Source organism: Mariniflexile sp., from assembly GCF_052728615.1.
The window spans coordinates 1-57,671 of the sequence record NZ_JBFVFE010000026.1; the positions used below are offsets into that span (position 1 = coordinate 1).

Here is a 57,671-nt window from a genome sequence, read left to right on the forward strand (position 1 = left end):
TTATCCGAAAAGATTACTTTTACCACATAAAATAAATGTTTAAAATAGCAAATTAATCGCTTGCGGATTTAAGGTATATATTGGAATAAGCGGGACCATTTCACATTGTGAACACATTTAAAGTTTTTCAATTGGCTAAAAAATTATCCTTTTGCACCCATTTTTTATCTTTTTTTAGTTCCGTAGCGATGCTATGCAACTAAAAAAAGCCTTCAACTGGTTACAAAATGATTAATTTTCGCCTCAATCAAAAACTTTAAATGAGTTCTGTAACAAACTTTTTAAAGACCTTTTAAGCATTTCACCAAGATTAAAGGAAGTAATTTATATCTTTACTTTTTTAATTTTTCAACTATGCAAATCAACGATAAATCTGGAGTAAAAGACTATGTAGCTAATACACAACGCTACGAAACCATGACCTACAATAGAACAGGAAAAAGCGGCGTGCTTTTACCTGCATTATCTCTTGGTTTATGGCATAATTTCGGGTTTGTGGACACCATCCAAAATGGCAGGGACGTATTGAGATGCGCTTTCGATTTGGGAATCACGCATTTTGATTTGGCCAATAATTACGGACCGCCTTATGGTTCGGCCGAGGAAAACTTCGGAACGATATTTAAAAAAGATTTTAAAAATTACCGGGACGAATTATTCATTGCCAGTAAAGCGGGTTATGATATGTGGCCGGGGCCTTATGGTAATTTAGGATCCAGAAAATATTTAATCTCCAGTCTGGACCAAAGTTTAAAACGTATGGGATTGGATTATGTTGATATTTTTTATCACCACAGACCAGACCCCGATACGCCATTGGAAGAAACCATGGGCGCTTTGGCAGATATAGTGCGCCAAGGAAAAGCGTTGTATGTTGGTATTTCCAATTACCAGCCTAAAGAAACCCAAGAAGCGGCGGACATTTTAAAGCGATTAAACGTGCCATTTATATTGCACCAAGCGCGTTATTCGATGTTTGACCGTTGGGTTGAAAACGGCCTTTTAGAAACTTTAGAACAAAACGGTGTGGGCTGTATTGCCTTTTCCCCCTTGGCACAAGGCATGCTTACCGATAAATATTTGAAAGGAATTCCAAAAGATTCCCGAGCGGCAAAAGATTTAACGTATTTGAATGTGGATACGGTAAACAGTAATCTGGAAAAAGTAGAGCGATTGGATGCTTTGGCTAAGGAACGCGGACAAAAACTATCGCAAATGGCATTGGCTTGGATTTTAAGACAGCCACAGGTTGCCTCTGTATTGATTGGTGCCAGTTCGCCTAATCAATTAAAGGAAAATGTAAAGGCTTTGGATAATTTAAGTTTTACTGAAGATGAATTGAAGTTGATTGATAAGATTGTTTCTTAAAACTACTCTTTCACAATAATAATAGTCGCTTTTACCCCAGTAGCAAGATTCCAACGGTTTGCTGAAACTAAATTGCCCATGTCGTCAACCACTCTAAATTCGGCGGTGTTGGGTCCTGATTCTCCTTGGTTCAATGCTAAAAAATCTATTTTATTAAATCCCTTTTGCAAATCGAGTTTAAATCCGCTAAAGCCTCCGTTTAAAAATACTCTAGCTTGCACCACATCGTCGTTTACCAAAACCTGGATTAAATCGCCATCTACATAGCCATGATCTCTGTAGGCTATGTTTACAAACTTCGCTTTGCTCTTAAAATCCCCAAAATATTGGTCGGTTGTACTGCCGTTCCGTGCTTCAACTTCCGCAGGTGTTAATTTTGTGTCGGCGAGTTGGTCATTTAGCTGTTTCGTGTAAAGTTCTCCAGGATTGCCGAATTTTTCGCCAAATAACGAAAATTCCTTTTTAGGCAATTCCACCCCAGTAGATAACTTGGGGACATTTAAAGTGCCAAAAGTCTGGTTGTTTTCAATGGGTTTTGAAGGTGTTATGGTAGGCGTTGTTGCAGTTTCCTTTTTGCTCTCAACAGCAGGAATTGCAGTAGATTTGTTTTGGCTATCTAACTGCGCATTCAACAACAAAATTGAAGTGAAAAAAATAAAAAATGACAAAAATAGCTTCATTAATTTTATGTAATAATTTTGTGACTTACAAAACTTAAAAACTTCATTTATAAGTCAAAGATATTTTTTTATCTTAAAAACGAAGACTTAAGTACTCATATTTTACATTCATTTAACAAAAACTATTCCTAATTATGGGATAATCTGTTTTTTCTTAAAAAATCAACCTTCTTAATTGATCGATTACGCCTTCCCTATGTCGTTCAAATTGTTAAATTTTGTTAATTTATTACTTTGTTATACATAGTACTGTAACAAAATTGTTTTGTGGTCGTCTATCTTATATAAATCAATTAAAAAACAAAAAATCATGAGAACTTTAAACAACAATCAATTAACAGACACTCCTAAAAACACAAAGAGTCATGTGTGGAACAGCAAAAGACGTTACAGATGGTAACGTCTTTTTTTCAAATTAATTCATCAATAAAATCAATCAAAATGCGAACAGTTATTAAAACATCAAATCACCTGAATACCAGAATACAAGATTCTGTAATAATCAACAAAAGAATTATTGGCATCTACAACACATCAGAAGGTATTTGGAAAGGTGTTAATCGATATGCGCATTAAGTAAGTTTCTGAAGCCATGTAACTTATGGTATTGTTTTTGTGAGGCATTAATTACATTAACAAATAAAAATCCATACACATGAGACGATCAAATTTAATGCCCGAAGTAAATGCAGGGTCTATGGCAGACATTGCATTTTTGTTACTTATTTTCTTTTTGGTTACGGCTACCATTTCTTCAGATGAAGGAATAAACAGAATGCTTCCCAGCGAGTGCCCACCCGGAATTGATTGCACCAATCCTATTAATGAACGGAATATTTTAAGAATTGTTATTAACAATAATGATGAAATAATGTTGGGAAAAGATATTGTTTCCATTGAGGAAGTAAAGGATATTGCCAAAAATTTTATTGATAATAATGGTGACGGCAGTTGTACCTATTGTAATGGGAATAAAGTGTTGAGTGCCTCTGATAGCCCTAAAGAAGCGGTGGTTTCTTTGCAAAACGGACAACAAACTTCGTACAAACAATATGTTGCTGTTCAAAATGAATTAACTAAAGCATATTATGAGTTGAGAAACACCTATTCTGAAAAAGTGCTAAAAAAACCTTCCGATAAACTTTCAAAAGAAGAATTAAAAAAAGCAAAAAACGCCTACCCTTTTATACTTTTAGAGGCTGAAATAAAGTAAGCCTATTTTTTAATATAGAATGAAAATATTTCATAGTATTAAAATAATCAGTAGTTTTTGACCCCTCCGCCTATCGGCACCTCCCCTTAAAAAAAGGGGAGGAATTTATAGGGGCAGTTCACAATCCGTGAGTATTTTCGTAAGTAGCCTAGAACTTAAGCAATTAATTTATACCGTTACACAGCGTTTTTATTCCGATTATATAATTCAGTTTCATTTCTTTCAAATGGTGGAATAGCAATATCAAATTCCCAAGTTTCTTTAATTTCAGGAAATATTTCTCTTATTTTTTCTCCAAATACAAACCAACCTTTGGTGCTTTCACTAATTTCAAAACTTCTTTCTTTATCTATATCTACAAAAAGACAAATTTCGTCAACTGCTAATAAATCAACTTTATAAGCCAAAATTCGATTAATTTCATTCCATTTCGTTTTTGTCAATTTTCCGTTAAGCATTAATTCAAATCCTATTTCGTTGTAATTGAAAAGTCCATTTGTGCTATATAAATGCTTAAATTCCTTTTCTCGTATTAATTTTGCTTCTTTACTATTTTCGCTGATAAACCTATTATTTAGATTAACAAACTTCAATAATAAGACAATCGAACCAATTCCGAAAAACCCAATTATAACCCAAGTCATAATTTGGGATTTATCCATTATTGTCAGTCCGACAATTGAGAAAGTCAAACAGATAATTCCAGCGAGTAAATCACTATATTTTTTTCCAATTATTATATTTTTATCGTCAGTTTTCAAATGTTGGATTACTTGATTATATACTTAACTATTTTTTAATGGAATCCAAAGGTTTCAAAATTCCATAGGAAATTGAAACCTTTTTTCTGCCCCATTTTCTTGCGGCTTTCACATCGGTGCCCATATAAATATCTATTTTATTCCTCCAACGCGGGTGCATCCTGTCTTTCACAAAATAAATACTATCAAACCCTTTAATCTTTACAGGTGTATCGCGTTTCAAACCTTTTCTGTACAAATCCCTAGAAACCGCAATATACCTAAGTCCGGGTTTTAAACTATCGCCAAATGCGGTGATATGTGGATTGGAATTGGTTTGAGCAGCTACCGAATTATAAGCCGAGGCAGAAACTTTCAGGTCGTGCCAGGTATAAAGCTCTTCAAAAGGAACATGCACTTCCTTTTTACAACCATACACAACCAACAAAAACAGTATGACGAAAAGCTTTTTAATTTTATCAAAGGTTTAGATTTTAAAGATACAAAATAACTATTATGTTTATATTGTAACAAAAAAGAGAGCTTTTGGCTCTCTTTTCTGTTAAGAAATTTTAACTTGCTTAACGGGTTTTCTCTTGGCTTCCTCTCTTTTTGGAAGATGGACTTTTAAAATACCATCATTATAATCTGCCGAAATTTTGTCAGCATCCACAGAATCTGGAATGGCAAATGTTCTATTAAATGAAGAATATCCAAACTCTCTGCGTGTATAGCTCTCCGTTTTTTCGCTGTTCTCTGTTTTTGACTCGACACCGATTGATAACACATGATTATCAACATTAATTTCGAAATCAGATTTTTTCAACCCCGGAACTGCCATGTCTATCACAAACTCGTTATCAGAATTTATAACATTGACCGCTGGCAAAGTGATACCCGTATTGAAATTGGACATAAACTCTGTTCCTAACCCTTTACCTAGCATATCATCAAACCAAGATGGTAAATTGGGTAACAAATTAAAATTGGATTCTGATGGCTTTTTATTGCCATTTTTAACTGTTGGAATTAAAGTACTCATAATTAAATATTTTAAAGTTATACAATTAATTTTATAGTGTACAATCAAATAAAATACCAATCAAAAAAAACTGAAAAATTTTCAGTAAAACTGACATTTTTTCATTTTAAAGCACTTATTGGTAGTCATTTAGTCAATATTTAAACAATTCGTTTAAAGCAATCTCAAATCTATTCTTAGGCAAATACTGTGTTTCCAATTGCGGTGCAAAAGGAATGGGTGTTTCCAAACTTCCAACACGTATTACAGGGGCATCCAAATACTTAAAACAGTTTTCCATGATTAAAGCGGAAATATCGCTGGCGATACCACCAAACAACGAATCTTCATGCAAAATAATGGCTTTTCCAGTTTTTTTGACTGAAGCGTAAATAGCTTGGGTATCCATTGGCTGAAGCGTTCTTAAGTCGATAACATCGGCTTTAATAGTTGGGTTTCTGTCTAAAGTTTCCAAAGCCCAATGGACCGCGGCTCCATAACTAATGATGGTAATATTGCTGCCTTCTCTAATTATTGAAGCTTTTCCAAATGGCAACGTATAATAATCGGTTGGAACATCCTGACGAATACTTCTATATAAACCTTTATGCTCAAAAAACAACACAGGGTTGGGGTCGTTCATTGCGGTATTCAACAAGCCTTTGGCATCATAAGGAAATGCGGGGTAAACCACTTTCAATCCAGGTGTTTTGGTAAACCAAGCTTCATTGGTTTGCGAGTGAAACGGGCCCGCAGCTACCCCACCACCACAAGGCATTCTTAAAACCACATCGGCATTTTGACTCCATCTATAATGTGATTTTGCTAAATAATTCACTACCGGGTTAAAACCTGAAGTAACAAAATCGGCAAATTGCATCTCAACCACGCTTTTAATGCCTGCGATGGATAAACCCATGGCGGTTTCTATGATTGCGGACTCACAAATGGGCGTATTGCGAACGCGCTCCTTTCCAAATTGCTCCAAAAATCCTTCAGTTATTTTAAAGGCGCCACCATATTCTGCGATATCTTGACCCATGATCACTAAGTTTGGGTGACGTTCCATACTTTGTTTCAAGCCTTCGGAAATGGCATCTATAAATCGAACTTCTTTAGTTTCATAAGAACCATTAACTTCTTGATATACAAATTTTTTATAAACATCATCTAATTCGTTGGTCTTATTGGGAACGATGTCTTCTTCCGCGAAAGCGATATCCAAATGTTCATTGATTTCATTTAAAATAGTTTCCTTTATGGATGTTACATCACTCTCAGATAAAATACCTTGTCCTTTTAAAAACGCTTCATAATTAACAACAGGGTCATTTAAAGCCCAAGAATCCATAAGTTCCTGTGGCACATATTTAGTGCCACTCGCCTCTTCATGCCCACGCATTCTAAAGGTTTTAAATTCCACTAAAATTGGTCGTGGATTGTGGCGAACATTCTCTGCAATATCCCGAACTCGGTTATAAACTTCTAAAACATTGTTGCCATCAATAATATGCGATTCCATGCCGTAACCCGCGCCCTTATCGGCAATGTGCTGGCAATTGTACTGCTCGTTGGTGGGAGTTGAGAGTCCGTAACCATTATTTTCAACACAAAACAAAACGGGCAATTGCCAAACGGAAGCAACGTTCAGCGCTTCATGGAAATCGCCTTCGCTCGTCCCTCCTTCACCGGTAAAAACAGCCACAACGTGATTTTGGCTGTTCAATTTTGACGCTAATGCAATCCCATCTGCAACCCCTAATTGAGGTCCCAAATGCGAAATCATCCCTACAATTTTATGGTCCTGGGTACCAAAATGAAAAGAACGGTCCCTACCTTTTGTAAACCCTGAAGCTTTCCCTTGCCATTGCCCAAATAATCGATATAAAGGAATGTTTCGGGATGTAAAAACCCCTAAATTTCTGTGCATGGGCAGTATATATTCGTCTTTATCTAAAGCCAAAGTGACCCCAACGGCTATAGCTTCTTGCCCAATACCCGAAAACCATTTGCTTATTTTTCCTTGGCGCAATAAAATAAGCATCTTCTCCTCAATCAACCTTGGTTTCAAAAGGGCTTTGTACAGATTTAATAAGGTGTTGTTATCAAGATTATTAATTTGGAAATCCATATTTAAAGAAGCTGAATTTTTAATAACATATTGAAATGTTTTATACTCAAATATACCATAAAAAGTGTAAATCAATCATAAAGTTAACCGAAATAGATTGCATTAATCTATGTTTTGTTTTTGTACATTTGTGTTACACCATACTCAACTCGTTTAAACTTTTTAGCCAATTGAAAAAGTTTAAATGAGTTCATCAAAATAATTCCTTATGAATATTGTACCAAGTGTAGATTTAAATGATTTTATTTCCGGCGATGCAGCCCGAAAGCAAAAATTTGTGGATGCTATAGGAAAAGCATACGAAGACATTGGGTTTGTGGCATTAAAAGGTCATTTTTTAAGCGATGCTTTAGTCGATAATCTATATAAAGAAGTGAAGAATTTTTTCAGTTTGCCTGTTGAAACCAAACGGAAATATGAAATTCCAGGTATTGGCGGCCAACGTGGTTATGTGTCTTTTGGAAAAGAAAGTGCAAAGGGAAAAAAAGAAGGCGACTTAAAGGAATTTTGGCATTTTGGACAGTATGTTGAAGACAACCCTAAATTAGAAGCAGAATATCCCAAAAATGTTTTAGTGGAGGAACTTCCGGAATTTAATAAAGCAGGCAAGGAAACCTATAGAATGCTGGAAAAAACAGCAAAATATGTATTAAGAGCCTTGGCCTTGCATTTAGGTTTGGAAGAAACGTATTTTGATGATTACATCCACAATGGAAACTCCATTTTAAGACCCATCCATTATCCACCAATAACCGAAGAACCAAAAGAAGCAGTGCGTGCAGCAGCACATGGCGATATTAATTTAATAACCCTGTTAATGGGTGCCCAAGGTCGTGGATTGCAAGTCCAAAACCATAAAGGTGAGTGGATTGATGCCATTGCGGAGCCTGATGAGTTGATGATCAATGTGGGAGATATGCTATCGAGGCACACCAATAACAAATTAAAATCGACCATACACCGCGTTATAAACCCACCCCGTGAACTTTGGGGGACTTCGCGTTATTCCATTCCGTTTTTTATGCACCCCATAAGCGCTATGAGATTAGACGTGCTGGAAGGTTGCATAGATAAGGACCACCCGAAAGCTTTTGATGATATTACTGCGGGCGAATTTTTGAATGAACGCTTGATAGAACTTGGTTTGATTAAGAAATGAGTGTACAGTCGCAGTAAACAGTCTGAAAAAGCCCCTCAATCCCCAAAGGGGAAGCCAAAACTGAAAACTGAGACTGCGACTGCGACTGCGACTGAAAACTAAAAAAAATGGATTTACAAGACCAATTAAAAAACCTGTTCCCAGAACACATTCAGGAAGGACCCGTAGGCGATTCGGAAAATGCATCAAAAATTTGGATGCAAGACGAACCCATAATTTGTAAATACGAAAAACGCAAAGGCAAGCCCATCACCATTTTAGAAGGTTATACCGGCGCATCGGAAGATTTTAAGATTTTGGCAAAAGAGATAAAAACCACCCTAAGTGTTGGCGGTAGTTTTAAGGACAATAAAATCATCATTCAAGGTGATTATCGCAATAAAATCATGAAAATGCTAAAAGACAAAGGTTTTAACGTAAAACGCGTGGGCGGTTAATTATGGACAAATTACCACTTCATATAACCAATGGTACGGCGCTTACCAAGTTTATAAATGAATTGAATATTGAAGGAGAAAAGCTTACATGGCAAGAAATGTTGTGTGAAGGACCCACGGTAGAACAGGTGTATTCTGCCGGGTTTTTGAAACTCAGGAAAACTTTTTTCAGGTCTTTTTATGATATTGATTTAAATGTTGCGGAAATTGAATCGGAATTGGACAAATTGAACCATCCAGAAAATTATTCTGAAATTATATTGTGGTTTGAATACGATTTGTTTTGCCATATTAATATGTTAGCGGTCATAAGTTTAATCCACCAAAAAAAAATAGACCTTCCCCTCTACTTGGTCTGTAGTGGTAGAGTGGATAGAAGCAAAAATTTAAAAGCTTTATCAGAACTTAATTCCGGGGCATTATTGAAGCATTACAGAGATAAAGTGGAACTGAAACCAGAAGATATCGATTTAGCATTGACGGTTTGGGGCATTTACTGCGGAAGAGACCATAATTTATTCAAACCTTTTATAGTAAAAACGTCTTCTTTCAAATATTTAAGTAATTGTTTAAAAGCCCATTTAGAGCGTTTTCCTGAAACTAAAGATGGCTTGAACGTGTTAGAACGCAATGTACTGGAAATAGTAAAGGATAAAAAAATAAAATCCAGACATCATTTGCTTGGTTACGCCCTTAATTACCAAGGGTATTATGGTTATGGCGATTTGCAAATATCGAGAATCATAGAGAAATTAAGTCTCTTTTTTGATGAGGACGATAGTGGCATAAAATTAAATAGAAAAGGCCATTTAGCATTAATTGGACAGCATAATTTTTCGTTGGAAATTGATAATTCCATGGATTTTGGCGGTGTCAACAAATTCGATTTCCAATTCAATAAAAAGTTAAATAAATTAGTAAAAACAGTACGCAATGCCCATTAAGGAATCTGAACTTATATTAAATCCTGACGGAAGTGTTTACCACTTAAACCTGAAACCAGAAAACGTTGCCAAAACCGTTATTTTGGTGGGCGATCAAGACCGTGTGGAAAAAGTATCGAAGCGTTTTGATAGCGTCGAATTTAAAACACAAAAACGCGAGTTCAAAACCCATACAGGAGCTTATAAAGGCAAACGAATATCGGTCATTTCCACAGGAATTGGACCAGATAATATTGATATTGTTCTAAATGAATTGGATGCCTTGTTTAACATCGATTTAAAAACCAGAAAACCCAAAGAAACCATTACCAGTCTTGATATTGTAAGAATTGGCACATCGGGTTCATTACAAAACGACATTCCCGTGGACAGCTTTGTTTTAAGCACCTACGGACTGGATTTGAATGGGATGTTGCATTCCTATCAAATAAACGCTGTTTCAAACCCTGATATAGAAGATGCATTTATAAAACAAACCCATTGGCATATTAATAAAGCACGTCCCATCGTTATAAAAAACAGTGAATCCTTAGAGAAAAGTTTAGAAAGTGAAGGCGTTTATAAAGGAATCACCGCTACTGCTGGCGGATTTTATGGCGCTCAAGGAAGAGTGTTGCGCTTGCCGGTTCAAGATGCAACTTTAAACCATAATATGGATGCATTCAAATACAACGGTTTACGAATAACCAACCTTGAAATGGAAACATCGGCTATTTATGGATTATCAAAACTTTTAGGGCATCGCGCCGTGTCGTTAAATGCCATTATTGCCAATAGGGCGAACGGGACTTTTAGTAAAAATCCCTCGCAGGTTGTAGAAAACCTTATTACCTTTACCCTCACTAAATTAGTTGAACTATAGATTGGTTTCATGAAGAAAGTAAACATTGGAGGCGTACCAGAACACTTTAACTTAGCATGGTATTTAACATTTAAAAATGGCGAATACAAGGAGCAAAATATCAATTTACGTTGGAAAGATTATCCTGGAGGCACCGGAGACATGTGCAAAGCATTGCGTGAAAAAGAAATTGACATCGCGGTTATTCTTACCGAAGGCATTATAAAGGATATTATTGATGGCAACCCCAGTAAAATTGTACAGACGTTTATACAAACGCCTTTAATTTGGGGCATCCATGTGGCTAATGATTCGCCTTATAGAACTATTGAAGACTTAAAAGGAAAAGTAGCCGCTATTAGTAGATATGGTTCCGGATCGCACTTAATGGCTTATATCAATGCTGAGAATAATAAGTGGGATTTAAAAAACGATTTGGATTTTAAAATAGTTGGTAATTTAGACAGAGCTATCGAAAGTTTACAAAGTGGCGATTCCGATTATTTTTTATGGGAAAGGTTCACAACGAAACCACTTGTTGATAATGGCACTTTTAGGCACGTTGGCAACTGCCCTACACCTTGGCCCTGTTTTGTAATTGCTGCCAGAAAGGATTTTATTGAATCGAACAAAACGGATCTGAAAACCATTTTGAGCATAATAAACAAAACGACTTCCGAGTTTAAAGACATCCCAAGTATCGATAAAACCATTTCAAATAAATATAACCAAAAGCTGGATGATGTCCGGGAATGGTTGAATATTACGGAATGGTCGCAAAAACCCATTGATAAAGAAACGGTTATAAGAACCCAAAGTGAGCTGTTTTCATTGAATATCATACCTGAAATAGTAGATTACAGAACGCTCACCGCTAAATTGTAAACCTTTTTGAAGTGATTTTTTTTCCAGACCTCACAGTCCCGACGATTCGGGATAAAAACTGTGAGGTCTTGGTTATCCTTAAAATTACGAGTAGTTTATTCTTTCAAAAATATTTTTATCATGTATTTAGCTCAATTTTACAGCTATTTATAAAACATAGTGATTCGCAATTTTTGTAAACGCGTTAATTTGCTGTTGTTCCCATTCTGGATCTTTATTTAACTCTTTAGCCAACATGTTTGCTACCACAGGAATTATTTCCAATGTGGCTCGGGCATCTAAAAACAACATACGGACCCGTCTCGCCAGAATATCTTCTGCGGTTCTTGCCATTTCATATCGAATAGCCCAAATAATTTCTGCTTTGGTATAAGGTAATCGCACATGTAATGTTTCGCCTAATTCTGGAGATTCCTTAATTAACTTTTGAATACCCGCTTGGTCGCTTCCGTAAATATATTGATGCTGTGTTTTGTCATGGGATTCGGTAGCGCCGTGAATTTTTACGCTTTTTGTTTTACAGGAAACGTTTTTTAATTTCCCGATTGCAATAGCTCTATTCACGGTATCCTGAGCCATTCTTCTATACGTGGTCCATTTGCCACCTGTAATGGTTATTAATCCTGAATTTGAAACTATGATTTTATGGCTTCTTGAAATTTCCTTTGTTTTTTCAGACTTATCCTTTGGTGCTGCCAAGGGCCTTAAACCAGCAAAAATGCTCAACACGTCCTTTTTACTCACTTTTTTGGTTAGATAATTATTTGCCGTCGTAATGATAAAATCCACTTCTTTGTCTAAAGGTTTAGGCTCTAAACTATGGCTATCCAGCAACGTATCGGTAGTTCCAACTACTATTTTATTGTGCCATGGCACTAAAAATAACACCCTACCATCATTGGTATTTGGAATCATAATGGCATCATTTCCTGGTAAAAAAGATTTATCTAACACCAAATGGATCCCCTGACTTGGGCGCACGATGTTTTTTGCTTCCGGATTATCCATTTTCAGAATTTCATCGGTAAAAACACCTGTAGCATTTATAACAACATTGGCATTTAAAGAATATGGGGTTTTAGTTTCTACATCTTCAGCAATCACCCCGTTTACCATGCCATTGCTATTCTTCAACAACTGGTTTACTTTAAAATGATTTAAAACAGTCGCCCCATGTTCTATGGCTGTTTGGGCAATATTTACAGCTAACCGTGAATCGTCAAATTGCCCATCATGATACACCACACCACCTTTAAGTTTTCCGTTTTTAAGGGTACTTAATCTTGAAAGGGTTTCCTTTTTATCGATCCGAATCGATTTTCCAAAACTCAAATTACCGGCCAAAGCATCGTAAATTTTAAGGCCGATGGCATATTTAAGCGTGTCCCACCATGTATAATTGGGGATTATGAACGATTGGTTACTTACCAAATGTGGCGCGTTTTTTAACATTAATCCTCGTTCGTACAACGCTTCCTTAACCAAATCGATGTTGCCTTGCGCTAAATAACGCACGCCCCCATGAACCAGTTTGGTGCTTCGGCTGGAGGTGCCTTTTGCAAAATCCACTTGTTCCAATAAAAGGGTTTTAAATCCACGGGTGGCACTATCTAAAGCAACGCCCAACCCTGTGGCGCCTCCTCCAATAACGATGACATCCCAATGGGGGTTCTCCTCTATTTGTTTTATTAATGTGGTTCTTTTAAAAATAGTGTTGTCTTTCAATTGATTGTTTTTGATGTGATTTTAATTGTTATTTTTAAATTGGTGTTTAGTAAAAATTTAATAAAATAGACCCCTCCGCCTAAAGACACCTCCCCTTGAAAAAAGGGGAGGAATTTCTTGCTCCTAAAGGCATACCGAAAACTCGGTACAGGCTCTCCTCTTGAAAAAAAGGGGAGGTGCCTTTAGGCGGAGGGGTCGACTTAAATAATTTTTTTAATGAAATATCTTTTTTTGTCATGTACTAAAATTATTGTTTTTTAATTGTCATTCCGGATAGCTATCGGGACGGGTCGCTATTAATCATTTCGTTGGGTGATAATGCTTTTAACATGTTCGTTTCATTTACTCAAATTGAACTCCAAAAATCTTATTCAGTTACTGAAAATGATGCTTTTAAAGGAGCGTTTGAATCGCCTCCTACCCAAACATTAAAATCGCCCAGTTCTACTTCCCATTTTTTATTGATGGTGTAAAACTGAAGCATATCGGCATTTACAGCAAAGTAAATCGTTTTTGTTTCCCCTGCTTTAATCATTGTTTTTTGGAAGCCTTTCAACTCTTTTACAGGGCGGGTTAAGCTACCTACTAAATCTCGAATGTATAATTGCACCACTTCTTCACCATCTCTGGTTCCTGTATTTGAAACCTCAACAGACAGCTTTATTTCTTCAGTTTTTGAAATGGTATTTTTATCCAGTTTTAAATTTTTATATTCAAAAGTGGTATAGCTCAATCCAAAACCAAACGGGTACAAAGCTGTTTTTGGCGCATCAGTATAACCTGAATAAGTAACATGGCTTGGACTATAAGGTCTTCCTGTATTTTTTTGGTTGTAATACAACGGTTCTTGCCCCACATTATGAGGAAAAGACACCGGTAATTTCCCCGACGGATTATAATCGCCAAATAATACATCGGCCATGGCGTTACCCGATTCTGAACCTAAAAACCAGCACTCTAAAATGGTAGGCACATTATTAGCCGCCCACGAAATATCCATAGGTCTTCCGTTCATTAAAACAATCACAACATTTTTATTCACTTTGTAAACCGCTTCCAATAATTGTTGCTGTACACCGAAAAACCCAATATTGGTTTGACTTCGTCCTTCACCCGTTTGAAAGGCATCTTCGCCAATAGCCAATAAGACTACTTCGCCTTTTTTGGCTGCTTCAACAGCCGCGGGAATTCCAGACACATCTGTTGTATTGAATCTTAAAGGATACAAAAATTGATTGTCTCCAGGCTTTATGGTTGGCATTGTTAAGTCTCCTCCTTTTTCATAATATATTTTAGTATTCTTCCCAACAGCGCTTTTAACACCCTCTAAAAGTGACATCGACGAATTATACTCGCCCTTCGCTCTCCAATTTCCAAGAGGTGCATCTTTATCATCTGCAAGCGGGCCTATAACGGCTATGCTTTTTAAGTTTTTAGAAAATGGCAGTAATTTGGTTTCATTTTTTAGCAAAACGATGGATTTTTTTGCTGCATCTCTAGCAATGGCTAAATGTTCTTTAGTGTAAACATTGTTTTTTTCCCTAGCTTCATCACAATATTTATAGGGATCATCAAAAAGACCTAAATTAAATTTCAATCGTAAAATACGTTTAACGGCATCATCTAGTTGTGCCAAAGAAATTTTCTTTTCTTTTAGCAAAGTTTCCAAATGCGCCTCATAGGCATAGGATTCCATATCCATATCGCTCCCTGCGTTTAAAGCTATTTCAGCAGCCTGTTTTTTATCTTTGGCATACCCATGCGCTATCAGTTCTCCAATGGAGCCCCAATCGGATACCACGAACCCATTCCAACCCCAATCTCCTTTTAAAATATCCCTTTGCAACATTTTATTGCCTGTTGAAGGAATGCCATCAATCTCGTTGAAGGAATTCATAAATGTTGCCACACCAGCTTCTGCCGCTGCCTTAAAGGGAGGTAAAATGGCATTATGTAATTCGTATTCACCAATATTCACCGTGTTATAATCTCTTCCGGCTTCGGCAAAACCATAGCCCGCAAAATGTTTGGCACAGGCTGCGATGGTATTGGATTTTGATAGATCGTCCCCTTGAAACCCTTGTACACGTGCCACTCCTATAACGGCATTTAAATAGGTGTCTTCGCCAGCACCTTCCATGATCCGGCCCCAACGGGCATCTCTAGATACATCAATCATGGGGGCAAACGTCCATTGTATGCCAGATGCTGCCGCTTCTTTTGCAGCAATGGAAGCCGTTTTTTTAATAATATCCAGATCCCAACTGGCACTTTCACCCAAAGGGATTGGAAAAATGGTTTTATACCCATGAATCACATCATAACCAAAAATCAAGGGGATTTTAAGTCGGGAATTTTCCATGACAATTTTTTGGGTTTCCCGTGTCGATTCCACAGAAGTAATATTCAGCATAGATCCTACTTCACCATTTTTCAGTTTGTTTAGCTTATGTTGATCGCCATTGGAGGATGACGGTCCTGTGGCATTCCACTTGCCACTGTATTGCACCAATTGTCCAATTTTTTCATTGAGATGCATGAGCGCTAAAACAGAATCCACTTTCTGTTCTACCCGTATATCTAAATTAGTGGCCAAATGCGTTTTTTGTTCATCAATTACAAACTTCTTAAAGCCGTATAAAAAAATGGCAATTAGCAATATAGGAAAGAGTAATAAAGTCTGTTTTTTCATAAAAATTTTTTTAATAGTTCCCAATATTGGTAGTACACCAATTTTGGTATGCCTGTTCTAATTCTTTAACTTTTTCTGGATTTTGACTAGATAAATCAATCCGTTCTCCCGGATCATCTTCTAAATTGAATAATTTTAGTGAAAAATCATCTCTAATAGGTTTAATGTATAAATTACTTGGTCTGCTTTTCCAATGGTCTTCATTCGTGTTTGTTAATTTCCAATCGGCTTTTCTAATGGCCCATGTTTTTTGCCATTTCCAAACCAATACTCGGTCTTTAACGGGTTGCAATAAATTGATGCCATCCAAGGTTTTGTCTGTTAATTTTATACCTACGGCAGACGCTATGGTTGGTAAAATATCCGTGGCCGATACATAAGAATTTTGAACTTGACCCGCAGCAATTTTACCAGGCCAACTTATAGCCATTGGTACACGTATGCCACCTTCCCAAAGTGAATATTTACCAGCGGTGAGCGGACTGTTATTGGCGCCATTTAAAGGGGTTCCACCATTATCGGACAGAAATATAATAAGTGTTTCTTTTTCTAAACCTTCCTTTTTAATCGATTCTAAAACCCTTCCAATATTGTCATCCAAACAATTCAAATTGGCGAGGTAATATTTCCTCAAATCTTCATCCTGAATGGCACCCAACCGCGAATATTTATCATAATACGCCGAATACGACCCCACAGGATGTTTTTCGAAAGCCATTAAACTATCAGGGTCATAATTGGGAATGGGTTTTACATGGTATTTATCCAGATATTTTTGTGGCACCTCATGTATCAAGTGGTGCACCGAATTATACGCCAGCGTTAAGAAAAAGGGCTTGTTTTTTGATTTTTGAATGTACTGAATAGCCTCGTCTGTTAAAATATCAGTCAAATAACCATCCTTATAACTTTTCACGCCATTATTGTGCATCAAAGGGCCTAAAACCGCACTTGTTCCGTCAGGATCTGGCGTTCTATCTTTAATTTCCTGTGAAAGCAACCAATAATCGTGCGCATGGGCACTAAAGCCTAAAAACTCGTCGTAACCATGTTTTAAAGGATATTCCCTAACATCATACTTATGGAAATTCTTTCCCAAATCATTTTTCCCAATTCTAGCGGTTGCATAACCAGCTTCTTTTAAATATTCGGCAATGGTTTTAACAGAGTCAGGCAACCCGGGGCCCCAACTGGCGTTTTTATCCCATCTAATTTGGTTTTTGCCCGTCAGCATCCCCACGCGCGAAGGGCTACAAACAGGCGCCGTGGTATAGGCTTCCGTAAATATCATCCCGGAATTCGCCAATTTTGTCATGTTTGGATTTGTAATAACTGGGTCATGATTTTTAAATGGTTCAAAATCAGCATACCCTTGGTCGTCCACCACAATTAAAAGGATGTTGGGGGTTTTATCTTTTTTAACAGATTGCGCATTGTTTTTACAAGAAAACAAACCAAAAAACAAGGCAATGATGAATAGTTTTTTCATGTGAAAAATATTAGTTGTCTATTATTTTGGGTGTTACCCTTCGGGTCGGGTTTTATTCGTTATTTAATATTTTTTTAGAGGAACTTATGAATATAAATATTTCGCTACAAGCCCTCGCTCTCCCGATAACTCCCGATAGCTATCGGGACGGGATCGCTGTGGGCTTTCCGCTCCAAATGCGAAGCATTCACGATTTCATTAATTTTAAAATTTTAACTATGAGTAATCCCTAACGCGTGTTACCAGCTATCGTTCAGCAAATGCCCAAGTCTATTTTGTACCATACGGATACATTATAAAATATCCCATTTTATCAAAATAATTCTACTCTTTAAACCCCTCCGCCTATCAGCACCTCCCCTTGAAAAAAGGGGAGGAATTCCCTCCGCCTATCGGCATACCGCAATTCGGTACAAGCTCTCCCCTTGAAAAAAAGGGGAGGAATTCCCTCAACTTTTCGGAAAATCATTTTATCATGTGCTTTAAAATTATTGTTTCAACGTCGAGCTAAACTAGAGTCCATAAAATCATTTCTATTCCAATGTAAATTCAACAAACACCGGAAAGTGGTCCGATGGGTATTTCAAATTATTGGAATCACTCAAAACAGCATGCTTAATTACAGTAAGATGATTCGATTTCGACATAAAAACATAGTCTATCTTTCTGGTTACAGGCTCATTGAACTTAAAACCGTTAAATGTTCCGTTGGGACCAAAAGTTAATTTAGCCACCGTTTGGGTGTTCAACATACTTTCAGATAAATTTTTAATCAGCAAACTGTTTGGTTCCACATTAAAATCGCCCATTAAAATCACTGGGTAATTTTTGGTGTTTACTTCTTTAATTTTTTGCTGAATTTGCTTGATGCCATTTAATTGTGCTTGCGCTCCCACATGGTCTAAATGGGTATTGAAAACCCATATTTTTTTTGAGGTTTTTAAATCTGTAAACAAGCCGTAGGTGTAAATTCTAGGATATGCCGCATCCCAACCTTTTGAAACTATTTTGGGCGTTTCAGAAAGCCAAAACGTGTTTTCTTTCTCCACTTTAAATTTTTTCGTATTGTAAAAAATAGATGAATGTTCTCCTTCATTGCCCCCATCTCTTCCCAGACCTATAACCTTATAGTCTTTTAGGGCTTCTTTTAAATCTGCCATTTGGTTAGGCCTCGCTTCCTGAACCCCTAAAATATCAGGGCCAAAAAATAGTACTTGGGAGCTTAAAAAATCTTTTCTGTGCGTCCAGGCATTTTCGCCATCGGAAGCTATGTCCAAACGGACATTATAGGTCATCACCTTGAAATCTTGGGCTTTACAGTTTGTAATGCTCATGAGTGTTATTAATAATAGTATGTGCTTCATGTGTTTAGCTTGTTAATGGTTAAAACTCTTCAATTTCTTTGCAGTTAATTTATTTTAGTTCATGACAAAAATATTTTATATTATCAAAATATTTACTGCTATTTACCCCTCCGCCTATCGGCACCTCCCCTTAAAAAAGGGGAGGACTTGATTTAGGAGATCTTATAATGATTTAAGCATCTATAAATTTTTGTCATGTACCTAAATAAATTAGTTTAAAGGAATTTTAATCCTTACTCAACGTTTTAGATTTCAAATTCTTAGTGAATTTATTATTCTTTCTGAAAAACCCTAACATAATCGATAACCATTTTCTGCGGAAAAATAGCATCATCAATACCTTTTTGTCCTCCCCACATGCCACCAACGGCAACATTTAAAATAAGATGGAATTTTTGGTCAAAAGGCCATTCGGCTGTCGTTTTATGTTCATTTACAATGTGGTTGTAAACCACGCCATCCAATATAAAATCCATTTTTTCGGGAGTCCATTCCAGGGCAAAAACATGAAAAGTATCATTCGGCTTGTCAATAAAAATCGTTTTGCCTTTTTGGGTGCCTATCAAATGGTTATATGCCTTGGTATGTATGGTACCGTGAATGGTGTCATTATCATAGCCCACTTGCTCCATAATGTCTATTTCACCGCTTTCTGGCCAGCCTATGTTTTTCCTGTTTTCGCTTAACATCCATATTGCGGGCCACATACCGCGTCCTTTTGGTAGTTTTGCGCTTACCTCTATACGTCCGTATTGCCAAGAAGCCAATCCTTCGGTTTTTATTCTTGCCGAGGTATATTGGGCGGAATCGATTTCTCTTTTGTATCTCATCCAGTCTTTGATAGCAGGGTTTTTAAAATCTTTATTGGCTACTTTTTCTTTGTGGGCTTCAATAATCAAATGACCATTTTCTACTCGCGCGTTTTTTAAACTATCCACATAATATTGCTTTTCATTATTGGCAATAAATCCGTGTTCATAAGTCCATTTGGTAGAATCTGGTATTCCTTTATAATTAAACTCGTCACTCCAAACTAGTTTATAGCCTTGTTTTGTTGGACTTTTTTTTATTCTTTCAAATAACAATTCAGGTTCGTCCGTGGTTATAAAATCAAAATCATTTGCCAATAACCAGTCCATATCTTCGGTTGTATTTGCAGTCCAAGTATTTAATAATAAACCATGATTTTTAGCGCTTTCAATCCACTCGGGATTTCTTTTAATCTTGAATACAGCATAGTCTAATCCGTTAATACCATCTTCCTTTAATTGTTCAGGCGTTTTAGAGCCATCCAGATACTGTGTTTTGGCATTCTTATCTAATTCCTTTACTTTGATAAGAATTTCATAACTAAAACTGATGTATGTTAATATAAAAGGTTCTGCTTTTAATTCTTTAACCAGTTTTATTACCTTTTCGGCAATAATAACATTTCTTCCTTCTATTTTTGAAGGTTTAATTTCGCACACCAAACCTGTACTGGTATTGTTTTGCATTCCAGCAAGCAAATACTGTTTTAAAGTAGGTATGGTTTCACCGTTAGAGAGTTTGTGCTTTGATAATTCAGCATACGTAGATTCTTCAACAACTAAATTATTATAATTAGCATCGTGGGCTACAATGAGTATATGGTCAGAAGTCATTCTTACATCAAACTCCGACCCTGTACAATTTAATGCCATAGCACGTTTTAACGACGCAATGGAGTTTTCTGGAAGGTTATTGGCTTTCCAAGCACCTCGATGGGCAATCACGGGGTTGTTCGCAAAAGTAATATTATTTTTTTTAGGTACTGTTTTACAGGCGTTAAAGCCTATTAGAATACATAATATAAATAAAAAACGCATATTTAGATTGAATTATTGGTTTGACTACAACTGTAAATATAGTAGGTGATACCCTTTAAATACTAAGGGCAAATGTACCTTTTGCCCTTAGACTTAAAAAAAACAAACTACTAAACAATTTAATACATTAATACCCGTCGTTTTGAGGGTAATTAGGGCCCAAAAGGTTCATTTCTGCAAGTGGTATTGGCCAATTAACCATGTGAGGTTTAATAGAAAATCTGGCGTCACTTCTATATGGTAGTGGTTTTGCAGGTGTATTGTTGGCACCACCATCTGTTGAATTCTCTTTGCTTAAATCGCCTGCCATTCCATAACCAGCATGATCTCTTACAAAATCATATAATTTACTTGTTCTTTTTAACATATACCAACGACGGCCCTCAAAAGCTAATTCTCGGGCTTGTTCATCTAAGATCATTTGTAAATCGATGGTCGTTACAGCCGACGTATTTGCTCTAGTCCTTACTTTATTCAAATCTTTAATAGCCTCAGCAGGATTGTTTAACATTAAATTAGCTTCCGCTGCAAAAAGATAAGTTTCTGCCAAACGATACATGGGTATATTTTTGAATTGATTATTTTCAGTAGGAATACCATCATCAGGAAAATATTTTTTACAGCCGGCATTTAAACGGATGAACCAGAAATTCCTATTGGAAGCAGTTGCTGCAAATTCTTTCCATTGTGGATGTACAATTTTGGTTCCTAATTCTACGCCTGACGGAATGGTGGCAGCATCATTATAAACATAATCTTGAATATAATAAGTGCCTTTAATACGTTTGTCATTAGGATCTGCATTTAAAAGATCTCTTAAATAATTATTCATTGTTAACCACGCAAAACCACGGCCACCTTGTTCTATTGAATATTTTGAACCTGGTATCTGTTCAGCATAATTTGGCATTAAATTAAAATTAATTCTGTTGGCTTTACCATTTACTTGATTTTTAAATTGCAATGCCCACAGTATTTCTGAACTATTTACCTCACCTGCAAAAACCAATCTTGGGTCGGAAGCTAATGTATGTGACCCAGAATTTATGATTGCTTCTGACTGTAATTTTGCCTCTGCCCAATTTTTTTGCCATAAAGCTACATCTGCTTTTACGTGTCTTGCCGTACCTTGAGTTATTCTGCCATTTTGATTAGTCGTCCATTTTAGATTATTAATAGCATAGGTTAAATCTTCATTAATTAGCTTATAAATTTCAGCTTCAGGCGTTTTATCCAATATGATATTAAAAACGTTCTCTGGGGTGGTAGGTTCGGTAGTTATAAAAATATTGTTAAACAATTTGAACAAGGTAAATGTAGAATTGGCCCTGAAAAATTTGGCTTCGGCTATTGCCTGGGCTCTTCTAACTTCATCCATTCCTTGGATATTCTCAGCTGCTTTTATTAAAGCGTTGGCTCTATCAATAATTTTATAATTAGTTTTCCAATAATCACTGAAAACACCGCTATTTTCGGGTGTTGTGCCATTTCGCATTCTGCCGTAATTTGAGATTTCCCCTCCGCGAGGTATCGTAAGGTCATCACGGGAATCTATCACAATGGCATTGGAACCATTATTAGCGCCGTTCTCCCAAAAGGCTCTTTGAAAACTATAGAGGGCCACTACGCCAGCTTCTAAACCGTCAGGAGTACTGTAAACTAAATCTGCCGTAAATTGTGAAGTTGGATTTTCTTGCAGAAATTCATCGCAGGATGTTATAAAAACAAGCATGGAAAAAAGAGATCCTATCCATTTAAAATATATATTTTTTAGTTTCATGATTTTAGTTTTTAATAGTTATAAAGTAATATTCACACCTAATGTGATCGATTTTGTATCGGGAAAATCTCCTGCATTATTTTCGGGGCTATACGATTTGTAATCTGTAATTGTAAACAAATTAGAACCCGTGATGTATAATCTTGCAGCATTCATGTTCAATTTACCTAATACTGACTGTGATAAATTATACGACAATGACAAGGTTCTTAACCTAACATAGGATGCATCTGTAATACCCAAAACACTTATGTTGGCAGGGGCACCTGCATAATTTGGTCGTGGCGCCGTGTTAGACGGGTTCTCAGGTGTCCAATAGTCTCTTACGATACCATTTCTAACAGATGTTATAGTACCGCCTTCGTTAAAATCTGCCAAATAAGGATTATATCTTTTAGCACCTTCAACAATATATAAGTCGGCTAATAATTCAAATCCTTTAAATTGTACAGAAGAAGAAATTGAGGCAAACCAATCAGGATCTCTTTTTACGATAACACGGTCATCATCATTAATTACGCCATCATTATTCTCATCTTTTAATTTAATGGAGCCTGCAAATAAAGTTGAAACGTTTTGAAAGGGAGTTACCGTGCCGTTTAATGTTCCTTGAGGTGATCCTAAAGCTTCTTCATCTGTTTGAAAAATGCCATCAAAAACATAGGCTCTATATACATTAATAGGTTCGCCAGCATATCTGTTTCTTCCCAAATCATCTTTAGGGAGGCCGTCCACATCTACAATACCTGTTTTGGTTATTTCATTCCTATTTTTTGTAAATACACCCGTAACGCTCCATTTTAAATCATTATTTCTAATAATTTCGCCGGTTAATAATAGCTCAATTCCACTATTTTTAGTTTCCCCTCCATTGGTAATCATGGAGCTGAAACCTGAATTTCCTCCTAAGGAAATATCGGTTAACAAATCGGTTGTTTTGGTATTATAGTATTCCGCTGAGCCCCTAAGTCTATTTTTAAACAGTCCATAATCAAGACCTATATTATAGGTAGTTGAAGTTTCCCATGTTAAATTTGGATTTGGCAATACGGTGCCTGGTAAGTTTCCACCAACAATTGCTCCTCCAAAAATATATGGAAAATTATCTACGACGCCCAGCGTAGTGTAAGGATCTAACGATTGATTTCCAACAGAACCATAACTTATTCTTAGCTTCAATTCATTAATTGATTCTACGTTATTAAGAAAAGATTCTTTATGCATTTGCCACGCAAAAGAAGCTGCAGGGAAAAAACCCCATTTATTGTTTTCCGAAAATACTGAGGCACCATCCTTACGACCTGTTAAGGTTAACAAATATTTATCCATTAAAGTATATCGTATCCTGCCCAAAAAAGAAGAAAGCCTATATTGTTCTTCATTTCTTTCAGTCTTAAAACTCAAGGCACCACTAATACCATCATATCCTAAAACATCATTACCAAACCCCGTAGCATCGGTGGTGGTTCTAGACGAGTTTCTTTGGTTTATTGATTGCACAAATGTGACATCCATTCTATTATTATCATTTATTTCTGGTGTATAATTGAAAATGTTCTCTATTAAATATTCTTCTCTTAGCGTATTAGAAACCGTAGCACTTCCATTAGGTGTTACACCTTGAGAATGCAATTTGGAAATGTATTGACCTTCATCAATAAACCTTCTGCTCAATAAGGTATTCAACTTGTAAGAAAAACTTTTTGCAAATTGATAGTTTGCTACTAAATTAAGGTTGTACAAATTGGTTTTTATATCGTTGTCAGATTCTCTAATATTCCATAATGGATTGATGCTGCTGCTACTTGCGTTTGCACCTGCCAAATCCTTAACTAAATTACCATTGGTATCATAAGGCCCTGTTAATGGCGAAATAGTTACAAAGTCTAAACTAGTAGTTTCTTTTTTCTGGTTTGCTGTGCTCACATTTAGGTTTGCTTCAATACTAGCCTTATCATTAATTTTTTGGTTTAGGTTTAATCTAAAAGAACCTCTTTTATAACCTGAAGTTGGTATCAAACCTTTTTGGTCAAAGTAATTGGCGCTCGAAAATACTTTGGTGTTTTCACTACCGCCGCTAACACTTAATGTATGGCTATTGATAAGACCTGTTCGCAATACTTCATCTTCCCAATTTACAAAATTGCCTGCAATGAAAGCAGCATACTCTGTAGCTGAACTAAAATTTACGGTATCGTCGCTGTAGGCTTGTACACCATTAACTACTGGGTTTGTTGTTCTAACGGCCTCTCTTCTTAGTTTTACAAATTCCTCAGCTGAGTATAGATCGAAGTTTTTGGTAAGCTTTTGAACCGTTGTATAAGAATTTAATGAAACCCTAACTTTAGCGTCTTTACCTTTTTTGGTTGTAATAAGGATAACCCCATTGGATGCCCTAGCACCATATATTGCTTGGGCTGAAGCGTCTTTTAAGACTTCAATAGAGGTTATATCATCTGGATTGACATCATTTATATTCTCAATGGGGAAACCATCAAGAACCACTAAAGGTTGATTGCCACCTCGAATGGAATTTCTACCTCGTATTACAATATCTGACGTTCCACCAGGTCTTGCCGAAACTAGATTTACTTGAACCCCGGCTGCTTGTCCCCTAATCATTTCAGATATGTTAGTGGTCGGGATTGCAATGGCATTCTCCATTTCTACTTTTGATACCGAGCCTGTTATATCGCTCTTTTTCTGTGTTCCATAACCCACTACAACAATTTCATCTAGAGCACTGGCATCTGTAGCTAGTAAAATAGTTAATGAACCAGAGGTTATTGCAACTTCTTTAGTTTTATACCCTAAATAAGATACCGTTAGGGTTGTTGCGCTGTTGGCGACTGATAAAGTGAAATTTCCATCAAAATCTGTTGATGCACCATTAGTAGTTCCTTTTACAACTACAGAGGCGCCTGGTAGCGGCATATTATCATCTGCTGATAACACCTTTCCTGTAATTGTTTTTTGCGATTGTGCCATCATTACGACCGAGGCGAGCATAAACAATAAAGGAATTAGGAATTTGATTTTTTGTTTAAATAATTTTAGTTTCATATAAATGTAGTTTTAAGTTTAGTTTCAAAAGTATAGCTGGAATCTATTTTACCATTTACTTTAAAATTAAGTATTTGTAAACTTAACCTCTAGAAATGAGAAGTCCATAATTTTAACCTCGATATAAAACGAACATGGCATTTTAAAGAGATGAAAACAATAGAATTTTAGGCTAAAAGCACTGTAAATACAGCAAACTATCAATTGCAGATATTTTATGAAGGAACACTGAAAAACATGGTTTTTTTAGTGTTGTCGTGGTAATGTCGTGGTAAAAAAAGACCTTGTAGTGTAACTAGAAGTTTAAAATATAATCAATAAGACCACTATCGTGCTCTAAACCAAGTTTCTTTCTTAACCTGTAACGCTTGGTTTCAACGCTTTTTATGGATATGTTAAGTAAGGGGGCCATTTCCTTTGATGATAAATTGAGCCGTAAGTATGCGCAGAAACGCAGATCATTAGGCGTTAAATTGGGGTGGGATTGTTTTATTTTGTCTAAAAAGTCTTTGTCGGCATTATTAAAAGCTTGTTCAAAAAACGACCAATCTTTGGTATCGTTTAAATTGTTATCTATTAGTTTTAGTGCTGGGTTGTTATTGGTGTTTTTGCTTTTTTTCAGTTCTTTTTTTATACTGTTTAAAACTTCGTTCTTTTTAATGATACTCATTGTTGAAATTGCCAGCTCCCTATTTTTACTTTCTATATCCTGATTTAACTTTTCATTTTTAATACTGGTAATCAATTGTTCACTTTCTAATTGCTTGTGTGCATGCAATTTTTTATAATACTTTTTATAAATTTTATGCATCATTAATGAAAACCCAAATATTGAAACCAAATACAATAAAATGGCTAGATTGGACAAAAACCAAGGTCTGTTTATTTTAAAATCATAATTTATGGTATTTTTAGATAGTTGATTGCCTATTTTTGCCCGTATGTTTAAGTTATAATCTCCAAAAGGCAGATTCTCAAATATAAGTTCAGGCTTAGTGCCCCATTCACTCCATTGATCGTAGCGTCCATTAAGTTTATATTGATACTGAACCATATTATATTTATTATAAACCGGAACACTAAAGTTAAAAATCACAGAGTTGTTTGCATATTCAAATGCTCCTGGTTTTTTAATGTCAGCATTTACATTACTTCCACCAACATTATTCAATTCAATAGCGTTTAAAACTATATTATAATTTTTGTTTTTATTTATTTGGGAGATATCCAACGTAAGATAACCATCTGTCATTCCAATAAGGTAACTATTGTTTTTAAGATGTGTAATGTTTTCATAACCAATTTGTCCTTTTCGCAAGTAATCTGGAATAGCAACCCTATTTATTTTAAATTGATTGGTTAAGTCGTTTACCGTCACGTAACTAATATTATCGTTGGAAAAAGACCATAATTTTTGAACGTCATCAACAACCAATTTGCCTGTTACATATTCAGATTCGGTAACTATTGGACTTAATAGGGTGTCTTTAATGAAACCATTGCTTGTGCAGTCATATCTAAAAACACCTTCTTTATTGGCATATAAAATATAATCTTTAAATTTAGCTAAGCTTGAATTTTTTTCTATTTGAATTGTAGGGTCTACAAACACCTTTTTAACTATCGAAAAGTTTTTATCTGTTGTAAGTTTAAAAATACCCTTGTAACCATGACTTACCCATACTTCATTATTCTTTGTTATCTCAAAATAGCGAGCGGAGTTATCAAATCCTTGAATTTTATTTTTAATTCCCCAATTCCCACTATCCTTAATTAGGATGTTCAAACCATTGTAGTTGCCTTGTAAAAGTGTGTTTTCCATATTTGGTATTCCCTTAAAATTCCAAGTTCCCGGAGTACTGGAAACCAAAACAGCTTTGTCGTTATCAATAACGAATGTCCCTGAATGATGTCCACAAAACAATTCACCTTTATATGGGAATAAGCTCCAAACCTGACCTGCTGTACCTTCAACAAACTTAAATGGTTCTTGTGAAAATGCTTTTTTATAAAACAACCCTTGATTGGTTCCCAAATACAAAAAACCGCTAAAAACAGTGGAGGCATATATAGTTCCTATTTTGCCTTCATCATCATTAAAAACACGTATGGGCGATTTTATATTGATACAATTGATGCCATTGTCCAACCCAACCCATATATTTTCATCTGTATCTTCAAACACACTTAATGCGGTGTTGTTGCTAAGTCCGTTGCCCCTATTAAGCTCATACTCAATATTACCTGTTTTACTTAAATAAATAATACCGTTTTTTATGGTTCCTATAACAAAACTTTTGTCTTTAAGTTGAATGCTACTGAAGATATTCATTCTTTTCAAAGCTTCATTCGCAGGAATATTCCATTCAGACAATTTACCATTAACCAACGTATAAAAACCAAGCCCACGAGTTTGGATAATTAACCCTCCTTCAATTGTAAATATATTTACTACTTTATCATTCTCAAAAACAGCATTGTCAACTATCAATCTTGGTTTCCCAGCTTCAATTTTATAAATGCCTTCATGATTAACATGATAATAAATAACATTTCCAATATTAAAAACCCTTGAAATCCCGTTTTTTGAATTAATTATTGATGTAGCTCCATTTACTGGATTATAAAAATAAACCCTGTTAAAGGTTTGAAATACTATCCATTCATCATAAGTGATAATGTTCCAAACATGCTCATCTTCAACCATGGATTCCTTAAACTTATGAACCAAGGATTGGTATTGCAACTTTCCAAAGGCATCCTTTTCCCAAAAGCCAAATTCCATATAGCACCCCGTGTATATGCGGTTTTCAACAACATTTACAGCTCTTATAATGGTATTGTTTGGAGATGGATACATGATCCATTTTGCACCATTGTATTCCAGAAGTCCTTCATTATTACCTACATAAATAAATTTATTAGGTGCTTGGGAAATCATCCAATTTTGATTTTCCCCATCATAATCTGTTGGAGTGAATTTTTGTATAGGAGGTAATTCTTGCGCTAATAAACTATTCGATATGAATAATAAAAGAAGATAATATAAAGCTATGTGAAAATTGCTTTTCATAAAAAAAAATATACTCAATTTTTTAGTACATGACAAAAAAAGATATTTCATTAAAATAACTATTAAAGTTGACCCCTCCGCCTATCGGCACCTCCCCTTGAAAAAAGGGGAGGAATTATTTCAGGAGCTTCTTTTAATAATTTGATGTTAATAAATTTTTGTCATGTACTTAAACTCAATTTACATGATTTATTAAGATTATGACAATTTAAGAAGTTTTATGATGGTTTTTAAGAATAATACTATTTAACTATACACAAGTTTATTCGGTAAACATGATTTTACTTTTTTCTGAAATGCCATTTTCATTAAAAGCCTCTACTTGATAATAATAACCGGTAGCTGTGTTTAAGGCACGCAACTCATAATTAGGATGGTCGTACATTAAAGCTGATAAATTAAGTTTGTCTTTTGAAATGCCCCAATAAATAACATACCCGGTGGCACCTTTCACTTTATCCCAAGTAAGATTGGTGTTTCTTCTATCTTGTTGACGTTCCACCTTAAAATTTGAAGGCACTTTAGGTGCTTTACCTTTTCCGTTTCCAAACACTCTCAACTCCGAAATTGCCAAATAGACATTGGTACAAGACACATGATTATAGCGTATATACCTAGCATCGACCGGTTGTTTCAATTCCAGATACGCATGTGGCATATCTTTTTGGTTTTCAGAATAATCAAGAATGGTTGTCCATTTTTTACCATCCAAAGAACTTTTTACCACAAATTGTTGTTTAATGCCTTCTGGTCTGCCAAAAATAACACTGTTAAAATCCTGAAAATTAATTTGAATTGCCTTAACGCCCATAGGTTTCAACAAATCCATTTCTACATAAATGGAATCATTATTTGCCTCGGAAACCCAATACGATCTTATTTCTTCATCATTGATTTTATTGATATTGAAATCCTTTATTTGCTCTTGCATATAGCCTCCAACACTTTCATCAACCACATTTACCTCCTTCTCTACCAATCCTGAATTGGTTTTTACAGGTTTTTGGTACGATAACAGCATCCAACCCGTAAATCGGTATTTATGGTTAGGCACTTTAGTATCTGGTAAATAGTGCGGATAATCGCCATAAGCGGTGTTCACATACATTTGGCCATCAGCTTCAAAACCAGCAGGATACATGCCCAATCTGCGTTCAAATTTGAAATTCACTGAAATTGCCATGGTGGAATAATGCCAGTAATTACCGTTGTTATCCTGTACGGTGCTGCCATGGCCAGAGCCTTTTAAAAACCCGCCTGGTTTGTATGAAATAGGATTGTAGGGTGCATATTCAAAAGGGCCCAATGGGTTTTTGCCCGTATAAACACCATCGGCATACACGTTCCATTGGGTTCCTGGTGCACCATATTCCAGATAATACGTGCCACTGTGTTTCAGCATCCAAGGGCCTTCTATAAAAGGTTTTAAATCGGAATTATGGTCTTGTCCAAAACGTTCCCAACCATGTTCTTCGGGGTTTAAATTGAATAAATCGGTCTGTTCACCTAACGGGATATAATAATTATCGGCATCCAGCTCAATACCTCTTATGGGCCATTTGTTTGACGATTCTTCGTATAAATATACTTTGCCATCATCATCAACAAACAAATCAGGGTCCTGCACTCCCCCGGGCAGGTCAATGACCGCATAATTCGTTTTCCAATCGCCTATTTCCGGATTATCTGTTTCAATGACAGCACCACTTCCAGAAGGATCGCCATACACAATGACTTTACCATCTTTAACCGCTGCCGCCGGGGCATTACTACCATTAAAATACCAACTTTGGGGTTTTATAAATTTCCAATTGCTCATATCATCAGAAGCCCAATAGCCATGTGAACGCGTTACGAACATATAAAACCTACCTTTAAAATTCACAATGGCTGGATCTGCCCCCGAACGATACGACACATTGTTTTTTGCGCGATAGTGCGACATGTACGAATAATCAATATCAATGGGATTGCAATAGGTTTTAAATCCCTTTTTTGAATCTGTTTTAATTGAATTCACAATTTTTTCCTGACCTCCAATTAAATTACAAGAGATACTGAATGATAGCATGAAGCAAATAAGCAATCGTTCCATAACTATAGCTTTTTATCTTTATCGGTTATGGGGTCGTAAGAAATTCCTGTATGCCCTCGTAGGCTTTCAAATTGCTTATAAGCTCTTTCAACACTTTGGGCAGGTGCCCGTTCAAATTCTTTGTCCGTTACCATATATTTTTTTTGCAATTCGGCTAATTTTTCATGGAGTTCTGCTTTAACGATTTGATAAGACACGTCATTAATCAAATTTTTAAGTTCCTGAGGGTCTTTTTCCAAATCATAAAGTTCCCATTCATCAATATCGTCGTAAACATGAATCAGCTTATAGCGTTTTGTTCTAACGCCATACATTTTTTTGACCATGTGAAATGCAGGATAATCATAATAGTGATAATATACGGCATCTCTAAAATCATCGTTTTTCACTTTTCCTTCCAACAAAGGTTTTAACGATTTTCCTTGCATATCACTTGGAATACCAACGTTTGCAAAATCCAAAAAAGTTTCAGCAAAATCTAGATTTTGTGTTAGAGCATTTACCACTGTTCCCTTTTTTATTACCTTCGGATATTTCATAACCATAGGCATTGCCAAAGATTCCTCATACATAAAACGCTTATCGAACCAGCCTTTTTCACCCAAATAAAACCCTTGGTCGGTAGTGTAAACTATTAACGTGTTTTCAGACAGACCCGATTCTTCCAAATAATCCAAAATCCTGCCAACACCTTCATCTACAGCAGCAATGGTTGCCAAATATTCATGCAAATACCGTTGTCCTTTCCATTCCGCCAATGCTTTCCCTGAAAGGTTGGCATCGTGCATGGCATCGTTTTTTGGTTGGTAGGCTTTATCCCAAATAGTGCGTTGTTCCGCAGTCATTCTATCAAAATCGGTAGTCCATGGGTTGTGCGCCAATTCTGGACTTCCTTTGGTTTTGGTCATTTTAAGGTCGTGCCCTTCATACATATCTTTATAAATGGTTTGCAGTTGTTCTTTAGAAGCTGTTGAACCTTCATGCGATGTAAAATAGGTGTCAGGAAGCGGGAATTCCACAGAATCATATTTATTCAAATGCCGTAAGGCGGGCATCCAGTTTCTGTGGGGCGCTTTATGGTGCACCATGAGCATAAAAGGTTGCTTACTGTTTTTGGCAGTTTCCAAATAGTTGATAGCATCGTCTGTAATTATATCCGTCGCATAGCCTTCAATTCTAGTAGTGTCCACCTGTTTTGTTTGTTGGTTTACCGCAATAAAATCGGGGTTGTAATAATTTCCCTGATCGGTTAAAATATGCCAGTAATCAAAACCTTGTGGCAAACCGTCCAAATGCCATTTTCCAATGACTGCCGTTTTGTAACCTGCTTTTTGCAATAGTTTTGGGAATGTTTGTTGGCTACCGTCAAAGCTATCGCCATTCATTCTAAAACCATTAACATGGCTAAACTTCCCTGTTAACACCACCGCTCTACTGGGGCCACAAATGGAGTTGGTACAAAAATTGTTTTTAAACAAAGCACCCTCATTCGCAATTCTATCAATATTTGGTGTGGGTGCCAACTTACTTATAGGGTGGCCATAGGCACTTATCGCTTGGGCAGCATGGTCATCGGCCATAATGTAAATGATATTGGGGCGTTTTGGCTCATTTTGGGACAGTGTTGGGTTGCTTTTACACGATTGTGAAAGCACTGATAAAATGAATAATGATGCTACGATTCTCATGATATTTTGTTTTTTTTTTGACACTTTAATTTGAACATTCAATGGACATGTGATACGCACAAAGTAATCAGATTTTATTAAGTACATGACAAAAATTGAAAAATAAATGTCATATAATTAATTGTCAGCAGTTTAATAATCTCAGATGTCTCAATTCCAGTGGGATTAGTGCCATTTACAGAAGGCCAATCTAATTTTTTGTCATGTACTGAACAGATTTTATTATAATCAGTGGGTTTTGATATAATTGCTCCCGTTGACCCCTCCGCCTATCGGCATACCGAAAACTCGGTACAAGCTCTCCCCTTGAAAAAAGGGGGAGGACTTATTTAGGGGCTTGTTTTTAATGGTTTTAAATTAATTGAATTTTGTCTTGTACTTAAATAACAACGACAAAACGGCCCGTACAAATTTACTTGGTTAATTCAAATTCTTTCATAAGTTTAGCATTGGAATCTGTTCCAACAAATACTTGGAACATACCAGGTTCAGAAACAAAATCCAGATTGGAGTTATAAAACTTTAAATCGCTTTCAGTCAATTTAAAAGTCACCGTTTTGGTTTCTCCTTTCTTGATTTCAACTTTTTGAAAACCTTTAAGCTCTTTTACGGGCCTAGTTACCGAACCCACCACATCGCGTATGTACAACTGAACCACCTCTTTGCCATCATAATTTCCGGAATTGGTTACATCAACAGAAGCTTCAATACTACCTGATACGTTCATTTCTGTGGCACTTAATTTTAAATTGCTATAATCAAAAGTGGTATAGCTCAATCCGTACCCAAAAGGATACAATGGCTCGTTGCGAACATCCAAATAATTCGATTTGAATTTTTCAAACCTCCCTTCATTGTTCCCTAAGGGCCTTCCGGTGTTTTTATGGTTGTAGAAAATAGGCACTTGCCCCACATTCATTGGAAACGTAGCTGTTAATTTCCCTGACGGATTTACAGCACCAAACAAGACATCTGAAATAGCCAAACCAGCCTCACTACCCGAAAACCATACATTTAAAATGGCAGGCACCTGTGCGTTTTCTTCAACGATGGCCAAAGGTCTTCCTGTAAACAAGACCAAAACCACTGGTTTTCCAGTTTTAAGCAAAGCGTTTAATAAATCTTTTTGGACCTGCGGAATTTGCAAATTCGTTCTGCTGCTGCTCTCGCCGCTCATTTCAGCCGATTCTCCCAAAGCAGCCACAATAACATCCGATTTTGAAGCCATAGCCAGTGCTTCATCCAACAATTGTTTATCGGTGCGTCCATCCCGAGGGATGGTTTTTCCAAACATGGTCGCCCGTTTTTCAAATGCCAAATCATAATCCAAATTACTGCCTTTTGCATACAAAACATGGACGCCTTCTCCTGCAACGGTTTTTAAACCTTCCAACAACGGATTGGACAAATCTTGTTTTGTGGCCACGCTCCAGGTGCCCGCCATATTAACGGCGTTATTAGCCAAAGGACCGATTAAAGCTATTGTTCCCGACTTTTTTAACGGCAATAGTTGGTTGTCATTTTTTAACAACACCATGGACCCTGAGGCTACTTTACGCGCAAAATCCCTGTTTTCTTTAGTGAAAATTTCCGTTTTTGTTCTGGTTTCATCACAATATTTATAAGGATCTTCAAATAACCCCAATTCAAACTTGGCGGTTAAAATACGTTTTACGGCAGCGTCAATATCATTTATGGAAATTTTCCCTTCATCCAAAGATTTTTTTAATGTTGTTAAAAACCCATCGGAAACCATATCCATATCAACCCCAGCAGTTAGAGCTTGCGCAGAGACTTGTTGAAAATCTCCAACACCATGGTACACCATTTCCTCAATTCCTGTATAATCGGTTACCACAAAACCATTGAAACCCCAATCGTTTCTCAATAAATCGGTAAGTAACCACTTGTTTCCGGTTGCAGGAATACCATCAATTTCATTAAACGACGCCATAACAGAACCCACGCCCGCATCAACTGCTGCTTGGTATGGTGGTAAATACTCGTTGTACATGCGTATTTTACTCATATCAACGGTGTTGTAATCCCTGCCTGCCTCTGGGGCACCATAAAGCGCAAAATGCTTTACACAGGCTAGCATCGTGTTGTTTTTGGTTAAATCATCACCTTGGTACCCATGCACCATGGCTTTTGCTATTTCACTGCCCAAATAGGGATCTTCCCCAGAACCTTCTGAAACACGCCCCCAACGGGGATCGCGAGAAATATCAACCATAGGAGAAAATGTCCAGTTAATGCCATCGGCGGTGGCTTCTTGAGCTGCCATTTGTGCCGTTTTCTTTATCATTTCCATATCCCATGAACACGATAGGCCTAATGGAATTGGGAAGGTAGTTTCATAACCATGGATCACGTCCATTCCAAAAAGCAGTGGGATTTTCAAGCGGCTTTTTTCAATAGCAATTTTTTGAACATCGCGAATTTTTGCTGCCGATTTTATATTGAAAAGCCCCCCAACCTTGCCTTCTTCAATTTTTTTGGCAATGTTGGAACTTTTTGCTTGCCCTGTGGTTATATCGCCCGATGATGGTAAATTCAACTGGCCTATTTTCTCTTCAACGGTCATTAAACTTAAAATGGAATCCACTTGTTTCCCAAAAGGATTGCCAGAAGTTTTTGCTGGACTATTTTGTGATGTATTACAAGAAAAAATTACTGCTGCAAAAATGCAACTTAAAATACTATTGATTTTGGTTAGTTTAGTCATTTTTAAATTTTTGATTTTGAAAATAGCCATATTAAGAGTTGTGGTTCTGCAAAGGCAGAGTCCCAACTGTTGTGATTATCGTTTTCAAAATAGGTTAACTTTACATCAGCTCCTTTTTTTTGTAATGCTGTAACCATACTTAATGAAAAATAAGGATGTACCACATCATCGTTTCCGCCATGAAAAACCCATAATGATACTTTATCAGCATATTTAGTTACCGATTTCGGATTTCCTCCACCGCTTATTGGAAAAGCAGCCGCAAACAAATTGGGTTTGAACTTGAGTATATCAAAAGTACCCATGCCTCCCATGGATAAGCCCCCAACATATATTTGATTTTTATTAATGTAAGATTTACTGGTTATATCCTCCATCAAGCTCAAAACCAATTTCATGGATTTTGTTGGCTTCCCAGCCTTTTTGTATTTGTATTTTTCCAATCCCTTTTTGGAACGATCCACTTTTACATTAGACCAATACCCTTCCTTTGGAGATTGAGGAAAAATAACAATGGCAGGAAATGAATCCCTGTTTTTTTCATTGGCAAATAATTTGCTACCATGTACTAACTGGGTTTTATTATCATTTCCGCGTTCTCCTGCGCCATGTAAAAATAATATTAACGGATATTGTTTGGATTCTGAGAAATTCTTTGGAAATAGGATGCGATATTTTAAAGTATCGCCCTGTTTTACAAAAAAAGCTTCTTTATACAATTCTTGGTGTTGGGCAGTTGATGTTAATACTGCAAAACAAAACAATATCACACTCAAGTATTTTACTTTTAAAACCATTTATTCCATTTTATTGATAATTAAACCCAAGTTTATTTAAACCGTTCTTTACATCTGCATTTTGCATGAACAACTTCCAAAGCAACCCGGTTCTATGGTTTTCAATCATAATAATCTGTGGGCCTTGGTCTATGGCCAAATAAGCATCTGCAACCCAAAAATTATAGTGTGGGCTATAGGCATCATAAAATCCTGCCGGTCCCAATAGTTTATCTTTTTTCTGGTATAGATAGTGCATGACTTGCAGCGATTCATTAGGGGTATATGCAATAGAGCTAATGGCCGCAGTGGGCGACACCACACCTCTGTCGTTTGATGGGCTGTGCGCGGAATAGCCCAAAGAACCGTCATCGTTTCTGGAATAACTCGCTGTTAAACCCCACAGATCGGCGCCATAACCTACATAGTTTTTAGGATTGGAAATACAATACTGACGGTTTATTTTTGTATGGTTTACCACAACATTCCAGTAATTGCCATACTGATCGGATAGATTTTTTGGATTCAATCCCAAAAACGAATAATGGCTAAAAAACAAAGGGCCTCCAAAATTGGAGCCGCCAGAATGTTTGAGTACCAATGGAAAACCATATTGGGTGGCAGTAGATACTATGGCGCCTGAACTTGCCCATCCTTTTTCGTAGGCCGTTTTGGCAATGCTGTAATTTGGAGATGCAGCAGCCAGAATGTAGGTTATTAGCACCTCATTATAACCCACAAGTTTTAAGTTTATTACAAAACCATAATTAGGGCTCCAGTGCCAATATAAAGCGTCTTGATTTTGGGTGTACCAATTCCACTCTACACCTTTCCAGAGCATCTCTGCTTTTTGTGCCAGTGCTTTTTCTGTGTCGGAACCATTTTTTAAATATTCTTGCACACAAATAAGTCCTTGTGCCAAAAATGCGGTTTCAACCAAATCGCCACCATCATCATTGGGACCAAAAGGAATGACCTTACCGGTACCGCCATCAATCCAATGCGACCATGCGCCATGAAATCTATCAGCGCCTTCTAAAAAAATCAGTATTTTGTTTAATCTTGTAACTCCAGCTTCTCTGGTAATAAAACCACGCTCAATTGCCACAATGATGCCCATCAATCCAAAACCTGTTCCGCCAGAAGTTACTACATTCTCGTTCAATGTGGGTTCCTTAGGATGGTAACGCTCTTTCGCAGCACCCGAAGCTGCGTTGGCAAAATCCCAAAAGTATTTAAAGGTTTCTTTTTGGGTCAAATCCATCATTTCTTCATCCGTTAGTTTCTTAATTACGGGATCAATAGGGTCAGGAATATAAGGTTCTTGGTATCCCGGACCGTTGTCATTGCCGCAGGACATCATCAAATATGCAAAAATCAAGTAACTGAATCTCATCTTTATTATTTTATTATTAGTGTAGATCATTTAAATTTAATTTTTTAGTAGAAGACCCCTCTGCCTTCGGCATACCGAAAATTCGGTACAAGCTCTCCCCCTTGAAAAAAGGGGAGGAATTTGCGAGAATTTTTATTTTTGTCAATTTGAATTTTTTAGTAAATTTTTGTCATATTACAAAAAATTCAAATACTTAGTTTGTTTAGACCTCACAGGTTTCCAAAACCTGTGAGGTCTTAAAACCGCGATTATCAACTAACATTCTGTCCTGTAATTCATTTTATTTATGGAACTCATTTAAAGTTTTTCAATTGGCTAAAAACTTTAAATGAGTTCATACTTAAATCCTAATTTATCCAAACCATTTTGGACATCTTTATTTTGCATGAACAACTTCCAAAGCAACCCCGTTCTATAATTTTCAATCATTACCGGTATGGGCCCTTGGTCTATGGCCAAATAGCGCGGTACATACCAGTTGTATTCTAAACTGAAAGCGTCATAAGGCCCATACTTCCCAATTAACGAATCGTGGTTTTTATACAAATTCCGAAGCATTTGCATACTCTCTTTTGGTGTGTATGGAAATGACGATAAGGCCGCCGTTGGCGAAATGACCCCTAAATCGTTACCGGGCCTATGCCCTTTATATCCTTTTATGGAATAACTAGAGGTTAGCCCCCAAAGGCTGTCGCCATACCCTTTATAGTTTTTAGGATTATCAACAGCATATTTATAATGGATTTTTGCTTGGTTTTGAACCAGTTTCCAATAATCGGCATATTGGTCGGACAACCCTTTTGGGTTTAATCCTAAATAAGAATAGTGCGCCCAAAAAAGTGGGCCTACTGGCGCTTCATCATGTTCGTAGTAATCTAAGACCAAGTCTTCTCCATAAAATTTTTCTTTTGAAACAATGGCACCCTTACGCGCCCAACCTTTATGATATACGGATGGTTCTATGGGATGCGTTGGCGATGCTGCCGCAAGTACATACATTATTAAACATTCGTTGTAACCGCCCACCGGGAAATCCATATCCCAGCCATCGGTAGGCGACCAGTGCCAATACAGTACATCTTCGCCATTTTTAGTGTACCAATTCCATTCCACCGCTTTCCAAAGTTTGTCTATTTTGGCCGTGAGCTCTTTTTCCTTTTCATTACCATCTTTAAAATATTCTGAAACGGTTAGCAATCCTTGGACCAAAAAAGCGGTCTCTACCAGATCGCCCCCAGTGTCTTTTTTACTAAAAGGCACTATTTTCCCCGTTTCACCATTTAGCCAATGAGGCCAAACGCCGTGAAACCTATCCGATTTCTCAAGAAAATCCATAATTTTTAAATACCTATTTAATGCTTCGTCCCTGGTAATAAAACCCCTTTCTATACCTACTAAAATGGCCATGACACCAAATCCGCTACCACCAATGGTTACGGTGTTTTTGGGAGAGGTTGGATAGGCATCGTCGGTATGCAAACGCTCGCGTGCCATACCGGAATTAGGTTCGGCACCTTCCCAAAAATAGTTGAAGGTTTGTTTTTGGATGGAATCCAAAATGGTTTCATCAGATAATTCAGCATACTGTTTTTCATTTTCTGAATTTTCAACTTGCTTATTTTTGGAATTACAACTGAAAACAATGATGGTTAAAAAGTATATATATAGTAGTCTCATTTGCGAAAAATTTAAAAGAAGTTATAATACCTATCATCATTTAAGATGATTGGCATGATGGATTAAAAGTTAGCTGCATCAAATAATTTGGTACAGCTGACCTAATACAAACAAACTAAACAACTCAAAAAAATAATGGCTAGGCAACATGCTAGCCATATTTTTTAATTTATAAGAGCTTGGATTTCTGTTTGGGAAAGCACCTTGTTATAAAATGCCAATGCATCCATAGAACTTAAATCGGACTTGTGATTAAAAATCAAATATCTTGGTGCTCCAGACATGATAGACATGACGTCACAACCTGTCCAGTTTAAACCAGTAATATCAATTTCTCTTTCCAATACACCATCTAAATATACAATGGCTTTAGTTTGAGATATTGTAAAAGCAATATGTACCCAACCTGAAGTATTAGTTAATTGCCTTGCAGCAATGGCTGTTCCGTTTCCTGTTCCATTACCAACATTCAACCTAATACTTTGACTAGCTCCTCCTTCTCTAAATACTCTAATCCCGAAATTTCTATTTCCTTGACCATTGGCAGGCAGCGGATTAGACAGATCGGGAGCACTTATAGTCAAAATACCTGCGCGATTGGTACCAGGATTATTTAAATTATACCAAAAAGCACCACTAAACTCATCACTTAATAAACCCGCAGTTGGGAATGTTAAATAAGCATCATCTGCGCCCACATACGCATTGCTTCCTTCTTTAGAAGCTGTAGTAAAAGTTGGTGTTCCAATAACAGTCGCATCTGTTTTACTTATGGTTTCTAAATAATTACCATTAAAAGGCATATCAAACTTTTTACTACCTTGAACTACAGATTTAAGAACTTCATTTTGTGTTAATTCTTTATCAAAAAAGCGTAGTTCATCCATTGCACTTAAATCGGACTTGTGATTAAAAATCAAATATCTTGGAGCTCCGGACATGATGGACATAATGTCACACCCTGTCCAGTCTAAACCTGTTATAGTAGTTTCTCTTTCTAAAACACCATCCATATAGATTCTGGCTCTTGATTGATTTATTGTAAAAGCAATATGAACCCAACCAGAAGTATTAGTTAATTGTCTTGCAGCAATGGCAGTTCCGTTTCCTGTTCCATTACCAACATTCAACCTAATACTTTGATTAGCTCCTCCTTCTCTAAATACTCTAATCCCGAAATTTCTATTTCCTTGACCATTGGCAGGCAACGGATTAGACAGATCGGGAGCACTTATAGTCAAAATACCTGCGCGATTGGTACCAGGATTATTTAAATTATACCAAAAAGTTCCGCTAAACTCGTTTCCTAATAAACCTGCTGTAGGATATGTTAAGTAAGCATCATCTGCCCCTGAGTATGCTCCGGTACCTACTTTAGTTGCTGTAGTAAATCCTGGAGTTCCAAACTCATTAGCAGAGTTTCCAGATATTAATTCAGAAAAATCACCATCAAAAGGCATATAAAATTTTTCACCATCAAAAATTGGTATATAAGGAGGTGTATCTACTTTTTCAAATGTTGTGGTTTCTGTAACAACAACATCATTGGTATCAGTAGCGGTAATTGTTAATGTATGATTCCCTGTGGATACCTCTTTTGTTAAATCATCAATAATAACCAGTTTACTATCTGCAAACTCATTCAAATTTGCAATCTCAGCATCATCCAATTTCACAGTTATATTTGCAATACCAAGATCGTCCTCTACTTGAAATTTAATTGTTATAGATGCTATTGGGTCTTTTGATCTAACCACCGTAGTCCCGCTAGGACTTGGCGTTGAAAGCGTAATTACAGGGCCATCATAAAGAAAATCGCTAAATTCGGGCTGTTCTAGGTTTTGGCAACCAAAAGTTAGTATTGCCATAAATACTAAACCTAAATATTTAAAAGTTTTATTTTTCATCTTTTCTATACTTTTTAATTAATAATTAGGATTCTGAACAATAACGCCTCCAGATTGATCTATAGCATCTTGAGGAATAGGATACAAAGCGTGCTTAGGTAAATAACCCAATCCACTTAATACTGTTGAAGCATCGCCCCAGCGCACTAAATCGTAAAATCTGTATTCTTCTAATGCAAATTCCACGCGTCTTTCTTGTTTGATAGCATCTCTTAAATCAGCCTGACCTGTGGCCGTAGTATTGAGAAGACCAGCTCTTGAGCGAATTTTATTGATGTAACCAACAATTTCAGATTGTGAAGCTAATCCAGATTCATTACCAGCTTCGGCAGCCATAAGGATAATATCAGCATATCTTATAATTTTAATGTTTTCCCAGCGGTTTCCATTAATTGCTAAAGTGGTGCGAATACTTTTCATGGTATAGGCTTTTTTGTTCCAATATTGTTGCGCTAAAACACTTGGAAAAGCAGGTAATACGCCACCACCAAATCCACCATCATCTTGACCCGACTCTAGTAGTGTATTGGCTTTTCTTAAGTCGCCCGCCTCAAAGGCATTTGCAAGATTTGATGTTGGTACATTAAATCCCCATCCTAAATTCCAATCTCCTGTACCTCTAACACCTTGAGATATGAAGTAATTGGTATTGTATGAATCTCCGTTTTCGGTTACTGTTTGTTGAATTTCGAAAATAGATTCAACACCGTTATTACCAACTCTTTCAAACAAATTAACCAAATTAGGTTCTAGTGAATATACTTGAGAGTCTATAATCTCTTTACACTTGTTGTAAGCGTTGGGCCAATCGTTTTGGTAAAGATATAGTTTAGCTAATAATGATTTTGCAAAACCAGAACTAGATCTGCCCGGAAAGCCAGTCCAACTTTGTGGTAGGTTTGCTTCTGCAATTAAAAGGTCGTTTTTAATAAAGGTATCTATAGCTGCAATAGTTGATTTTGGTGCAAAAGCATCAGAAGGCACATCAATAGTAGCTGTAATTATAGGCACTTCCCCATAATCTCTACGCAACTCAAAATACATTAATGCCCTTATGGCTCTTGCTTCACCATCGTTTGCTATGCTTCCAGAGTCTGCTAAACCTTCTTCTTCAATATTATTTATCACCTCATTACAAGCAAAAATAACTTCATAATGTCCATTCCACCATGTAGTATTCAATCCAATGGTTGGGATATATTGAAAATCATTAAATGCGTTACCAAAGGCAGCACCATCTCCTGTAGTACTTCCTTTTTGAGAATCGTCTGATCTAATACTTCCAAACCAGAATCGTTCCCAGCCACCAACTCTATTTAATAAGGAGTAAACTCCAAACATGGCAGCTTCTTGCCCGCCAACTCCTAGCTCTTCATTATTTGCAACTTCTCCCAATGGTAACCTGTCTAAAAAATCATCTTGACAAGAAAAAGGGATTGCTAATAAGGCAACTAATGAAAATATTTTTAATTTTTTAATAAGCTTTATATTTTTCATACTATTTTTTTTAAAAGGTTAAACTTAGTCCAAGAGTTGATATTACTGGTATTGGGTAGCCACCACCGTCAACACCAAAAGAGGTTGGTGATCCGCCAGCTTCTGGAGTAAAACCAGATGCTTTGGTCCATGTAAATAAATTCTGAACGTTTGCATACAACTTTAATTGCTGTATTTTTAACTTTTCAAGTATATTACTGTTAATACTGTAATTTAATTGAATATTTCGAATTCTAATATAACTGCCATCTTCAATCATGTATGTAGAAGGCAATCTATTATAATTTGTTGAAAATAATCTTGGTTCCCAGTTTGAAGAACCAGAACCATTCCATCTATCTTGAAGGTCTGTTCTATAGTTAAATTGAGCAAATGAATTTCCGTTACCCCAATTACGATATATTTCATTACCATAAACACCTTGAAAATCTATATTCAAAGAAACATTCTTATATTTAAAATTGGCATAAAAACCGTATGTCAAATCTGGAGTTGGATTACCAATTAAAGTTCTATCTGCTGGCGTTATCTCACCGTCATCGTTAACATCTCTGTATTTAAAATCGCCAGGTGCATAAGTGCCTAATCTACTTGGAGGCAATGAAGCAATATCTGCATTTGATTGGTATAAGCCATCTACTATATAACCATAAAAACTCCCAATGGGTTGTCCAGTTACGGTTCTTGAAGCGGTTCCGTTTGCGAATATAGGTGCGTCTTCAAAAGTTGATAATACTTTGTTGTTGACTGTAGTAAGGTTACCACCTATTGAATAGCTAAAATCATCATTGATTTCGCCGTCCCAAGAAATTTCAAACTCAAGACCTTTATTTTCTATTTCACCAAAGTTATCAAAGAACGTTTGTACACCAGTGTCAACAAATACTAATAAATTTTCGGTTTTTCTATTGTAATAGTTGGCGTTTAACATTAATCTATTAGCAAACCATCTAGACTCAAAACCAATTTCCCACATTCTTACAGTTTCCCATTGTAGGTTTGGATTTTCCTCAAACTTTTGAACATAGCCGGGTACAACTTCATTGCCAAAAACAGCCGTAGCTCCCTGGCTTACCCCAGGATAATACGGGTAATTGGTTCCTCCGGGTAAGGCTTGGTTACCTAAAACCCCAGTTGAACCTTTAATTTTTAAATAGCTTAAACCATTAATATTATCCATAAAGCCTTCTCGAGTAACTACCCAACCAGCACCAATAGACCAAAAATCCTGCGCTCTATTTTCTGGTGCAAGCTGTGAGGTTGCATCTCTACGGTAAGAGGCGTTTAATAAATATTTGCTATCATAATTATAGATGGCTCTAGATAAAAATGAAGAGGTTGCTCTTTCTGATTGACTTGAATTTGACGTTCTAGTAGATGGATCACCGTAAGGAAATACATTTAAGTACCAAAACCGTTGATTATCTGGAATGATACCTACGGATGAACCTGGATCATGTTGCACACTTCCAGAAATGTTTTCTGATGCAAATTGTGTAGTTGTAAAACCTGCTACAGCATTTATATCGTGTTTACCATATTCTTTCGCAAATGAAAGAATGTAATCTTGTTGAAAATTAACAGTAACGTTATTAGATTGACTTACTCTTGTTAATTGATTTCCATTAAAGTTGTCAATTTCATCTGTTTCAGACACATATATTGGTACAATTGGTGTGTAAGATCTAGATCTAAAGTTGTTATAATCACCATATATTGTTGCTTTAAAATTGAAATTCTTTAAAAAATCGATTTCAGCAAACAAGCTACTTACAAAACGATACCTTTGAGGAATGCTTTTGTTTTTTGTAACCTCTGCTACTAAAAGTGGATTGCCTATTTGTGGACCGCCAATTTGCACTGGTAACTGATTGTATAAACCATTAAATTCTGGTCTAGAGTCAAAATGAATAGGATCTACAATGGGTGTTGCATTTAATGATGAACTAAAGCTACCTGTATTAGGAAGTTTATCTTGAAGTCCATTAATGGTCAACCCCATTTTAAAATTATCTGTTAAATTATATTCATTATTTAAGTTAAAAGTAATTCTTTGTAACTGTTCATCCTTAATGAGTCCGTCTTCAAGACGATACCCCAAACCAAAAGATAGTTTGTTTTTTTCAGTAGCGTTTTGTATGCTTAAATTAGTGGTTTGTAAAACTGCTGATCTATTTGAAATACGTTCTACCCAATTGGTATTACCTGTAAATTTATCATAATGAGGGAATGGAGCAGCACCTTCATTTGCAAGTTGCTCATCATAAAGTTCTCTAAAAAGAGTGGCATCAGCCAAATCTGGTGCACCTACAATATTTTTAATACCAATCGACGAGTTGAAATTAACTCTAAACTGACCCTTTTTAGCAGTTTTGGTTGTAATAATAATAACACCATTAGCTCCTCTAACACCAAAAACAGCTAGTGATGATGCGTCTTTTAACACTTCAATAGATTCTATATCATTTGGGTTCACAAAGTCTATATTGCTTGCAAATATACCATCAATTACAAATAAAGGGCCTACAGCGTATCTACTACTTGTACCTCTAATCCTAATATCAGGGGTTTGCCCTACTTGCCCAGAGTTTACTACGCTTAAGCCCGCTACTTTACCCTGAATGGATGCAATAGGGTTGGTAGCTGGCTTATCAGCGACCTCTTCACCTTTTATACTAACAATGGAACCTGTTAAATCTCGTTTTTTTGCCGTACCATACCCTACAACCACAACTTCATCAAGGGCAGCTATATCTGGGTCCATTGAAATATTAACTGTTGTTTGGTTTTGGATGGTAACTGAAGAAGTTTTAAAGCCTATATAGCTGAATTCTAAAGTTTCTCCTTTGTTCACGTTAATGGAATACTTGCCATCAAAATCGGTACTAACACCTCTGCTTGTTCCTTTTACTATGACATTTACACCAGGTACCGGCATATTATCTTCAGAACCGGTAACCACACCCGAAACGGTTATGTTTTGGCTAAAGCCACTTACTGAAAATAGAAAAAATAGTAGTAAAATAATTTTTGCTTTCATATAGTTTAGTTTAATTTTTAGTTTAGGCAATATACAATCACATTTAGATTTTTACCAATAATGGCACACTTTATAAATACGTCATCAATAAATTAAGCGCAAAAAAGCCTAATTGACGTATATCAAACTATATAAAAAAGGCAAAAAAGAGATGGTCAATGCTTAAATGACGTATAAATGGCGTAGTGATAAGCGAGTAAAAAAGTAATTTTACAGGCTGTTTAAATGAAATTCCTTAAGAAATCGGTTACGGAAATATCATTTTCTAATTTTAGCTTGCCTTTTAATCGATATCGATGGGTTTCAACCCCTCTTACTGAGATATTCATTAATGGCGCAATTTCTTTATTGGATAAATTCATTTTGATGTAGGCACAGATCTTTAAATCTTTGTGGGTCAAATCTGGGAATTGGGTTTTTAACTTATTGAAAAATTCTTCGTGTACTTGATTGAAATTGTACTCGAATACTTCCCACTCATCTTCATGCCCAACAGAATCATCGAGTTTTTTTAATAGCTTTCTAAATGAATATGTGTTATCTAAACTATTTTTATATTCCAATAATTCCTTTTTTATTTCTTGTATGGACTCATTTTTTTTAACCAATGCCATTGCTGTATTGGCCAATTGTTTACTTTTTAACTTCACTTCATTTTTTAAGGATTCATTTTTCAATTGGATGATTCTTTTTTCATTTTGAATGGCTTTCTCTCTAAGCAATTCCCTTTGCTCTTTAACAAACTTAAACTGCAATACCCGTTGTTCCTTTTTAACTTTTCGTTTGTGCAGAAAATAGACCGCTCCTATGAGTAAAAGCAATAAAAAACCAAATAATAAAAAGCCTGTTTTCCCTTTATACCATGGTGGCAGTACTTTTATTCCTATATTTTGAGGAAGTGATTTTTCGCCCAAATCGTTCGCTGCTCTAAATAAAACGGTGTACTCGCCATTATTGAGGCTAGATAGTTCCAGTTTTTCATTTTCCATTTTAGACCATTGGATAGGTTCTGTGTTGGAAATGGCATATTCAAAAAAATGGTCTCTTGACAATGCCGATGAAATAGCTATGGTAATACTCTTATTAAAAGGAACCTCTATCTCTTTATTGGAAGTCAAATCGATCAACTGTTTATTGATTTCTATGCGCTCTATGGTAGGTTTTGCTAAACTAGCCTTTATGGTGGCTTTAAAATTTCCATCAATCATCATAAACCCATCATTTAGACTTAAAGCATAAATAGAATCATTTATTTTGGAAACGTTTTCAAAATCGACAATCAATCTTTTTTTGAAATACTTTGGCATTAAAAACAAATCGTTATCTGGATTTGCGAGATTTTTAAAAGTGATGGCATCTTTGTTCTTGATGGCCAAGATATTTAGAGGGTCCTCTGAAATGATATAGGAGTCTTTTCCCCAATTATCGTTCAATAATTTATAAGGCACGATGCTATCTCTAAGTGGTTCATATCTTTGCCAACCATTATTGGTTTTAAAGCAAATTTCATTTTTTATTTTATAGACCCTCACATTATACTCAGATAAAAGTCCTTTTTTTACGTAACTTTTTATACTTGCAATGCTGTCGTAGTTTTTATCGAAACTAATTCTATATAACCCCTTATAGGCATGTGCCGCCCAAGCATGGTACTGGTCCTCAAAAACCAAAAACTGAATGGGGTCTGTTGATTTACGCATGTGCTTTACCTCCCAGGTGCCGTTACCATACTTGAATCTCACAATGCCGGCATACGTACCTTGCATGAAAATATTACTCTGTTCCGGTACTTTTTTTATGACCCAACCTCCGGTAAAATTTGAAATCAATTTTATTTTATCCTTTTCAACCAAATAAGTGCCATTGTTGTGGCCACAGAACAAGTTTCCGTTAATTTCCTTTAAATCCCAAACTTGCCCCTGAGAGCCTTCAACAAACTGTAAATTGTTCAGGTTATCTAAAAAATACAGACCTGTATTGCTTCCTAAATAAATAGTGCCTTTATATGAAATAACGTCGTAAACAGCTCCCAACTTGCCTGAAATATCGTTATAGAAGGTATGGTGTTCTTTTAAATCGATGGAAGCCAAACCATTGTCCAAACCTAACCACAGCTCATTATCCGCATCTAAATACTGACACAATATGGTATTATTTGCCAATCCGTTTTCTTTATTTACATGAAAAATAATTTTTCCATACGCATCTGTATAATACACCCCATTTTGAATGGTGCCAAAAACCATATTCCCATTGCCCAATATTGAATGGCTATTGAGCTGGTACTTTTTTAATAAAGAATCTATTTCGAAATTTAAAGAGATAAGCTTTTTTCCTTTGTAAAGATAACATCCGTTTAAGGCCGTGGTGATGAGAAGTCCGTCGTTATAATTTGATACAGAAACAACTTTTGTGTTTATTAAAGTATTATCAAGAATTGAAACAACCAATTCATCATTTTTTAAAATCAATATCCCGTTTCTTAAAGTAGAAACATACAGCACGTTTTTAACAACATCGCATGAAATAATGGTTGAAGGGGTTTTGATTTTTTTTATAACACCATCATTAAAAATATAAATATTAGAAAACGATCGGAATATTATAGAATTACGGTAGCTAACTATTTGCCAAAACTCTTCGTTTATTGGCGCATTTTTTTCAATTAATTTGCTTAATGATGTATATTTTAATTCACCTTTAGCATCTTTTTTCCAATATCCAAACTCTTCATAAGAGCCCACATATATTTTATCTATAACCGCCAATACAGAGCGAATCGTTGTTTTGTTCGGCATTTGTACTAAACTCCATTTAAACCTGTCAAATTCCAAAAGGCCCTTATCGTTGGCAACGTACAATTTACCTTCGGTGGATTTTGATATGCCCCAATTTTGATTTCCAGCATTGTAATCGGACAATGAATAATTTTGAAAATAGGGCGTAAATTGAGCAACCAATGTTTGGGACACTTGTAAAACGCATAACAGAATAAAAAATCCAATATGTTTTACATGCATGGTTTTGAATTGTATAAAAAGATGGTTAAAAAGTGTTACCAACAAAAATAATCAAATTAAAATCATTGGATTAAATTGAAACAATAATGTTTTCTTATCAAATTTTTCCATACGAACTGGTTTAAACTACTTCGGGGCAGATTCCACGAGGTATTCAAATTCCAAAGAAAATATTTTTTACTTCAACAGATATGGGTATCATTTAGTTCAGTACATGACAAAAATGGAAATGAAAAGTTCAAAACATTAAAAATAAGCCACTTAATAATTCCTCCCCCTTTTTTCAAGAGTAGAGCCTGTACCGATTTTTCGGTATGCCGAATGGCGGAAGGGTCAATGATATTGTTTTTTAAATTATATGAGATATTTTTGTCATGTACTGAAATCATTTAGTTATAAAATAATACTGTGTTCCATCGTATCAGCACATATTTAAAGAAACCGCTGCATTTTTTAAAATGTAGCGGTTTCTTATAAAATTGGAATTTAACAATCTAAATCTTAATACAATTTTTCAATAATTCAAATTAAATCCGACCCCAAAACCCATATCACTATCGTAATGTGTGGTTATCCCCAAATTTCGGGTTGCTATATACCGCAGGCCTCCCAAATACTCCTTGTCGGTATTCCACATGAGGTTCATCCGCAGCCTTGCTGTAACAGGAATATCGTTTCGCTCAAACTGCAGCCTTACATTCCCGTCCGTAAAAACCTCCGCCTGCGCTATCACCAACATTGGCAGGGTATAATTGACCCCTACACTAACCAAAGCACGTTTATCCTTGGTGTTCTTTTGTCCAAATAGGTTTTCCTCGACCTCATTATGCCCAAGTTTTCTATAGCGCCAGTCAAACCCAACAAATGGCATTAGCCATTGCATTTTTCCGATATACCGGCCTATATGGGTTTCTGTTTCATAACCTTCCATATCAGTATATCCCAAACGCCATTCGGTGCCAAAACTCCATCGTGTACTTTGGGCCATCAGTTGTCCATCATTTCCATTGGTGGCAAAATCGTTTTCTGCCATCAGGTGGAAATTCCTATCGTCGCCTTTTAGTTTCCGCAATGCAAGGTCCGGATTTGGAATCAATGGATTGGGTTCTTGGTTTTCATAACTAAAAACCCTGCCCATACCGCTCATCATATGATAGAGGATATGGCAGTGAAAAAACCAATCGCCCACTGCATTTGCCTCAAACTCGAAAACATCGGTTTCCATAGGCATAATATCCACCACATTTTTTAGCGGTGCGTAATCCCCTTGGCCGTTGAGCAACCTAAAGTCGTGACCATGCAAGTGCATCGGGTGGCGCATCATGGAATTGTTGTAAATGGTAATCCTCACTTTTTCACCCTTTTTTATCAGGATTTTATCGCTTTCGGAAATCACCTTGTTGTCCAAGCTCCAAACGTAACGGTTCATATTGCCCGTAAGCGTAAAATTCAGTTCCCTTACCGGAGCATCCTCGGGAAGCGTGGTTTTGGTGGGCGATTTGAGCATAGCGTAGTTGAGCGTTGTGATGTCTGAAAGTTCATTGCTTTTGTACATTTCTTCGTTCATCTTCATGCCATCCATTCCTTTCATTCCATCCATTTCGTCCATTTTGTGGCCATTAGGATCTTCGCCATCCATTTCCATTTTCTTGTCTTTTTCGTTATTTTCAGGACCCGTTATTTCAGGATACATCACCACGTTCATATCCATTTGCTGTAGGCTCATACTCATTCCCATCTGGTCCAGATCGCCATTCATTTTCATCATTCCGTTCATCATTTCCATCCCTTCAAAGTATTTCAGTTTTGGCAGTGGCGATGTGAGCTGTTTTATGCCTTCGCCCAAATAGATGGATGCCGATTTGGTGCGGTCTTCAGGTGTTGCCAAAAATTCAAAGGCCGTATGGTCTGCAGGAATGGTGACCACCACATCATAGGTTTCGGAAACGGCAATGAGCATTCTATCCACCTCCACAGGCTCCACATCATTACCGTCATTGGCGACCACGGTTAACATTCCGCCAGCATACGTAAGCCAAAAATAGCTGGAGGCACCTCCGTTTGAAATCCGAAGGCGCACCTTATCTCCGGCTTTTAAACCGTTAAGGGAAGTATCCTCATTTTCGCTTTTGCCATTGATGAAAAATTTGTCATAATAAACGTCGCTTACGTCCATTGCCAGCATCCGTTTCCACTCATTGTGAAGTTTTGTTTTTAGGTGTCCCTTTTTTATGGCCTCTGCATAACTTTGTGTGGTTCCTTTTTTTATGGCAAACCAGTCCGATGCATTGTGGAGCATTCTGTGTACGTTTTCGGGATTTAAATCTGTCCATTCACTCAAAACTATGGGAATGGTGGGCAAATCGTCTATGCCTTTCCTGAAGGTTTTGTCCTCCGGTCTTTTCTTCAAAATCATGGAACCATACATTCCTATTTGTTCCTGAAGCCCAAAATGGCTGTGGTACCAATGGGTGCCGTGCTGTATGATTGGGAAGGTATATTTATGGACGCTGTGAGGCGGAATGGGCATTTGGGTGAGGTAGGGAACGCCGTCTTCCTTATTGGGCAAAAACAGACCGTGCCAGTGCAGGGAAGTTTCCTCATCCAACTCATTGTGCACATAAATTTCGGCAATGTCGCCTTCCGTAAAGGTGAGCGTGGGCATTGGTATTTGTCCGTTTACGGCAATGGCGCGCTTTTCCTTACCTGTAAAATTAACAAGGGTATCGCGTACATAAAGGTCGTAGCGCACTATCTTTTGTGCCTGTAGGGAAAGCGTTCCGAGAAACAGGAGCACGATTATTATTTTTTTCATTTCGTTTTCAAAAATTAGATTTTTTTATTGAACTTTAATTTTTAGCGTCAATAGTTTCCACGGTAGAGCCACAGCTCAACATTTGAGAACCATAATAGGGATTTTTAACGGTCTTGTCCTTGCTCAACCAATTGGCATCCTGCATTGGGCAGTACTGGTAATAAAGGGTTTCATTGGCATTGTAAAAAGGAATGAGCTCGTGCATATTTTTTGACAGCACCTTGAATGTTTCCCGTTGCTTGCCAATATCCTTTGTTGCTGAAATGTTTTTTGCAGCTTCCATCAATGAAGGCATTGCTTTAGTTACAGCGGTCTGTACTTCGGCTTTCAATGATTCTATTTTCAGGGCTTTTAGGGCAGTCAACAATTCCGATGATTTTGCGGCAGCCGTTGTAGGATTGGTCTTTACCAAGGCATCTTTTACGGCAAAATAATTGTTGAACAATGCGTCCAATGGATTTGTTTCCTTCATTCCAGACATAGGCATATCCGTATGTTCTTCAGTAGATGGCATTTTCATATCCGTATGTTTTTCCGCAGTTGGCATTTTCATATCCGTATGCTTTTCAGTAGATGACATTTTCATATCCTTATGGTTTTCAGTAGACGGCATTTTCATATCTGTATGTTTTTCAGATGATGGCATAGTCATATTAGCATGTTTTTCAGATGATGGCATCGTTTTACCTTCCTGTTCCACAGGCGAGTCCATTTTTGATTCGGACATATCCATCTGCATTTTAGTGTTGTCCATAGCGATTACTGGCTCTTTTTTTAGCCTTTCATATTTGCAACATCCCGCAAGTTGCGCGTATGCTGTATCCGGTGCCAAGAATTCTTCACTGTCATAACCCGCCAAGGCAATGCGTTTCAATATTTCGTCCCGATTTGTTTTTTTGGAATCGAAGGTTATCTCTGCCATTTTGCTGTCATTGTTCCAGTTAACGCTGGCAATGTTTTTAAGGTTTCCTGCGTTTTCTATGGCCGTCTTGCACATATCGCAGTTACCGAAAATTTTTACGGTTTCGGTTTTGGGGTTTTTTATTTGGGCGAAGCCCGAAGTAACTGACAGGGCTACCGATAGCACTATCAATAGGTTGAACATTGATTTCATTTTTAATAGGATTTAAAATTGTTACGTAAGATTGAATGTTGAAAACCAGGGATTTGTTTTCAATTTGACATAATTTTGGCTGTCAGGATAAGTGTATCAGCTTAATTTTGGTGGGGACCAAATCTGGAAATAGACAGGTTTGGGCTGTTGTTTGGTGTAGTTCCAAAGGTTTTTGAAAGCAGCAAGAACAACAGCATTTGTTTCTTCCGAAGTTGTGGGGTAATTTATAGATAAGGTGGTGGTTGAAGGAGAGTGGCAGGCAAGATTTCCGCAAGTGCCGTTGCAATCCTTTCCTTGTTTGTCCTTGTTTTTATGGTTTTTGCAACAATCGCTAGTGGACTGTTCCGCGCTATCTGAACAACAGTTTTTTTCAGATTGATGGGACAAGTTGATATATGCAAATACGCCCGTTGGCACTAAAAATATGCCGAGGGTAATTATCATTATCGCTATTTGAATCTTTTTTCGCATTATTGAATAACGAGCAAATGTAATGAATAATACAATCCGTTTTTCTATTTGGTATTTCCAGCACTTAAATTTAAGTTTTATTTGCGTTTTCCATACTTTTTTTTGTATCCATTTAAAAATCAACCGTCTAAACATTTAAATGAGGATTTTTAATTTGGCGAACGCTATTAGATTAAATAGTTCTCAAAACCCTAAATACCGCTCATTCTTCCTTACTAATTCTATCTGTTAAAATCCGTCTAATTAACATTGGCTGATTTTTGGTTAAAACATTTAACCAACATTCTATATAGGTCCGGATGTTTCTTTTTAAGCAAATCTGGACGCTCGAAGAAATATTCCGAAGCTACCGCAAAGAATTCTGCCTGGTTTGTGCCCCCGTATTTTCGGATATCAGAATGATTTTTATTTATCGCTTCCATTTCCTTATGGATCAAATTCAGCCAAGGGATTGCATATTGATGTTCCAATAACCGTTCTGGCACGCCGTCTGTTTGGCCATCCATTTTATCTATTAGGTGCACGAATTCGTGGATGCCCGTATTGCTTTTATCGGTTGTGTTTTTAAACCCGTGGTACAATGCTTTTTTTGATAAAATCATTTGTTTTTCAAACCGTCCGTTTCCAACTATTCCACCAATATTTCTCGATTTATCCTTGCTGCCAAATTGCATATCCTCATTAAAATTATCTGGATATAAAAGGATGCCACTTAAATTGGTGTAATGCCATTCCTTAAAGCCAAAAACCGGAATCACGGCACTGGCCGCAACCAAGATTTTGTCCAACTCTTCCAATTCAAACTCCACACCATCAATATACACCTCGCTCACAAATTGCATCATTCGTTGTTGAAAAACAAGTTGCCTATCTTTTGAAAGATTTTGATAATAGAGAACATTCTCCATTAACAATTTGTGCCAATGCTCCGGAAAAGGCTTTACGCCCTGCCGTTTCGCTATTCTATAAAAATGAACAGCAAACAGCAGAATCACGACAAAAATTAAAATATAGACCATCTAAAAACGAACGTATTAATTTACAGCTTCCGCTTTAAAGCCTATTTTTTGCAAGGTGGCCTTTATAGCTTCTTCCGTAGCACCATCGCTTTTTATGGTCAGGATTTTATCTGGGTTGGCGGTATCCACTTCCCAACTTTCAACACCTTCTTGCTTGTTTAAAAAAGGGGTAACTTTTGATACGCACCCACCACAATTGATATTTGTCTTAAATTTTAAGGTTTTCATTTTATTTGAATTTATGATTAATAATAGAGGTCATTTCGAAAGACAGTCAAATCGTCCAAAACAGTCCCTTAAAGTTTTACTCGTTTAAGCCTTAAGCTATTGGCAACTACAGATACGCTACTGAAAGCCATAGCCGCTCCTGCAATCATTGGGTCCAATAAAAAGCCATTTACTGGATACAGAACGCCTGCTGCAATCGGTATTCCAATGATGTTATAAATGAATGCCCAAAACAGGTTCTGGCGGATGCCCAATACGGTTCTTTTTGACAGTTCCAACGCTTTTGGAATGGATTGCAGATCAGAGGTTATCAGTGTCATTTTTGCGACGTCCATTGCGATGTCTGAACCTTTTCCCATGGCGATACTTACGTTGGCCTGTGCCAAAGCGTGGGAATCGTTGATGCCGTCGCCAACCATAGCGACTATCTTACCATTAGCCTGTAGTTTTTCAACAAAAGCCGCTTTGTCCGAAGGCATTACTTCTCCTTGGAAATTTGGTATTCCTACTTGTTTTGCAACCGCTGATGCGGTTTTATTATTATCCCCGGTAAGCATATAGACCTCGATGCCTCTTTCCTGAAGGGTTGCTATAGCCTTTTTTGAGGTTTCCTTAATCTTGTCCGCAATGGCGAGTATGGCCAGTACTTCTTTTTCATTCCCAAAGAATATGACCGTTTTCGCTTGCTCTTCGAGACTTTCTGCTGTTTGCATCAAGGAAGCGTCGATTTGAATATTTTTCTCAAGCATTAATTTATGGTTCCCCACGTAGTATTGTGAACCATTTTCTGTTTGGGCTTTTACACCCATCCCTGTAATACTTTCAAAAGAAGCAATTTCAGCTTGTTCAATATTTTCATCTTTTAAATGGTTGACAACCGCTTCTGCCAAGGGGTGTTCCGATTGCGCTTCGATTGCCAAAAGAATTTGCTTGTATTGATTTTGATTTTCAAGTTCATCCTTCCAAAGTATATCCGTTACCAAGGGTTTTCCTTCCGTAATGGTGCCCGTTTTATCAAGAATGACGGCATTCACTTTATAACCGAGTTCCAGACTTTCGGCATCTTTTATAAGGATATTGTTTTCTGCGCCCTTGCCAATACCCACCATTATGGCAGTAGGTGTTGCCAATCCCAAGGCACACGGGCAGGCGATTACCAATACTGCTACAGAAGTCAATAAAGCTTGCGAAAATGCATTCTCCCCTCCTACTGACATCCAAAAGATAAATGTAATAATAGATATAGCCAAGACAACCGGAACAAATATTCCAGCAATTTTATCGACCAATTTTTGAACGGGTGCCTTACTTCCCTGTGCTTCCTGAACCATTTTAATGATTTGGGATAGCAAGGTTTCCCCACCTACTTTTTCAGCAATAAATTGAAAACTACCTTTTTGGTTTACCGTACCCGCAAATACTTTTTCATTCTTTGTTTTTTCAACCGGAACGGGTTCTCCTGTAATCATACTTTCATCTACATACGAGCTGCCTTTGGAAACTTCGCCATCCACAGGAATTTTTTCTCCCGGTCGTACCAGAATGGTCTGACCCACTTGCACTGCCGAAATAGGGATTTCCTTTTCTTCCCCATTCTCAATAATTTTCAGCGTTTTTGGTTGAAGTCCCATCAGCTTTTTAATGGCCGAAGAGGTATTTGACTTTGCCTTTTCCTCCAAGAGTTTCCCCAAGGATATAAAGGTTATGATTACGGTAGCCGCTTCATAATAGACGTGGGGCTCGATGCCGCGGCCCAACCAAAATTCAGGAAAAAAGGTATTGAAGACACTAAACAGAAAAGCGATTCCGGTACTCAAGGCCACCAAGGTATCCATATTCGCCTTACCGTGTTTGGTCTGTTTGAAAGCATTGATGAAAAAGCTGCGCCCGAACCAAAAAAGAATCGGGAAGGTCAATACCAACGAAATCCACTTTCCGGGTTCCCACTGCATATAGAACATTCCCAACACAAAAATAGGGAGCGTAAGGATGGCCGACCAGAGGGTGCGGTTCTTTATATCTTGATAATGCTTTTGCTGAAGTTCCTGTTGTATTTCTGACGGGTTCTCGGCATCAATGATAATGTCATAACCTACCTCACGTAACGCATTTTGTAGTTTTTCTTCTGTAAGGGTATCATCGTAGTCCACAAGTACCGAACTGCTCGCGAAATTAACGCTGGCACTATTTACGCCGTCAGTATGCGAAAGGATGGATTCAACACTCGAGGCGCAGGATGCACAGGTCATTCCCGTAACAGGAAATGATCTTTTTATTCCCTGTTTATGGTTCTTTTCTTTGGTTTCAAAAACGTTAGTGGTTTGCATAATCCTATTCTTATTTCTACCCTGCAAATTTCAGAGGTAAAGAACTTAATTTTGTTACGTTATATGCTGAATGATTTGTAGAATATCCTCATTTTACCCTCTTTGGTTCAAAAAATTTGATAGTAATGATTCTTAAACAATTAAAGGTGATTTCTAAAAATCATTTTTTTCATTCCAAAGAATTCATTTTTAAAACAATATCTGTTTGATATTTAGCTTTTTTAGTTAAGGTATTTAATCTGACTATTTGCCCATATCGGAACAGATTGTATATCAAATTAATCCGTCCGATTATTCCAGTTGCACCACGGTTCCGATCGATTTCAATTTATGGCCATTCTCCCGATAGCTATCGGGATTGCTCCATAAACCCAAAAACGTGCTCATCCCTGGCCTGCGACCTTGATTTTTAGGTGTTGCTTTTCGTTTGACCATCGATCGGCGGTCTGTTTTTGTCATGTCATGTACTTCAGGGTTTTTAATTTGTTTTTTTGATTACTGCCTGCTTTTCCTCAAGCAATATCATGGCAAATACCGCATAATTAATCATATCCTGATAATTAGCATCCACACCTTCACTTACCTGTGTATTCCCTTCATTGTTCTCGATGGATTTTACTCGCAATAATTTTTGCAAAATTAAATCCGTTAAACTACTTACACGCATGTCGCGCCACGCTTCACCATAATCATGGTTTTTGTCCTCCATCAGTTTTTTGGTAATAGCTACTTGCTTTTCATATAACCCGGTAGCTTTATTGACTGACAAATCAGGTTGCTCCACCACACCTTTTTCCAACTGGATCAAAGCCATGATGCAGTAGTTTACAATGCCCATAAACTCGCTAACTTCCCCTTCATCCACCTTTCTAACGGCATTTTGCTGAAGTCCACGAATGCGTTGTGCTTTTATAAAAATCTGATCGGTGAGCGATGGTAAACGCAAGATGCGCCATGCACTTCCGTAATCGGACATTTTTTTAATGAATAAACTTTTACAGGTAGCTATAACGGCATCGTATTGTTTTGAGGTATCTTGCATAAAAAACTGGTAATTTTGTGTAAATTTCGCTTAAATAGTTCAAAGTTCAAAAGTTTCTACAATTTAAAGTTTCATGTTTCGGATTCAATGTTTCAAGTACATGCAAATTTTTAGATATTTAACTTAACTTTGAACTTTAAACCTAGAATTTAGAACTACAAATGACCATTAATTGCAAAGGAAAGCCCATCGACCTATCATCTCCAAAAGTGATGGGGATTTTAAATGTTACTCCAGATTCGTTTTATGATGGGGGCATTCATAAAAACCAAGCTGCTATTTTAAAGCATGTGGAATTGATGCTGAATGAAGGTGCTACGTTTATTGACATAGGTGCTTACAGTTCTAAACCAAACGCCGATTTTGTAAGTGAAGACAT

The 57,671-nt window shown here is 36.7% G+C and carries 40 protein-coding genes (1 of these 40 running past the window's edge); 9 read left to right on the top strand and 31 right to left on the bottom strand.

The genetic code is table 11. From position 1 onward, the window contains the following. The first annotated feature begins 354 nt into the window (after positions 1 to 354). Positions 355 to 1,368, top strand: a complete 1,014-nt coding sequence (mgrA, locus tag ACU1LP_RS11000; protein WP_445736277.1) for an L-glyceraldehyde 3-phosphate reductase — start codon at positions 355 to 357, stop codon at positions 1,366 to 1,368. Between the two features lie 2 nt (positions 1,369 to 1,370). On the opposite strand, the gene ACU1LP_RS11005 is transcribed toward mgrA, so the two are convergent. Then, positions 1,371 to 2,048, bottom strand: a complete 678-nt coding sequence (locus ACU1LP_RS11005; RefSeq protein WP_445736278.1) for a hypothetical protein — start codon at positions 2,046 to 2,048, stop codon at positions 1,371 to 1,373. Positions 2,049 to 2,489: 441 nt separating this feature from the next. Here ACU1LP_RS11005 and ACU1LP_RS11010 point away from each other — a divergent pair, with 441 nt between their 5' ends. Together ACU1LP_RS11010 and ACU1LP_RS11015 are read left to right on the top strand one after the other, a co-directional pair. Further along, positions 2,490 to 2,624, top strand: coding sequence for a hypothetical protein (locus tag ACU1LP_RS11010; protein ID WP_445731717.1), 135 nt, complete (start codon positions 2,490 to 2,492; stop codon positions 2,622 to 2,624). 79 nt (positions 2,625 to 2,703) lie between these two features. Continuing rightward, positions 2,704 to 3,261, top strand: coding sequence for an ExbD/TolR family protein (locus ACU1LP_RS11015; protein WP_445736279.1), 558 nt, complete (start codon positions 2,704 to 2,706; stop codon positions 3,259 to 3,261). Positions 3,262 to 3,437: 176 nt separating this feature from the next. Here the strand turns inward: ACU1LP_RS11015 and ACU1LP_RS11020 are convergent, their stop codons facing one another. The 4 genes from ACU1LP_RS11020 to ACU1LP_RS11035 form a co-directional block, all read right to left on the bottom strand. Then, a complete protein-coding gene (locus tag ACU1LP_RS11020) occupies positions 3,438 to 4,022 on the bottom strand; it encodes a hypothetical protein (RefSeq protein WP_445731715.1) in 585 nt (194 codons plus the stop codon). A 28-nt stretch (positions 4,023 to 4,050) separates the two neighbouring features. Then, positions 4,051 to 4,440 (bottom strand): 3D domain-containing protein, encoded by a 390-nt coding sequence (locus tag ACU1LP_RS11025; protein WP_445736280.1) that lies wholly within the window; start codon positions 4,438 to 4,440, stop codon positions 4,051 to 4,053. Positions 4,441 to 4,563: 123 nt separating this feature from the next. Then, positions 4,564 to 5,043 (bottom strand): Hsp20/alpha crystallin family protein, encoded by a 480-nt coding sequence (locus ACU1LP_RS11030; protein WP_445731713.1) that lies wholly within the window; start codon positions 5,041 to 5,043, stop codon positions 4,564 to 4,566. Between the two features lie 133 nt (positions 5,044 to 5,176). Then, positions 5,177 to 7,153, bottom strand: a complete 1,977-nt coding sequence (locus ACU1LP_RS11035; RefSeq protein ID WP_445736281.1) for an alpha-ketoacid dehydrogenase subunit alpha/beta — start codon at positions 7,151 to 7,153, stop codon at positions 5,177 to 5,179. Positions 7,154 to 7,361: 208 nt separating this feature from the next. On the opposite strand from ACU1LP_RS11035, the gene ACU1LP_RS11040 reads away from it, so the two are divergent. From ACU1LP_RS11040 to ACU1LP_RS11060, 5 genes are all read left to right on the top strand, one after another. Beyond that, positions 7,362 to 8,312 (top strand): isopenicillin N synthase family dioxygenase, encoded by a 951-nt coding sequence (locus ACU1LP_RS11040; protein WP_445731711.1) that lies wholly within the window; start codon positions 7,362 to 7,364, stop codon positions 8,310 to 8,312. 107 nt (positions 8,313 to 8,419) lie between these two features. Continuing rightward, positions 8,420 to 8,749 carry a translation initiation factor gene (locus ACU1LP_RS11045; protein ID WP_445731710.1) on the top strand — a complete coding sequence of 110 codons (330 nt, stop codon included), beginning with the start codon at positions 8,420 to 8,422 and terminating at the stop codon, positions 8,747 to 8,749. A gap of 2 nt (positions 8,750 to 8,751) precedes the next feature. Then, on the top strand, positions 8,752 to 9,693 hold the full coding sequence (locus tag ACU1LP_RS11050) for a DUF1835 domain-containing protein (RefSeq protein ID WP_445731709.1): 942 nt from the start codon (positions 8,752 to 8,754) through the stop codon (positions 9,691 to 9,693). Continuing rightward, positions 9,683 to 10,555, top strand: a complete 873-nt coding sequence (locus ACU1LP_RS11055) for a nucleoside phosphorylase (RefSeq protein WP_445736282.1) — start codon at positions 9,683 to 9,685, stop codon at positions 10,553 to 10,555. Before ACU1LP_RS11050 ends, ACU1LP_RS11055 begins: the two co-directional genes overlap by 11 nt. Before the next feature lie 9 nt (positions 10,556 to 10,564). Further along, complete coding sequence (locus ACU1LP_RS11060) at positions 10,565 to 11,419, top strand: substrate-binding domain-containing protein (protein ID WP_445736283.1); 855 nt, start codon at positions 10,565 to 10,567, stop codon at positions 11,417 to 11,419. Positions 11,420 to 11,566: 147 nt separating this feature from the next. Here ACU1LP_RS11060 and ACU1LP_RS11065 read toward each other — a convergent pair whose 3' ends face one another. The 26 genes from ACU1LP_RS11065 to ACU1LP_RS11190 all read right to left on the bottom strand — a co-directional run bounded on the left by ACU1LP_RS11065 (position 11,567) and on the right by ACU1LP_RS11190 (position 57,292). Then, positions 11,567 to 13,144, bottom strand: a complete 1,578-nt coding sequence (locus tag ACU1LP_RS11065; protein WP_445736284.1) for an FAD-dependent oxidoreductase — start codon at positions 13,142 to 13,144, stop codon at positions 11,567 to 11,569. A gap of 367 nt (positions 13,145 to 13,511) precedes the next feature. Continuing rightward, entirely contained in the window at positions 13,512 to 15,836 is a 2,325-nt protein-coding gene (gene bglX, locus ACU1LP_RS11070; RefSeq protein WP_445736285.1) for a beta-glucosidase BglX, read from the bottom strand. Between the two features lie 10 nt (positions 15,837 to 15,846). After that, positions 15,847 to 17,325, bottom strand: a complete 1,479-nt coding sequence (locus tag ACU1LP_RS11075) for a sulfatase-like hydrolase/transferase (protein ID WP_445736286.1) — start codon at positions 17,323 to 17,325, stop codon at positions 15,847 to 15,849. Between the two features lie 533 nt (positions 17,326 to 17,858). After that, positions 17,859 to 18,689: an endonuclease/exonuclease/phosphatase family protein gene (locus ACU1LP_RS11080; protein WP_445731345.1), complete on the bottom strand. Its 831-nt coding sequence runs from the start codon at positions 18,687 to 18,689 to the stop codon at positions 17,859 to 17,861. Positions 18,690 to 18,961: 272 nt separating this feature from the next. Beyond that, the gene (locus tag ACU1LP_RS11085) at positions 18,962 to 20,536 is read right to left on the bottom strand and encodes a family 16 glycosylhydrolase (protein WP_445736287.1); all 1,575 of its coding nucleotides are present in this window, start codon (positions 20,534 to 20,536) and stop codon (positions 18,962 to 18,964) included. Between the two features lie 127 nt (positions 20,537 to 20,663). After that, complete coding sequence (locus ACU1LP_RS11090) at positions 20,664 to 22,316, bottom strand: RagB/SusD family nutrient uptake outer membrane protein (protein ID WP_445736288.1); 1,653 nt, start codon at positions 22,314 to 22,316, stop codon at positions 20,664 to 20,666. A gap of 18 nt (positions 22,317 to 22,334) precedes the next feature. Next, a complete protein-coding gene (locus tag ACU1LP_RS11095; protein WP_445731342.1) occupies positions 22,335 to 25,379 on the bottom strand; it encodes a SusC/RagA family TonB-linked outer membrane protein in 3,045 nt (1,014 codons plus the stop codon). Between the two features lie 295 nt (positions 25,380 to 25,674). After that, entirely contained in the window at positions 25,675 to 28,452 is a 2,778-nt protein-coding gene (locus tag ACU1LP_RS11100; RefSeq protein ID WP_445731341.1) for a LuxR family transcriptional regulator, read from the bottom strand. Positions 28,453 to 28,714: 262 nt separating this feature from the next. Then, the gene (locus ACU1LP_RS11105; protein ID WP_445736289.1) at positions 28,715 to 30,547 is read right to left on the bottom strand and encodes a family 43 glycosylhydrolase; all 1,833 of its coding nucleotides are present in this window, start codon (positions 30,545 to 30,547) and stop codon (positions 28,715 to 28,717) included. 2 nt (positions 30,548 to 30,549) lie between these two features. Next, on the bottom strand, positions 30,550 to 32,235 hold the full coding sequence (locus ACU1LP_RS11110) for a sulfatase family protein (RefSeq protein WP_445731339.1): 1,686 nt from the start codon (positions 32,233 to 32,235) through the stop codon (positions 30,550 to 30,552). Positions 32,236 to 32,647: 412 nt separating this feature from the next. After that, positions 32,648 to 34,963, bottom strand: a complete 2,316-nt coding sequence (bglX, locus tag ACU1LP_RS11115; protein WP_445736290.1) for a beta-glucosidase BglX — start codon at positions 34,961 to 34,963, stop codon at positions 32,648 to 32,650. A gap of 2 nt (positions 34,964 to 34,965) precedes the next feature. After that, positions 34,966 to 35,760 carry a carboxylesterase family protein gene (locus ACU1LP_RS11120; protein ID WP_445731337.1) on the bottom strand — a complete coding sequence of 265 codons (795 nt, stop codon included), beginning with the start codon at positions 35,758 to 35,760 and terminating at the stop codon, positions 34,966 to 34,968. Positions 35,761 to 35,770: 10 nt separating this feature from the next. After that, positions 35,771 to 37,135, bottom strand: a complete 1,365-nt coding sequence (locus ACU1LP_RS11125; protein ID WP_445736291.1) for a glucoamylase family protein — start codon at positions 37,133 to 37,135, stop codon at positions 35,771 to 35,773. 324 nt (positions 37,136 to 37,459) lie between these two features. Then, positions 37,460 to 38,812, bottom strand: coding sequence for a glucoamylase family protein (locus ACU1LP_RS11130; RefSeq protein WP_445734489.1), 1,353 nt, complete (start codon positions 38,810 to 38,812; stop codon positions 37,460 to 37,462). A gap of 164 nt (positions 38,813 to 38,976) precedes the next feature. Then, positions 38,977 to 40,719 carry a LamG domain-containing protein gene (locus ACU1LP_RS11135; RefSeq protein ID WP_445734490.1) on the bottom strand — a complete coding sequence of 581 codons (1,743 nt, stop codon included), beginning with the start codon at positions 40,717 to 40,719 and terminating at the stop codon, positions 38,977 to 38,979. 18 nt (positions 40,720 to 40,737) lie between these two features. After that, complete coding sequence (locus tag ACU1LP_RS11140; protein WP_445736292.1) at positions 40,738 to 42,216, bottom strand: RagB/SusD family nutrient uptake outer membrane protein; 1,479 nt, start codon at positions 42,214 to 42,216, stop codon at positions 40,738 to 40,740. 10 nt (positions 42,217 to 42,226) lie between these two features. Further along, positions 42,227 to 45,256, bottom strand: coding sequence for a SusC/RagA family TonB-linked outer membrane protein (locus ACU1LP_RS11145; protein WP_445736293.1), 3,030 nt, complete (start codon positions 45,254 to 45,256; stop codon positions 42,227 to 42,229). Positions 45,257 to 45,477: 221 nt separating this feature from the next. Continuing rightward, a complete protein-coding gene (locus tag ACU1LP_RS11150) occupies positions 45,478 to 48,276 on the bottom strand; it encodes a LuxR C-terminal-related transcriptional regulator (protein ID WP_445736294.1) in 2,799 nt (932 codons plus the stop codon). 514 nt (positions 48,277 to 48,790) lie between these two features. Next, positions 48,791 to 51,091, bottom strand: a complete 2,301-nt coding sequence (locus ACU1LP_RS11155) for a multicopper oxidase domain-containing protein (RefSeq protein WP_445736295.1) — start codon at positions 51,089 to 51,091, stop codon at positions 48,791 to 48,793. 34 nt (positions 51,092 to 51,125) lie between these two features. Then, positions 51,126 to 52,205 (bottom strand): DUF3347 domain-containing protein, encoded by a 1,080-nt coding sequence (locus ACU1LP_RS11160; RefSeq protein ID WP_445736296.1) that lies wholly within the window; start codon positions 52,203 to 52,205, stop codon positions 51,126 to 51,128. A gap of 96 nt (positions 52,206 to 52,301) precedes the next feature. After that, positions 52,302 to 52,649 carry a hypothetical protein gene (locus tag ACU1LP_RS11165; protein WP_445735208.1) on the bottom strand — a complete coding sequence of 116 codons (348 nt, stop codon included), beginning with the start codon at positions 52,647 to 52,649 and terminating at the stop codon, positions 52,302 to 52,304. A gap of 266 nt (positions 52,650 to 52,915) precedes the next feature. Next, complete coding sequence (locus ACU1LP_RS11170) at positions 52,916 to 53,695, bottom strand: M90 family metallopeptidase (protein WP_445736297.1); 780 nt, start codon at positions 53,693 to 53,695, stop codon at positions 52,916 to 52,918. A gap of 15 nt (positions 53,696 to 53,710) precedes the next feature. Next, positions 53,711 to 53,923 (bottom strand): heavy-metal-associated domain-containing protein, encoded by a 213-nt coding sequence (locus ACU1LP_RS11175; protein WP_445735128.1) that lies wholly within the window; start codon positions 53,921 to 53,923, stop codon positions 53,711 to 53,713. A gap of 68 nt (positions 53,924 to 53,991) precedes the next feature. Continuing rightward, the gene (locus ACU1LP_RS11180) at positions 53,992 to 56,250 is read right to left on the bottom strand and encodes a heavy metal translocating P-type ATPase (protein WP_445736298.1); all 2,259 of its coding nucleotides are present in this window, start codon (positions 56,248 to 56,250) and stop codon (positions 53,992 to 53,994) included. Between the two features lie 291 nt (positions 56,251 to 56,541). Beyond that, a complete protein-coding gene (locus ACU1LP_RS11185) occupies positions 56,542 to 56,685 on the bottom strand; it encodes a hypothetical protein (protein ID WP_445733206.1) in 144 nt (47 codons plus the stop codon). Between the two features lie 43 nt (positions 56,686 to 56,728). Continuing rightward, complete coding sequence (locus ACU1LP_RS11190; RefSeq protein WP_445736299.1) at positions 56,729 to 57,292, bottom strand: DUF1599 domain-containing protein; 564 nt, start codon at positions 57,290 to 57,292, stop codon at positions 56,729 to 56,731. 161 nt (positions 57,293 to 57,453) lie between these two features. Between ACU1LP_RS11190 and folP the strand changes: the two genes are divergently transcribed. Next, positions 57,454 to 57,671 carry the start of a dihydropteroate synthase gene (gene folP / locus ACU1LP_RS11195; RefSeq protein ID WP_445736300.1) on the top strand. The gene runs 607 nt beyond the window's last position, so the window shows 218 of its 825 coding nt (coding positions 1–218); the start codon lies at positions 57,454 to 57,456; its stop codon lies beyond the right edge, outside the window.

Bases quoted from the DNA above. Each gene is read 5' to 3' on its own strand.
- ACU1LP_RS11055 (WP_445736282.1), top strand. From the start codon at position 9,683: ATGCCCATTAAGGAATCTGAACTTATATTAAATCCTGACGGAAGTGTT.
- mgrA (WP_445736277.1), top strand. From the start codon at position 355: ATGCAAATCAACGATAAATCTGGAGTAAAAGACTATGTAGCTAATACA.
- ACU1LP_RS11050 (WP_445731709.1), top strand. From the start codon at position 8,752: ATGGACAAATTACCACTTCATATAACCAATGGTACGGCGCTTACCAAG.
- ACU1LP_RS11060 (WP_445736283.1), top strand. From the start codon at position 10,565: ATGAAGAAAGTAAACATTGGAGGCGTACCAGAACACTTTAACTTAGCA.
- ACU1LP_RS11155 (WP_445736295.1), bottom strand. From the start codon at position 51,091: ATGAAAAAAATAATAATCGTGCTCCTGTTTCTCGGAACGCTTTCCCTA.
- ACU1LP_RS11175 (WP_445735128.1), bottom strand. From the start codon at position 53,923: ATGAAAACCTTAAAATTTAAGACAAATATCAATTGTGGTGGGTGCGTA.
- ACU1LP_RS11005 (WP_445736278.1), bottom strand. From the start codon at position 2,048: ATGAAGCTATTTTTGTCATTTTTTATTTTTTTCACTTCAATTTTGTTG.
- ACU1LP_RS11190 (WP_445736299.1), bottom strand. From the start codon at position 57,292: ATGCAAGATACCTCAAAACAATACGATGCCGTTATAGCTACCTGTAAA.
- ACU1LP_RS11090 (WP_445736288.1), bottom strand. From the start codon at position 22,316: ATGAAACTAAAAAATATATATTTTAAATGGATAGGATCTCTTTTTTCC.
- ACU1LP_RS11170 (WP_445736297.1), bottom strand. From the start codon at position 53,695: ATGGTCTATATTTTAATTTTTGTCGTGATTCTGCTGTTTGCTGTTCAT.
- ACU1LP_RS11075 (WP_445736286.1), bottom strand. From the start codon at position 17,325: ATGAAAAAACTATTCATCATTGCCTTGTTTTTTGGTTTGTTTTCTTGT.
- ACU1LP_RS11040 (WP_445731711.1), top strand. From the start codon at position 7,362: ATGAATATTGTACCAAGTGTAGATTTAAATGATTTTATTTCCGGCGAT.
- ACU1LP_RS11100 (WP_445731341.1), bottom strand. From the start codon at position 28,452: ATGAAAAGCAATTTTCACATAGCTTTATATTATCTTCTTTTATTATTC.
- bglX (WP_445736290.1), bottom strand. From the start codon at position 34,963: ATGACTAAACTAACCAAAATCAATAGTATTTTAAGTTGCATTTTTGCA.
- ACU1LP_RS11095 (WP_445731342.1), bottom strand. From the start codon at position 25,379: ATGAAACTAAAATTATTTAAACAAAAAATCAAATTCCTAATTCCTTTA.
- ACU1LP_RS11030 (WP_445731713.1), bottom strand. From the start codon at position 5,043: ATGAGTACTTTAATTCCAACAGTTAAAAATGGCAATAAAAAGCCATCA.
- ACU1LP_RS11145 (WP_445736293.1), bottom strand. From the start codon at position 45,256: ATGAAAGCAAAAATTATTTTACTACTATTTTTTCTATTTTCAGTAAGT.
- ACU1LP_RS11110 (WP_445731339.1), bottom strand. From the start codon at position 32,235: ATGAGAATCGTAGCATCATTATTCATTTTATCAGTGCTTTCACAATCG.
- ACU1LP_RS11185 (WP_445733206.1), bottom strand. From the start codon at position 56,685: ATGGTCAAACGAAAAGCAACACCTAAAAATCAAGGTCGCAGGCCAGGG.
- ACU1LP_RS11160 (WP_445736296.1), bottom strand. From the start codon at position 52,205: ATGAAATCAATGTTCAACCTATTGATAGTGCTATCGGTAGCCCTGTCA.
- bglX (WP_445736285.1), bottom strand. From the start codon at position 15,836: ATGAAAAAACAGACTTTATTACTCTTTCCTATATTGCTAATTGCCATT.
- ACU1LP_RS11105 (WP_445736289.1), bottom strand. From the start codon at position 30,547: ATGGAACGATTGCTTATTTGCTTCATGCTATCATTCAGTATCTCTTGT.
- ACU1LP_RS11080 (WP_445731345.1), bottom strand. From the start codon at position 18,689: ATGAAGCACATACTATTATTAATAACACTCATGAGCATTACAAACTGT.
- ACU1LP_RS11135 (WP_445734490.1), bottom strand. From the start codon at position 40,719: ATGAAAAATAAAACTTTTAAATATTTAGGTTTAGTATTTATGGCAATA.
- ACU1LP_RS11010 (WP_445731717.1), top strand. From the start codon at position 2,490: ATGCGAACAGTTATTAAAACATCAAATCACCTGAATACCAGAATACAA.
- ACU1LP_RS11125 (WP_445736291.1), bottom strand. From the start codon at position 37,135: ATGAGATTCAGTTACTTGATTTTTGCATATTTGATGATGTCCTGCGGC.
- ACU1LP_RS11180 (WP_445736298.1), bottom strand. From the start codon at position 56,250: ATGCAAACCACTAACGTTTTTGAAACCAAAGAAAAGAACCATAAACAG.
- ACU1LP_RS11035 (WP_445736281.1), bottom strand. From the start codon at position 7,153: ATGGATTTCCAAATTAATAATCTTGATAACAACACCTTATTAAATCTG.
- ACU1LP_RS11140 (WP_445736292.1), bottom strand. From the start codon at position 42,216: ATGAAAAATATAAAGCTTATTAAAAAATTAAAAATATTTTCATTAGTT.
- ACU1LP_RS11130 (WP_445734489.1), bottom strand. From the start codon at position 38,812: ATGAGACTACTATATATATACTTTTTAACCATCATTGTTTTCAGTTGT.
- ACU1LP_RS11150 (WP_445736294.1), bottom strand. From the start codon at position 48,276: ATGCATGTAAAACATATTGGATTTTTTATTCTGTTATGCGTTTTACAA.
- ACU1LP_RS11015 (WP_445736279.1), top strand. From the start codon at position 2,704: ATGAGACGATCAAATTTAATGCCCGAAGTAAATGCAGGGTCTATGGCA.
- ACU1LP_RS11165 (WP_445735208.1), bottom strand. From the start codon at position 52,649: ATGATAATTACCCTCGGCATATTTTTAGTGCCAACGGGCGTATTTGCA.
- ACU1LP_RS11045 (WP_445731710.1), top strand. From the start codon at position 8,420: ATGGATTTACAAGACCAATTAAAAAACCTGTTCCCAGAACACATTCAG.
- ACU1LP_RS11085 (WP_445736287.1), bottom strand. From the start codon at position 20,536: ATGCGTTTTTTATTTATATTATGTATTCTAATAGGCTTTAACGCCTGT.
- ACU1LP_RS11120 (WP_445731337.1), bottom strand. From the start codon at position 35,760: ATGGTTTTAAAAGTAAAATACTTGAGTGTGATATTGTTTTGTTTTGCA.